Source organism: Nitrososphaerota archaeon, assembly GCA_029785825.1.
Lineage (GTDB): Archaea > Thermoproteota > Nitrososphaeria > Nitrososphaerales > Gagatemarchaeaceae > UBA183.
The window spans coordinates 170,659-227,245 of the sequence record JAFLYY010000001.1; the positions used below are offsets into that span (position 1 = coordinate 170,659).

Sequence of the window (56,587 nt, forward strand, 5' to 3'; positions counted from 1 at the left end):
GGTCGCCCTGGACCGGGGCACCATCGACGGCCTTCTGGACCCCGCGAAGTTCCTCGGGCGCATATCGACGGAAGGGGGGTCGAATCCAAGGCAGATCAAGAAGGGGCTGGGGGACCGCGAGCGGGACCTGGCCTCCATCGAGGCATCGGTGGCCCTCCTCAGCTCGGCTCTGAAGGCGTCAGAGAAGAGGTTGCACGCCGCTGCTTCGGGCATCGCCAGGGAGGTGAAATAGAGAGATTGAACACAAGCTGCGCAGAGTGCGGAGCGGAGCTGGCCGTCCCCAACGACGCGATAGTGGGGGAGATAGTCTCCTGCAAGGACTGTTCCACCGAATACGAAGTGGCTGAGATTTCCAACGGCAACGTGCTCCTGAAGCCCGCAGAACAGGTCGGAGAGGACTGGGGAGAGTAAGTGAAGCTAACCATAACCTTCGACAGGCTCAGGTGGGAGGAGAAGGCGCTCAGCGACGCGGCCGAGTCGGCAGGGCTCAACCCTTCGCTGGTGGACGTCAAGGGGCTCGTCTTCGAAATACCGAAGAAGCGTCAGGAGTTCGGGGACGTGGTCCTGCAGCGTTGCATCAGCCACTACCGGTCGTCTCTCCTCACCCGGACCCTCGAAGGGTCGGGGCTGAAGGTGGTCAACAGCTTCGACGTGGCCGAGACCTGCAGCAACAAGCTAGCGACGAGCATCGCCCTGGCAAACGCCGGGGTCCCGACCCCGAGGACGCTGCTGGCCCTGACCTCAGAGGCGGCGGAGGCAGCGGCGGAGGAGCTAGGATACCCTCTGGTCCTCAAGCCGTTCACAGGGAGCTGGGGGCGCATGGTGACCGTGGTGCGCGACAGGGCCACTCTCCAGTCGCTGATCGAGTTCAAGGAGGAGCTGGCGAACCCCGCCGAGCAGCACATGTACTACCTGCAGGAGTACGTGCGAAGGCCCCCGCGGGACATACGCGCCGTGGTCGCCGGGGACTCCATAGTCGCCTGCGTCCACAGGATCGCCCCTAGGGGAGAGTGGAGGACCAACGTGGCGCGGGGGGCCGTGTCGAAGTCGTTCAAGCCGGACGGAGAGCTGAAGGAGATCATACTCAAAGCCGCGGAGGCGGTAGGAGGCGGCATCCTCGGCGTGGACGCCATGGAACCGGAGTCCGGGTACCTCGTCCACGAGGTGAACAACACCGTCGAGTTCAAGGGGGCCCAGTCAGCGGTGGACGCCGACATCCCCGCCCAGCTCGTGAAGTACGCAGCCGAGTCAGCGAGGAGATAGCATGGTCAGGGTGGGGATCCTGGGGGCCTCCGGCTACATCGGAGGGGAGCTGCTGCGGCTCCTCCTTCAGCACCCGGGCGCCGAGATCACGGCGGCCACCTCGAGGAGGCACGCCGGGGAGTATGTCTTCAGGGTCCACCCCAACCTGAGGGGGATGACGGAGCTGAAGTTCTCCCCCGACGATGCTTCCAAGGTGATTGAGAGTTCCGACGTGGTCTTCGCCGCCCTCCCTCACGGCGAGTCCGTCAAGGTCGTCCCCCAGATAGCAGACGCGGGGCTCAGGGTGGTCGACCTGAGCGCCGACTTCCGGCTCAGCGACAAGGGGCAGTACCCCGGGTGGTACGGCTACGAGCACCCCCGGCCCGACCTCCTCGAAAGGTTCGTCCTCTCGATTCCGGAGATAAACCGCGACCAGGTCAGGGGCGCGCGCCTCGTCTCGTCCCCCGGCTGCATGGCCATCACGGCCATCCTCGCCCTCGCCCCTCTCTTCAGGGAGAAGTCCCTGGGGGTAGACAGGGACCACGTCGTGGTGGACGCCAAGGTAGGCTCGTCTGGGGCGGGGGGGAAGCCCTCACTCGCCACGCACTTCTCTGAGAGGTACAGCGTGGTGCGTCCCTACAAGCCCGCCGGGCACAGGCACTCGGCGGAGGTCGAGCAGGTCCTTACCGCCATGGCTGGAGAGCGGGTCAAGGTCTCCATGTCCGCCCACGCCGTGAACATGGTCAGGGGGATACTCGTCACCTCCCACGTCTTCACGGCAGGTCCGGTCAAGGCACTGGACGTGTGGAAGGCCTATCGCTCGATGTACGCGGGGAGCTATTTCGTCCGCCTCGTGAGGGACAAGCAGGGCCCCTTCAGGCTCCCAGACCCTAAGCTCGTGGTGGGGTCCAACTTCTGCGACGTAGGGTTCGAAATCGAGGAGAGGACGGGCCGACTCGTCGCCCTCTCTGCGACAGACAACCTCGTCAAGGGGGCGGCCGGAAACGCCGTCCAGTCGATGAACCTGATGCTGGGGCACGACGAGAAGGAGGGGCTCACAATGGCGCCCCTGCACCCGGTGTAGCGCGATGAGGGTCGTGGTGAAGATAGGAGGGAGCCTGATGAAGAACGAGCCCCCCGCCGGCCTCGTCCGGGACTTCGCGCGGCTCGCCCCTGAACACCAGCTCATCCTGGTCCATGGCGGGGGAGACGTCGTGACAGACTACGCCACCCGCCTGGGAAAGGAGCAGCGCTTCGTCGTCTCTCCAGAGGGGGTCAGGAGCAGGTACACCGACAAGGACACGGCAGAGATATACCAGATGGTCATGTCCGGGCTGCTCGCCAAGAGGCTGGTGCAGGCCCTCGGCCAGGAAGGGCTCAGGGGGGTCTCAATCTCGGGGAGCGACGGCGGGCTCCTCCAGGGAAAGAGGAAGTCGAAGCTCGTGGTGGTGGACGAAAGGGGAAGGAAGGTCGCCATAGAGGGGGGGTACACAGGTAAGGTCCAGGAGGTCGACCCGACCCTCCTGAACGCGTTCCTGGAGAAGGGGTACGTCCCTGTCATATCCCCGGTCGCGAGGGGAGAAGCAGGAGAGCCCCTCAACATCGACGGGGACAGGGCAGCGTCGTCCGTCGCGGCAGGGACAGGTGCAGACGCGGTGGTATTCGCTACAAACGTCGACGGCCTAATGCTCGACGGCCGGCTCGCGGAACGCCTTTCGGCGGCCGAAGCCTCCTCCAGGCTCCCGACCGTCGGCTACGGGATGCAAAAGAAGGTCATGGCCGCCGTGGAGGCCGTGGAGGGCGGAGTGAAGGAGGCGATAATCTGCTCGGGGGTGCGGGAGTCTCCCCTGTCCCGCGCCCTGGCGCGCGAGGGGTGCACGGTGATAACACCATGACAGGGCGGACCGAAAGGATAGAAGACTCGCTCGAGGTCCGCGCCTTCAACAAGTTCCCCGTCGCCATAGTCAGGGGGAAAGGGTCTGTCGTCTGGGACTCCGCAGGGAAGGAGTACATCGACTTCATGAGCGGGATAGGGGTGGCCCTCGTGGGGCACTGCAACGACTCGGTCCTGGCAGCCATCAGGGTCCAGTCCGAGAAGCTGATCACCTGCCACGGTTCCTACTATAACGACGCCAGGGCCGACTTCGTCGAGCGCCTCGTCGGGTGCGCGCCGAGGGGGCTGGAGAGAGCCCTGCTGACAAACACTGGCACCGAGTCCGTGGAGGCGGCCATCAAACTGGCCAGGCGCAAGACGGCGAGGAAGAAGGTCGTCTCGATGAAGGGAGGGTTCCACGGGAAGACGCTGGGGGCGCTCTCCGCCACCTGGAACAGGAAATACCGGGACCCGTTCGGGCCCCTCCTCGACGGATTCGAGTTCGCGGAGTACGGAGACCCGCAGTCGCTGGACTCGGTGGTCGACGGCGACACGGCTGCCGTCCTGGCCGAGCCAATCCAGGGGGAGAGCGGGGTCATAATCCCCCCAGCGGACTACTTCAGGCAGGTGAGGGAAGTCTGCGACCGGAAGGGGGCGCTCCTCATCTTCGACGAAATCCAGTCGGGGCTGGGAAGGACCGGGAAGATGTGGGCCTCGGAGCACTGGGGGGTGGTCCCGGACATAATGACGGTCTCCAAGGGTCTCGGGGGAGGGCTCCCGATCGGGGCGGCCCTGGCCACCCCTGAAGTCGCGGAGAGCCTGAAAGGGGGGGAGCACACCAGCACCTTCGCAGGGAACCCTCTGTCCTGCGCCGCCGGGTCGGCGACCCTGGACTTCATAGGGAAGAACGACCTCCCGGGGCAGGCAAGGGAAAAGGGGGAGTACATGAAAGCCGCCCTCTCGAAAATCGCCTCTGGCCACAAACTGGCCAAGGAGGTCCGAGGGCTGGGGCTGATGCTGGCCCTGCAGTCCAGGGTGGACATCCACTCCCAGCTCCTCTCGGCGCAGTCGAAGGGGCTCATCACGGCATACTCCGGGAGGGACACCTTCAGGTTCCTTCCAGCCCTCACAATCGATCGCGATCAGATCTCCAAGGGCCTAGGGACGCTCGAGGGTGCGATAGGTGAAGAGGAAGCCGCAAGGGCCTGACGGATCCCACGCGGGGGCGGTCGAACTCCTCTTGGGGGCTTTGAAGATCTACTCTCCAACGGGAGAGGAGGCGGGGCTGGGGGCCTATCTGGCCGAAAACATGGTCAGGGTGGGGTACTCGAACGTGCGGACCGACAGGGCAGGGAACGTCCTCGGGGAAGTGGGGAAAGGGAAGGTCCGACTCCTCCTCTGCGGCCACATGGACACGGTCCCCGGCAAGCTCCCGGTCCGCAGGACAAAGGACGAGGTCTTCGGGAGGGGGGCCGCCGACGCGAAGTCCCCGCTCTGCGCGCTGCTCCTTGCGGGGGCGAAGGCCGCAGACAGCGGCGTGAAGGTGACCTTCGCCGGGGTCACAGAGGAAGAAGGAGACGGCGCGGGGATCGAGAGTCTGGCCGGCGGCGCCGCAAGGTACGACTACGCGGTCTTCGGAGAGCCGAGCGGAGCCGACAGGATCGCCATCGGAGCCAGAGGGAGGATGAGCCTGAAGTTGGAAGTGAAGACCTCCGGGGGGCACGCGTCCTCTCCCTGGGCCAACCTGAGCGCCTTCGACGCCTTCACCGCGGTCCTCGCCAAGCTCCGCAGCTACGAAAGCTCGAAGCAGGTCGACGGCGACCACTTCAGGTCGGTCTCCATATCGCCTACCATGGTGAGCGCGGGGACCTACCAGAACGTGATACCCGGCCTCTGCAAAGCGACCCTCGACCTTCGCCTTCCGCCGTCGCTCTCGTCTTCCCAGGCGGTCAGAGAAATCCGCTCTATAGTCGAGGGGTCGGCGGACGGCGCGAGGGTCGCCATCACGCCAGGCCCTCCCACTGAAGCCTACGAGGCTGACCCGGGCTCCACGCTGGTCAGGGCGTTCCAGAGGGCCATCATCGTCAGGCTGAAAGCGAAGCCGGTCCTGGTCCGGAAGACGGGGACCGGGGACATGAACACCTTCGCCCAGAAGCGGGCTATAGGGTGCCTGACCTACGGCCCAGGTATGTCGAGCTCCAGCCACACCGACTCCGAGCTCGTCCGCATCAGAGATTATCTCGACAGCATAGAGGTCGCGAAAGAGGCCATAGGCCAGCTCGCGGCGCTGAACCCAGGCTGAGCGTCAGACCCTGACCTCTTCGAGGCCGAACTGCCTGACCAGGCCGACTACCTTCTCCTTCTGCGGGCCCAGCCCCTTCCAGTCGAGGACTGCGTACCTGACGGGGGCGGTGGACCTTTGGAGCATCTGTCCCACCATCTTCTCGTCGAGGTGCTCCAGTGCGTACTTGGGGGCGACGTAGGCAAGCGCCATCTCCTCTTCTACCAGGATTCTGGTGAACTTCTCCGAGTAGTGCGTCCCCCCGAACGCCACCGCCACCTTGGACCAAATCTGCCGGTCGGCGAGGCTCTCCACGAGCGCCCTGGCCACGACCCCGGCCGCCCTCTTGTCCCCCCAGTACTTCTCTGAAGAGCCGAGCTCCACGAACAGCACAGGCTTCTGCAGGGAAGTGGGCCCATGGTGGGTCGCCTCGAGCGCGATCTCGTATCCCTTCACGTCTTCCTGTCGCTTCCAGAGCGCGGTGAGGTAGTTCTTCAGCAGGGACGGGTCGGACCTCCCGAGCTCCCTCCCGGACCCGCCGAACTTCGCCTCCGACGCGAAGTTCCCCGTGGTGTGAGCTGTAAGCGAAGCGATCCCCGAGGCGGCGCTGTGCCTCGACAGGAAGATGTACGCCTGGGGGTTGAAGTATTCGTCCAGGCCAGGAGGTTCTACGATAGTCCCCTCGAACTGCGCGAGGAGAAGGGAGCCCTTCTGGTACACCGCCTTCCCCAGCAGGTTGACCCCGGTGGACCCGAACCCCTCGGATCCGATCAGGGCTGAAGCGAGGGTCCTGGAAGCGAGGTCGGTGGTGGAGGCGACGATGACGGTGGCAGGCTCACCCTGAGGGGTCAACGCGTCCCGCCAGACGGGCGGTGATTATAACGCTGGGGCGTCGACGCGCAGTTCCGGAAGACTGGCACAAGACGCTGGACGAACCAGAAGGAACCCCGACAGGGCACGGCGGCGGCCGGTTGAAAGAGTCCGACACTAAGCATATAAGCTGACCATGGGTCCAGCCCTGCTGAAATGGGGTTCCGCGACTTCTTCAGGTCGTCTGCGGCCATCTTCAGGCTGGCCCACAAGAGCGACAGGGACGAGTTCACCCTCTACCTCAAGCTAGTCTCGCTCGGCGTAGTCGTGGTCGGGACCATAGGCTTCATCATCAAGCTGGTAGGCAGCATCTTCTTCGGCTGAAAAGCCGCTCTAGGTGTAGGAAACGTCCGATCGCATGTAGGCTCTCACCGCGATGAACAGGGTCGCCGCCGTGAGGACCGACAGCCCCGCTAGCTGGTAGACGTCTCCCACCCCCACGGCTCCGTTGTAGCCGTCCCTGACCACGTTGACCACGTACGTGAGCGGGTTCACCATGAAAAGCGCCCGTATCGGAATCGGGAGTCCCGAGCTGAGCGGGTAGAAGACGGGGCTGGCGAAGTTCACTACGAATATGACGAGCACCTGGACGCTGTTGTAGGCGTTGTTCGACTTCACAAGCGCCGAGATCAGAAGCATGAGAGACCCGAAGAAGATCGAGCCGACCAGGAGCGAGACCAAGACGGCCAGCGCTCCCAGCGCCGAGATCGAGGTCACCCCTGTCAGGAGATACGACCCCAGGAGCATCACCATCGCGCCCGCGAGGCCGAACATCACCGTGGTGAACATTATCCCAAGCAGGTACTGGAGCCGCGTGAAGGGCCCCACGAGAAGCTGCGCGAGCATCCCCCATCTCCTGTCCGCCCAGAGCATGCTCCCTCCCACGGTCCCCGCTATGATGGTCTGGAACGACATGATCCCGGGGGTGAGGAAGATGATGTAGGAGTTCGGTGCGCTCCCCGCGGGCGCGAAGGACTGGAACCCGAACCCGAAGAACACCAGGTACAGGGCGGGAAGGCCTACCAGGAAGATGAGCGTCCCAACGTCAGTGTTCACCTTGATGTTCCTGTATACGAGCCTGGCCAGGTTCGGGAGCTCCATCAGTTGCTCCCCTCCTTAGAGACCGAGTCGATGAAGACATCCTCAAGCGTGTCCTTTCTCACGTTGAGCCACTCTATCTGGGAGTCCGTCTCCCTCGCCACCGCCAGTATGGTGGCCAGCGCGTCCTTGGGGCTGTCAGAGAGTATCACGGCCGACCCTTCACCGCGCTTGACGGAGCCGCGGACGCCGAGGGCGTCGGAGAGCCGCAGGTAGAACCTCTCCGCGCCGGAGCTCTCCACCGTGACTTCGATCGCCCTCTTGCCTCTGTAGAGGTTCTTCAGGTTGTCCACGGTGTCCATCACCAGGATCTTGCCCTCGTCTATGACCGCGACGCGGTCACAGAGGTAGTCCGCCTCCTCGAGGTTGTGCGTCGTGAAAACCACGGTCAACCCTCTGCCGACCTCGGCCTTCACGAAATCCAGGAGCTGCCTCCTCATGATCACGTCGAGCCCGACGGTCGGCTCGTCAAGAAAGAGGACGTCCACGTCGTGAATCAGCTCCCGTGCCACCTGCACCCTCCGCTTCTGGCCTCCTGAGAGGTCGAAGGCCCGCTTCTTCCTGATCTCGTCCAGGCCGAACTTCTTCAGCAGCTCTTCTCTGCGCTTCACCCTCTCTGACGCGGGGACCCCCCAGAGTACCCCGTAGACGTCGAAGTTCCCCTGGACGGTGGTGAAGTCGAACGACTCGTCCTGCTGCACGACCCCTATCCTCTTTCTTATGCTGGTGCCGTCCTTCGACGGGTCCATCCCAAGGATCGACACAGAGCCTTCCGATGCCCTGATCAGGGTCGTAAGGATCTTGATGAGCGTGGACTTGCCTGCCCCGTTCTTCCCCAGCAGGCCGAAGACCTCCCCCTTCCTCACCTCGAAGTCGACCCCTTTCAGGGCGTACTTCTTCCCGTCGTAGGTGTGCTTCAGACCGTTAACCTTGATGACCGGGTCTGGGGCCGCGCCTGCATGAGAAGCCGGGAGCAAGTCGGAAGCACGCGCCTTTCAGGTTTTATAAATATCCGGCGCACCTAAAGTGATGTAACGAAAGGCTGGGCCGTGTTTCTTCAACGGCGGGCCATAAGGTTATTAGCCTAACCGAAGTCGGCCTTTTTCGCCGTGGCCGTTATCAGCGATCAAGAGAGAAGCAGTTCCATATTCCCGGTCAAGACCACCGGAGGTCAGGAAAGGACGGTCGCAACGTTCGTGGCTAACAGGGCGGTCCAGAAGGGGAAGCCGATCTATTCGGTCCTGGCGCTGGACACCTGGAAGGGGTACGTCCTCTTCGAGGCGCCGAACAGCCAGGTAGTGGACGAGAGCATCCAGGGGTTCAAGCACGTGAGGAGCAAGATCCCGGGCATGATGCAGTATTCTGACATCGAGAAGTTCCTCGTGACGAAGTCCATGGTCGCCGAGCTCAACGTCGAAGACACCATAGAGATCGTCGCCGGGCCTTTCAAGGGGATGCGCGCCAAGATATCGAGGGTGGAGAAAGAGAAGCAGGAGATTACAGTCTCGCTGCTGGACACCGCCTTCAGCATGCCTATCACCATTGATGCCGGTTATGCCAAGCTGGTGGGGAGGGCGAAGCCAGAGGCCCCACAGGCCCAGTCCTGAGTGAGAGCAAGATGGGAGAAAAGCAGGTCATCAACGTACTGGTTACAGGCGGGGAAGCGAGTGCGGGCCCACCGCTGGGCCCGGCGCTCGGTCCTCTGGGCGTGAACGTCCTCGGCATCGTGAACGAGATCAACAGTCAGACGGGCGACTTCAAGGGGATGAGGGTCCCGGTGAAGGTCGAGGTGGACAAGGAGACCAAGAAGTTCACCATCTCAGTGGGGACGCCTACGACCTCGGCACTGGTGGCGAAGGAATCTGGTATCCCGAAGGGGTCTTCGAAGCCGAACGTGGACTTCGTGGGGGACCTGACCATGGACAAGGTGATAACCATCGCCAAGAACAAGATGGCAGGGTCCTACGCGGCCTCGGTCCGGTCGGCGGTGAAGGAGGTCGTGGGGAGCTGTGTCAGCATGGGGGTCAAGGTCGAAGGGAAGGACGCCAGAGAGTCCATGAAAGAGATAGACGAAGGCAAGTGGGACGCAAAGTTCCAGTGACCGGCTCCTTTCTTGCAGCGTAGTGTCGCCGTCCGTGGTACATGGAATGCGCCGGTTCCAGACCTGCTTTCCGGGGGACGAGCCGTTCCGAGCCCCGGCTTTCCTCGGCGTGCCATTTTAGCGCGCACGGTTTTAAATAGGCCTCGGCGGGCCGGTGAAAAGAAACTGTGAAGTGGTATGCTTACGAATCAGCAACTCGCAGACCTGGTCAAAAAGGGTAAGGGCCAGTCCAAGGAGACGAAGTTCACCCAGTCTGTTGAAGTGATGATCAGCCTCAAGGAAGTCGACCCCAAGAAGACCGACCTAAACATCAACGAGATAGTCTACCTCCCCCACCCCACGTCTAAGCAGTCGAGGATATGCTTCATCGGATCGGGGGACCTCGCGGTAAGGGCGAAGAACGCGAAGGCAAATCTGGTCTTGGACCCGGCGCAGCTCGAGAGCTATGGCGGGAGCAAGAGGGAAGCAAAGAAGCTCGCGCGCGCTTACGACTTCTTCCTTGCAGACACGGCGCTCATGCCAAGGGTGGGCAAGATCCTGGGGACGGCCCTCGGTCCGAAGGGGAAGATACCCTCTCCTGTCCCTCCCAACTCGCCCATCGAGACGATGATCAACAGGATGAGGACGGCGGTCAGGGTGAGGAGCAGGGGGTCCCTGGGTGTCATGTCGAAGGTCGGTGACAGCAAGCTGACGGAGCCGGAGCTGGCGGAGAACATCGTGGCCGTGGTGAACGCCGTCACGAAGAAGCTCCCCAACGGCGACAGGAACATCAGGACGGTCATGGTCAAGACGACGATGGGGAAGCCGGCCAAGCAGGCGGTGGAGTAGATGAGCGAGACGGTCCAGGTCCACAAGCACCTCCCCGAAAAGGTGGAGACCGTGGAACGGGTCTCGAGCCTGGCGAAGAAGTACCCGGTCCTCGCGATCACAAACCTCTCCAAGGTGAGGGCGAGCCAGCTCATGGCGGTGCGCAAGGCCCTGAGAGGGCACGCCGAGGTCTTCGTGGTGAAGAACACGCTCGCCATCCTGGGGCTCCAGAAGGCGGGCATCAAGAACGCCGACCAGTTGCTCTCCCATCTCGCCGGTCAGAACGCGCTGATTTTCTCCACCTACGACCCGTTCAAGCTCTTCCTCACCCTCGACAAGAACAAGGTCTACCTGCCGGCAAGAGCCGGGGACAAGGCCCCTGACGACATAATCGTCCCGGCCGGAAACACCAGCCTCCCGGCGGGTCCGGTCCTGAGCGAGTTCAGGGAAGCAGGCATCCAGACCAAGATCGAAGGGGGGAGCATCTGGGTCAACAAGGACTCCGTCGCCGTAAAGAAAGGAGGCGAGATCACCCCGAAGCTGGCGAGCCTCCTCTCGAAGCTCAACATCAAGCCCATCCGCGCGGGGCTCGCCATCGCGCTGGCATACGAGAACGGGCTCATCTACGCAGGCGACCTGGTCGCCATAGACCTGGAGGAGTACAGGCGGAGTCTGGTGGAGGCCTACACGTCATCGCGAGGGCTGGCCATCGTCATAGGATACGTGACCAAGGAGACCGCCCCGGACATCCTGGCGAAGGCATACAGGGAGGCGATGAGCCTCTCCATCGAGGCAGGGATCCTAGACGGGGAGACGGCTCCGATGATATTCGCGAAGGCGGAGGCAGAAGCCGCCGCGCTCGAAGCGAAAGCCAGAGAGAAAGGCCTGCAGTAGACGTAGCCCGTTTCAGAGCATCCTCAGCGGCTTAGACAGAGGCCCTGCCTTCAGCGGCCATGCGGAAGCTACGCTAACTAACACGACATCCGGAAGAGACCCTGCGGATAGGTTTGAGCTTCTAGCCGAAGAGCGAAGCGAGACCCTGTAGGGCCTCTTCCTCCTTCTTCTCCTCTTCCTTTGGCTTCTCTTCAGCCTTAGCCGCCGGAGCGCCAGGTGCTGCCGCTGCCGCCGGAGCGGCGGCCATGGTGGCTGCGTTCTTCAGTGCCTCGTCGATGTTGACCTCACCGAGGGCAGAAGCGAGCGCCTTGATCTTCACTTCGTCCGGGGCCACACCGGTGGCCTTCACCACGCTGGTCAGGTTCTCCTCGTTGACCGGCTTCCTCAGCTTGTGCAGCAGGAGGGCCGCGTAAACGTACTCCATCTTGATTCGAGAACAGGCGACCTGCATTCCGTATTTAAGAGTTTGAGGCGGAAGAGTCGCCCGTTTCCTTCCTTGACGTCAGATCCGGCGACGCCCCCTGGTTCCCTGGCGACAGTCATGCACGTCTCCTCGGCAGGCTCCCTGGTGGAGACCCAGGAGGATGAGACGGAGGCGGCGCACGACGCTCGTCTAGGGCTACCTCCGAAACCACTTGGAGCGCGTTCCCAAGTTTATCTACTTCAGGGGGCGGACTCCAGAAAGGCAGAGAAACAGCGAGATTGAACGATAAGAAGCAGGCGCTGAAGGCAAAGTTCTCCTCCGACTACAAGAAGTACTACTATGTCGACCTCTTCAGGAGAGAGGGGTTCGTACGGAAGAAGTGCGAGAACTGCGGGAAGTTCTTCTGGACCCTCAAGCCCGAAAGAAAGCGCTGCGACGACCAGCCCTGCTCCCCATACTCGTTCATCGGAGACCCGCCCACTTCCAAGAAGCTAGGCTACGTCGAAGCCTGGAAGGCCGTCGAGTCCTTCTTCGCAAAGAACGGCCACACCATAGTGAAGCGCTACCCGGTCGTGAGCCGGTGGCGGCCCGACCTCTACTTCACGGTCGCTTCGATAATCGACTTCCAGAGGGTCGAAGGGGGGAAGGTGACCTTCTCCCTTCCTGCCAACCCGCTTGTGGTCCCTCAGATGTGCCTGAGGTTCAACGACGTCCCGATAGTCGGGCTCAGCGGGAGGCACGGGACCTCGTTCTGCATGATAGGCCAGACGGCCATCGCCAACCGGGAGGGCTACTGGAAGGACAGGACCATCGATCTCGACTTCGCCCTGCTCACGAAGACGTTCGGCATCCCCAAAGAAGAGATCTCCTTCAACGAGCAGGTCTGGCTGGGGTACGGCGCGTTCGGGTACTCCCTGGAATATCAGGTCCGGGGCCTGGAGACGGGGAACGCCGTCTTCACGGCGTTCGAAGGGAGCCCCGGGAAGTACGTCACTCTGAAGGAGCCCGTGGTGGACATGGGGGCGGGGCTCGAGCGGTTCACCTGGCTCACCCGGGGGACCCCTACCGCCTACGACTCGTACATGTCACCGGTCCTCAGGAGGATGATGGAGGACAATCACGTCGACTACGACACAGAGCTGTTCCAGAGGTATTCGCCCCTCGCAGGCGAGATCAACCTGGATGACTATCGCAACCTGGACGAAGCGAAGTCGAAGATAGCGAAGACCCTCGGGGTGGAGGCGTCGACCCTGTCAAGGCAGTTCGGCGCGCTGGAGGCCATGTATGCCATCGCAGACCACACCAGGACCCTCCTGTTCGCCGTGGCAGACGGCATGCTCCCGAGCAACTCCGGAGGCGGCTACAACCTGAGGATGATCTACCGGAGGGCGAGGAACTTCATCAACTACCACAAGTTCAAACTCCTTGTCCCCGACCTGATCGACTGGCACATCGCCCAGCTCAAGGAGATGTATCCCGAGCTCGCGGAGCACGGGCCGGACGTCAAGGAGGTCCTCGAGGTCGAGGAGTCCAGGTTCGTCTCATCGTCAGAAAGGGTCGCAAGGATAGTCTCTTCCCTTTCCGCCCAGGCGGGAGAGCTGACTGCCGACGACCTGGTGAAGCTCTACGACTCCGACGGCGTCACTCCGGAGCAGCTCATGGAGGCCGGCGCCAAGGTCGGCCCTTCCGAAGGGTTCTACGAGAAGGTCCAGGCGAGGCACATTACCCGGGAGCTCGAGGAGCCGGAGATGCAGTTCGACACCAAGAATGTCCCCCCGACCAAGCTCTGGTATTACGACGAGGAGTCCCCCTTCGACTTCCGGGCGAAGGTACTGAAGGTCTTCGAGGGGAAGTACGTCGTCCTCGACAGGACGGTCTTCTACCCGCGCGGCGGGGGGCAGGAGCCCGACAGGGGGACCATAGGGGCCGCGAAGGTCGTCGACATCGAGAAGTACGGGGACGTGGTCATCCACAAGGTCGAGGGGCGCCCCCCGAAGACGGGGACGACCGTGGAGTGCCATGTCGACCAGAGGCGGAGGAGGCGCGTCACCCAGATACACACCGCGACGCACATTGTGAACGGCTCGTCCCGCCAGGTCCTGGGTCCCTGGGTCTGGCAGCACTCCGCCTTCAAGGAGGAGGACTACGGGCGGATAGACATCACCCATTTCGCCCACCTCACCGAGGAACAGGTCCAGAAGATCGAGGACGTCGCCAACGAGGTGGTCAGGAAGGACCTGAAGGTGACCAATACCTTCATGCCCAGGCAGGATGCAGAGAAGAAGTATGGGTTCAGGCTCTATCAGGGAGGCGTGGTCCCAGGGAAGCTGGTCAGGGTGGTGAACATCGGAGGGTGGGACGTAGAGGCGTGCGGCGGGACCCACACGAAGACCACTGGAGAGGTGGGGCTCATCAAGATAGTCAAGGCGGAGCGGGTCCAGGACGGGGTGGAGAGGCTCGAGTTCGTCGCGGGCGAGGCTGCCATCGAGTACATGCACACCATGGACTCCGAGCTGAGGGAGCTCTCTGAGGTGTTGGGGACCCAGAGGGAGAACCTCCCAAGGGTGGCGAGGGGGGTGTTGGCCGACCTGGAGGGGTCACGGGCGCGCGAGAAGAGTCTGGGTGAACGCCTGGTTGATCTCTCGTCCGCGGGCGTCGCGTCCGGGGCGAAGACTCTCGGGAAGGCAAAGCTCTACGTCTCCAAGAACCCGTCTCTGGGAGAGGAACAGATTATTGCTCAGGGGCAGAAGAGCGTGGAAGAAGACCCTTCCCTGGTCTACCTGAGCATATTCTCCACAGGGAAGTCCGCAAGGGTCGTCTGCTTCGTCGGCCCCACAGCAAGACAGGAAGGGTTCTCGGCAGTCGAGGCGGTGAGGAAGGTCGCAGCTGTCCTCGGAGGATCAGGGGGCGGTTCTCCAGCCTTCGCCCAGGGGGGCGGCCCGAGGGTCGACATGGTGGACGCGGCCTCGTCGCTGGCGGAGAGCTTGACGCCGGCGGCCGCGAGTTGACAGCGATGTCCAGCAGGGAGAAGTACTGGCTGAAGGTATGGAGCGACAGGCGGGTCTTCGAGCCAGACCCCGTCCAGGGGAAGAAGAAGATGTTCGTGACCGTCCCCTTCCCGTACATGAACGCGGCCGTCCACGTGGGGACCGCGTTCACAGCCGCGAGGGTCGAGTTCTACGCCAGGTTCAGGCGGCTCCAGGGGTACAACGTCCTCTTCCCCTGGGCCTGGCACTGGACCGGCAAGACGATTGTGGGGATGAGCCAGAGGCTCAAGCAGGGGGACCCGGCCGCCCGCCGGACGTTCGTTGAGGTCGACGGGGTCCCCGAGAAGGAGGTCGAGAAGTTCACGGACCCCGAGTACCTGGCGTCCTACTACACGAAGGCGAGCCGCCAGGTGATGAAGGACACAGGCTTCTCCATCGACTGGAGGCGGGAGTTCAGGACCGTCGACCCGGCGTTCAGGAAGTTCGTGGAGTGGCAGTACCTCCGCCTCAGGGAGATGGGGTACGTCGTCCAGGGGACCCACCCCGTGGTCTGGTGCCCCTTCGACAAGAGCCCCACAGGGGACCACGACAGGATGGAAGGAGAAGGGGTGTCCCCGGAGGAGTTCACTCTGATCAAGTTCCACCTGGGCGAGTGGGCGCTGGCGGCCGCCACCCTCAGGCCAGAGACGATCTATGGGGCGACCAACGTCTGGGTCAACCCCGACGCGGAGTACAGCGAGGCAAGAGTAGACGGGGAGCTCTGGGTGGTCAGCTCCTCAGCCCTCACCAGGCTCGCCGAGCAGAAGCACGACGTGGTACCGGTCCGCTCCTTCAAGGGGTCGGAGCTCCTGGGGAGGTATGCCATGGCCCCCCTGACTGGGAAAGCCCTCCCTGTCCTCCCAGCCCGGTTCGTCGACGACTCGCTGGCCACAGGGGTGGTGTACAGCGTCCCGGCCCACGCCCCCTACGACTACGTCGCCCTCAGGGACATCCAGCAGGGCAAAGTCGAAGCAGGGAGACAGATCAAGGAAATCGCCGACAAGCTGGTGCCCATCCCGATTCTCACGCTCAAAGGATACTCCCAGATCCCGGCCAGGGACGCGGTGGAAAAGATGGGCATCGCCGACTCCGCTGACCCGCGCCTCGAAGCCGCCACCTCCGAGATATACAAGGCTGAGTTCCACGGCGGGGTCCTCACCCAGGCGTCGGGGCCGCTGGCGGGGCTGACCGTGGCGGAGGCCAAGCCGAAGTCTATCGAGCTCCTCGCCAAGACGGAGCGCCTCGCCAAGATGTTCGTCCTCCCGGAGAAGGTGGTCTGCAGGTGCGGAAACAGGTGCTACGTGAAGATACTGGAGAACCAGTGGTTCCTCAACTACTCGAACCCCGAGTGGAAGGCGAAGGCGAGGGAGGTCGTCGAGAAGGCCGCGGTGTTCCCGGAAGACGCCAGGCAGTGGTTCTACTCGACCATAGAATGGCTCAACGACTGGCCCTGCGCCAGGCGCTCGGGGATGGGGACGAAGCTCCCCTGGGACAAAGAGTGGATAGTCGAGACGCTGAGCGACTCGACCATCTATATGGCCTACTACACCCTGAGCAAGTTCGTCAACCTGGAGAAGGTCGGCCCCGACCACCTGACCCCCGAAGTCCTCGACTACGTCTTCTTCGGAAAGGGAAACCCGGCCAGCTTGGCGAAGTCGGTGAAGACTACAGACAAGCGGCTGAGGCAGCTCAGGGAAGAGTTCACGTACTGGTATCCCGTCGACCTGCGCAACTCGGCCAAGGAGCTCATCCCCAACCACCTGACGTTCTTCGCGTTCCATCACGCCGCGTTCTTCCCGGAGAGGCAGTGGCCCAGGGGGTTCGGCATCAACGGCATGATCCTCGTCGAAGGGAAGAAGATGAGCAAGACCAAGGGGAACTTCGTCACCTGGAAGGGCGCCCTGGAGAAGTACGGGGCGGACGGCTTCAGGCTGGCCCTGGCGCTCACCGCCGACGGCATGGACGACGCCGACTGGCGAGGGAGGGCGGCGGAAGACGCGAAGGGGAAGGTCGAGGCCCTGATCCCCTTCGTGAAGAAGACCCTGAAATCGGCCGAAGCGAGGCCGGAGAACGAACTCGATTCCTGGCTGGTCTCCACCGTCCATAGAAGGATAGCCACGACGACTGAGGCGATGGAAGCGCTGAAGGTCAGGCGTGCGGCAGCCACCGTCTACCTGGATGTCTGGAACGACATCAGGTACTACCTCCACAGGGCCGGGAAGCCGCGGAGGCAGACCCTGACGGACGTCTTCGGGGCCTGGGTCAGGATGATATCCCCGTTCACCCCCTTCGTCGCCGAGGACCTGAACCATGAGCTCGGAGGAAAGGGGCTGGCCAGCCAGGCGGACTGGCCGGCTCTGAAGGACTTCCCCCTCGACGAAGGGGCTGAGCTCGCGGAGTGGGTTCTGGGCAGGGTGACCGAAGACGCGAGGAACGTCCTGAACGTGGTCAAGGGGCCCAGGTCGAAGCTGAACGTCTACGTCGCCTCAGACCAGGCGAAGAGCTACTTCTTCGAGCTGGCCGCGGCGAAGCAGAAGAAGGAGAGCGTCGGGCAGGTGGTCAAGAAGTATTCGAGCCTGAAGATACAGCCCGACCGCGTCTTCAAGCTGTTCTATGAGATCGGTGAAGAAGCCCTGGCAAAGGTCGCGGCGCACAGGGGTTTCGACGAGTTCGCCACCCTCTCGGAGGCTTCTGGTTTCATCTCGAAGGAGTTGGGCATAAGCGTCGTCGTGCAAAAGTCGGGGGCTAGTGCCATCCACGACCCAGGCGGCAAGGCCAAGGACGCCCTTCCCACCAAGCCGGCCCTCTACCTGGAGTGAACCCGGCTCAGGACGGAAAGGGTGTCAGGGTCGTCGGCCTAGCCGCCGATCCTATGCATCATCCAGACCCTCCCGCTCCCGACAGGCGCTCATGGTTCATATACGGGGGTCAGGCGCGCACGCTCCATGTCGTCTGGCGACGCGGACCTCAAGGAGATCGCGCGGACCAGGATGTCAGACGAGTGGTCGGACTACACGCTCTACGAGAAGCTGTCGAGGACGGTCAGCGCAGCGAGCCCCTTCTCAGAAGTTCTGAAGTCCCTCTCTGCCACCGAGCACAAGCATTACGAGTTCTGGAGCAGGTACGTCCCTGGCGAAAAGCCGAAGCTGGCCAAGGCAAAGCTGTACTGGATCCTCTTCCTGAGGAGGTTCCTGGGGCTGACGTTCGCGACGAGGTATCTCGACAGGCACGAGCAGAACGTGGTAGGCGAATATCAGGGGCTCGAGAAGCTGATCCCGGAGCCCGACAAGGCTGCCTTCAACGAGATGGTAGCCGACGAGAGGGATCATGAGAAGGCGTTCGCGATGAAGGTAGAGAGCTCAGCCGTACGATACATCTCGTTCATCGTGCTCGGGCTCGCCGACGCCCTGGTCGAAATCTCCGGGATACATGCCGGCTCCCTCGGCTTCTATGACAGGACTGAGATTGCGGGGCTCGCCGGGGTGATTGCAGGAGCGGCCGCCTCGCTCGCCATGGCGTCTGCCGCCTTCGCCCAGGCCAAGCAGGGGGAGTTCGAGGGGTCGGCAAGGCTGAGCGCAGTCTACACGGGGGCATCGTACTTCATCACAGCGATCATACTCGCCACCCCGTACTTTCTGACCGCCAACATGGTGTTCGCGATCTCGGCCTCCCTCTCGCTCGCAGTCGTCATCCTTGTCGTGACGACCTGGTACAGCGTCGTCATCCAGCAGAAGTCCTTCCTGAGGGACTTCCTGGAGATCCTGATGATACTTTTCGGGACCACCATAGCGCTCTACGCCTTCGGATACTTCATCCACGGTGCCCTTCCAGGCATCCAGGTGACCTAGGAGACCGCACAGTTCCGCCCGAGCTTCTGGCTTCAGCAAGATTCCGACAAACGTCTTATTACTGAAGGGCGCGCGACGGCGGTAGAGAAGATTGCAGCAGGCGGTCCTCGTTTCCGGTGTCCGGACGCACAAGGCCGAGCTGGTGAAGAGGGTCTGCGACTATCTGAGGGAGAACTCGGCTTCAAAGCTCACGCTCAGGAGCCTCGGTGACGAGTTCGGCCTGAGCCCGTTTCACCTTCAGAGGGTCTTCACCGGAGTGATGGGGATGTCCCCGCGGAGGTACTTGGAACAGTACAGGCTCAACGAGCTCCGGTCGCGTTTGTCCAAAGGGGAGCCCGTCCTGGGTGCGCTCCGGAGCACGGGGTACTCCGCCCAGAGCTGGCTCTATGAAGACTCCCGGAAGAGGCTGGGGATGACGCCGGCCACCTACAGGAAAGGGGGAAAAGGGACGGACGTCGGATATGCCATCGGGGACTCTTCTCTGGGGCGGCTGCTGGTCGCGACGACCGAGCATGGGGTATGCTCGGTGAAGGCTGGGAGAGGGGACGACGAGCTCCTGAGGGCGTTGCTCCGGGAGTTCCCCAAAGCCAGGATAGCGAAGTCTACCAGGGCAGTGAGCTACCTCGCTTCCCTCCAGGCTCACCTGGAAGGGCAGAGCGCGAGGTTCCCTCTCGACGTGAGGGGTACCGACTTTCAGATGCGGGTCTGGTCGGCCATCCGCAGCATACCTTTCGGCGAGACCAGGTCATACTTCGAGGTCGCAAAGATGGTCGGGGAGCCACGGGCTGTCAGGGCCGTGGCCAACGCCTGCGCTTCGAACCCCGTCCCGCTGATAGTCCCATGCCACCGGGTCATAAGGAAAGACGGCAGCCTCGGCGGCTACGGGCTCGGAGTAGGGCGCAAGAAGGCACTCCTCAAGAAAGAGAGCTCGCTGGCTGCGAACCGCAGACGAGGCAGTCGAGCCCGAGGAGCGCCACGGCATACGCCGGCCTGGTCGTCCTGAGCCTAGTCTGAGGGATGGCTTTCGTGGCCGTCAAGGTCGTGGTGGCCGAGATGTCTCCGGTCAACCTGGCGCTGATGCGATGGCTCGTCGCCAGCGTCCCGTTCCTCGCGCTGTTTCCGTTCATCGGGAGGCCCAAGACCCGCTTCGAACGGAAGGACGTCCCCCGGCTCCCCGTCGTCGCGCTGGCCAACGTGGCCGGACACCGCATTTTCCCTGAACTGCGCGGAGACGACCCTGTCTGCCGGGCTGTCTGCTCTCCTTATCGCCTTCGGGCCGATCTTCATCGTGGTCCTCTAGTACCTCCTTCTCAGCGAGAAGGCGGGCCGGAAGACCATTCTCGGGCTCGCGCTCGCGATCGCCGGGACGGCGGTCCTTTCCATCGGGTCGGTGAGCGCGACGGACTTCGCTTCCTTCGCCGGGGTCTTCGAGGCGCTGGTCACCGCCCTGTGCTACGCTCTCTTCGCCGTGCTAGGGAAGCCTCTCGTCCAGAAGTACGGCTCGGCCTTCACCACGATCATGGCGGGGCTTATGGAGACGGCGATGATGACCCCGCTCATCTCAGGACGCTTCTTCAGCCAGGCGACGTCTCTTTTTTGACGGCTGAACCGGGGTCCTCTATCTGGGGCTCCTCAGCACGGTCTTCGGATATCTGATGTTCTATGAACTGACGAGCCACGGCGCGGTCTCGAGACTCTCCATCCAGCTCTACCTCATACCAGTCGTCAGCATCGTCGGAAGGGCGGCCCCGCTGTCGGAGCCTGTCACCGCGCCAGTGGTGGTCGGAGGGGCGATGATACTAGCCGCAGTCGCGGTCACCACTTGGAAATGAACCTCCCCTCCGGTATAACTTCATCTATCAGGCTGAGGGAGCGGCGAGCCCATGGCCGAAACGAGGAGCTTCCTTTCGGTCTCAGACCTGTCGCCGTCCGACGCTGAGGTTCTCATAGCGCGGTCTGGGGAACTGAAGGCACGGATGAAGGCGCTGAGGCCCCCTCCGACTCTGAAGGGGGTCGCGGTGGGACTCCTGTTCGAGAAGCCCTCGACCCGCACGAGGACCAGCTTCGAAGTCGCTGCCATAAAGCTCGGCGGGGATCCGCTCTACCTGTCCGCCAACGAACTCCAGTTGAGCAGAGGGGAGCCGGTCAAAGACACCGCACGGATACTGGGGGGCTACCTCGACGTGATAGTCGGAAGGGTGAACTCCCATGACACGCTTGTCCAGCTCGCGGAGCACTCGGGAAGACCCGTCGTCAACGCCTTGAGCGACGCAGAACACCCCACGCAGGCTCTGAGCGACCTCTTCACGGTCAGGGAGTTCAGGGGGAAGCTGCGCGGTCTTACCATGGCGTACATTGGTGACGGCAACAACGTCTGCAACTCCCTCATCCTGGGAGGCGCTCTGACAGGCCTCAATGTGACGGTCTCCTGCCCGGACGGATACGAGCCCGACCGTTCTGTCGTTGGCACTGCGAAAGCGCTGGCAAAGAAGACCAGCGCCGAGCTGGCGATCGTCCGGGACCCGAAGAGGGCGGTGGCAGACGCCGACGTAGTCTACACAGACGTCTGGGTGAGCATGGGAGACGAAAAGGAAGAGAAGGAGCGCCTCCGTGACTTCAGGGGGTATCAGGTAAACTCCGGGCTCATGAAAGCCGCCCCCAAAGAAGCGGTCGTCATGCACTGCCTCCCGGCCCATCGCGGCCTTGAGATCACCGACGATGTCATCGAGGGGGAGCGGTCCCTGGCCTGGCGGCAAGGCGAGAACAAGCTTTTCGGCGCTGCAGCGACTTTGGAGTTCGTCGCCGGGAAGAGGTAGGGTCTCTTCAGCGCGCCGCCCGCCGACTTCGGGCTCCGCCCGCCAACAGCGGGTCGAGGACATCCCTCACGAACTTCTCGCTCCTCGATTCCGCCAGGCCCGTGTATCTCTTCGGATCCATCAGGGCATGCACCTCCGATGGTGCAAGCCGTGACGAGACCGCCTTGTCCTCAGAGAGGAGTCTCTCGATGGGGTTCTGCCTCCCTTTCGACACCTCACCCCAAGCTATCTTCGACTTCTTACGGATGAGCTCGTGGAGCCTCTGTCTGTCCCCGCCTTGCCTGGCCAGTCTCATCAGAACGGCCTCTGTCCCCGCGAACGGGCCATATGTTTCCAGGTTCCTCCTGATCATGGCTGGATGGACGACCATGCCCGAGGCCAACTTCAGGTAGATGGTCAGGCACTCGTCGATCGCCAAGAAGGCTTCAGGGATCGCAACGCGCCTTGAAGCCGAGTCGTCGAGGGTCCTCTCGAGGATGCTGCTGGCAGCGTTCGCGAAGGCGACCTGAGGCAGGGCGGACACGAAGCGCGCGAGGGAGCACATCCTCTCGGCCATCACAGGGTTGCGCTTGAACGGCATGGCGCTGGAGCCTACCTGAAGGTCTCCCATCGGCTCCGAGAGCTCCCCGAACGCAGGAGACTGCATGACCCGAAGGTCCACCCCGAACTTGTGGCAGCTTTGGGCGACCGAGGCGAGGCAGGAAAGCACAAGGTAGTCCACCTTCCGCGGGTAGGTCTGTCCGGACACCGGGAACGCCTCAAGTCCAAGATCCCGCATCACCTTCACTTCGAGCTCTTCGGCCAGCCGGTCGCTCCCCAGGAGGGCCTTGTAGCTTGCAGAAGTCCCCACCGCCCCCTTGATCCCCTTCCCCTTCAGGAAGATGGCGCCTACCGACTCGACCATCATTATGTCGAGCGCCAAATCCTGGGCGTATGACGCGAACCTGTACCCGAGGGTGGTGGGTTCAGCAGGCTGCAGATGGGTCCAGGCCATGCAGGGGGTCCCTTTGTATTCGACAATCTTCGCCCGGATAGCCCTCAGGCAGTCTCTGAGGCGCGACCCCGCCAGGTCCATCGCCTTCCTGTAGATCACGATGTCAGCGTTGTCCTCGATATCAGCAGACGTCGCCCCCAGGTGCAGCTTCCCTCCTCCTTTCTTCGCTTGCGTGGCGAACGTCCTGAGCTCAGCGAACAGGTCATGGCCGATCCTCTTCTCCAACCCGTGCGCTGCCGCCAAGTCGATGTGCTCCCTCCCACTGACTGACCGTATCCCGTTGAGCTCGTCCAGGCTCAGCAACCCCATCTCCTCCTCCGCCTTCGCGAGGGCGACCCAGGTCTTCCTCCAGGCTGCGCGCCTTTCGACCTCCGAGAAGAGCGCCCTCATCTCTCCGGACCCGTACCTCCAGGTGAACGGGGAAAGGTACCCTTCCCACCCTGAGCCTGGGTCCGTCCCACCCCTGCGTCCCTTGTTCGGCATCTCGGATGGCCGCGGCTCCTCCCGGGGGCTAGTTATGCTTCCGCCCTCCCGGCGCCCGGCGGCATATGGATAGGATACGCGGGCCCGGTGCGATTTGAACGCACGACCTCTGCGAGCCAAGCTCACTACAGCTTAGAAGGCTCGGCGTGACGCTCTGCCGCGCTATCCGTATTCCGCTCGCCTGGATCTGCGCTACGGGCCCGACGCCACCGGACGGGGATTCGACATAAGCTTTGCCGCGGTCTCCCAGGTCGGTATAATCCATGGACAACTGGAAAGTTTTATCTGGTCAGGCGGCACCGAAGCGCGTTGGCCTCAACACAGCAACGGCTCTTCGGGACGAACGGGGTGAGGTTTGTCCCGGGAGTGTCGCACGACCTCGACTTCGTCATAGGTCTCAGCGAGTCCGTGGGCACCTACTTCGGCAGCGGAGAGATATTGGTGGGGCGGGATGGACGCCTCTCAGGCCCCGCGCTATCCAACGCAGCAGTGTCTGGGCTCCTCAGCTCCGGCCGGGACGTCGCCGAAGCCGGACTCGTGCCCACTCCGGCCCTTCAGTACGCCGTGAAAGCCATGGGGTTCAGGGGAGGGGTGATGGTCACGGCGTCGCACAACCCTGCCCAGTACAACGGGCTGAAGGTCTCGGGGCCCGACGGTGTCGAGATCCCCCGGCTGGACGAGCAGAGGATAGAGAAGATCTATTTCGAGAAGTCCCAGACCAAGGCAGACTGGAAGACCGTCGGGGTCTCCCGCCAGGAACCTTCCGTCGTCAGGGCCTACCAGAAAGGCGTCCTCTCCAGGGTCGACTCCAAGGCAGTGGCCGATCGGAAGTTCACCGTGGTGATGGACATCGGCAACGGGGCCCAGGCGGTGGCTGCCCCGTACATAGTCGAGGCCCTCGGCTGTAAGCTCATCACGATAAACTCCGTCGTGGACGGGAGCTTCCCGGGGCGAGGCCCGGAGCCCACGCCGGACACTCTGAAGGACCTCTCCGCGGCTGTGAAGGCGACAGGTGCAGACCTCGGAGTCGCCTACGACGGCGACGGGGACAGGTCAATGTTCTGCGACGAGGGGGGGCGGATACTGTGGGGTGACCAGAGCGGGAGCCTGGTCGCGGACTTCGTGCTCGAGAAGCACCAGGGCGGGACCGTGGTCACGTCGGTGGCCTCGAGCCAGGCGATCGAAGCAGTGGCGAAGAAGCGCGGCGCCAAGGTGCTGAGGACGAGGGTCGGGGCGGTCGAGATCGCGAGGACCATAATCGAACGGGACGCCGTCTTCGGCTTCGAGGAGAACGGCGGTTGCATCTACCGGCCCCACGTGCCCGTCAGGGACGGGGCGATGACCACTGCTCTGATGCTCGAGCTCCTGGCTAAGAGAGGGATGTCCTTCTCCAAGTTGCTCTCTTTCGTGGTCCCAAAGTACTACCAGGCAAAGACCAAGGTCGAGGTAAACCGCAAGAACGTGGACTCCCTGATGAAGGCCGTCGAAAGGCAGGCCAAGGGAGATGTAGAGCGGGTCGACGGGGTTAAGGTCTCGGCGGGAGACCGCTCATGGGTACTGGTCAGGCCCAGCGGGACCGAACCCATAGTGCGGATATTCGCCGAGGCAGAGACCCAGGAGGAGGCGGACCAGCTCGTGAAGAAGTTCGTCAAACTGGCGAAGACCGCATCAGCCTAGATGCGTCCAGCCTGCGTCTTTGATGGTCTTGCCTGACTTCGTCACCTTCCCCTTGCTGGCCGTAACCGCCCCAATCGCAAGGAGGGTTCCCCCAGCCCTTTCCGCCGCCCTGGTCGCCCTGCCGAGCTCTGAGCTGCTCACCGTCCCCACAATCGAGTACTCTTCGCCTCCTTCGAGGGCGAGTCGTTCGGGGTCAAGGCCGTTGGCCCTTGCGAAGCCTTCTACCCCCGCGGCGAAAGGCAACTCGTGCACCTCGAATCCGACCTTGCTCTCCCGGGCGAGGGTGTGGATACTCCTGGCCAAGCCGTCGCTGGAGTCCATGGAAGAAGAGAGGTAGGGGGCGAGCTCGAGCCCAAGCCTGAGGTTAGGGGCAGGCTCCAGCACGCTCCGCTTGGCCTCACGTGCGAATCCCTGGTCAGCCCTCGCGCCGCCCGACAGGATCTTCAGCCCTGCAGGGGGGAGGCCGAAGGGGCCGGTGACCACCAGCCTGTCCCCGGGAGCCGCCCCCTCCCGGGTGACCAGCCTGTCCCCGAACCCGACCAAAACGCAGTCGATGACCAACTCCTCCGCCTCGTTGGTGTCCCCTCCCACAAGGCGGACCCCCCACGACCTCTCCGCGTCCCTGAACCCTAACCCCAGGCCGTCCACCTCTTCCTGGGTCACACCCTTCCTCAGTCCGAGCGACACCATGAACGAGTCCGGCTTCACCCCCTTCGCCGCGAAGTCGCTCACGCACATCGCCACCGCCTTCCTGGCGGCCTGTCTGTAGGTCATCCCCGGGGGGACGTCGGTGTGCTCGACCAGCATGTCGGCCTTCAGCACTACCTTGCCGCCTCTCGAAGGGATGACAGCTACGTCGTCGCCTATCCTGGCGTACCCTGCGGGGGTTCTCCCTGCCTTGCCCACTATGGACCGGATGACCTCCAGTTCGTCCGGCGTGCTATCTGCTCAACCCCTTCACCCTTTTCGCGAAGGATTCCGCCAGGCTGGCGGCCCTGGCAGGCGAGCCGGCTTCCGCCGACACCCTGACCACATCTTCGGTCCCGGACGGCCTGATGAGAACCCAGGACTTCTGAGGGAGGGCAACCTTGAGGCCGTCTGTGGTGTCGGTCTCGTCGTACTCGCGCGCGAGCTTCTTCATCGCCTTCAGGGCCTCCGCCCTCTGCAGCTGAAGGGCGACCCTCTCCTGGTGATAGACCGGGACCGACCTGTAGAAGCCCCGTCCGCGCGCCTTCAGCTCCTGGATGATGGCGACTGCAGCAAGCATGGAGTCTCTGCAGTAGTTGAACGTCCCGTCGATCAGCCCCCCACTGCTCCCCTCGCCGCCCAGTCGCGCCCCGACCCGCTTCATGGCGCCTACGACGTTGGCCTCCCCGACCTTGGACCGTGTGACTCGGCACCCCGACTTCCCGGCCACGTCGTCCACCGCCTGGGTCGTGTCCATCGACACGACCACCTGCTTCTCCCCAGTCTCGGCGAGGAGCCTCGACAGCGCCAGCGTCAGCATGTAGTCCCCTGTCCTCTTCCTCCCCTCGGAGTCGACCACGACCAGCCTGTCTCCGTCGCAGTCGAACCCCAGCCCTATGTCACATCCCTTCGACTTCACCGTCCTCATGAGAAGGTCGAGGTCGTCGGCGACGGGGTCTATTCGGCGCGTGAATACCGACAGGGTGTCGTTGAGGGAGATCACGCGGCACCCGAGTTTAGACAGCAACGGGACGACGTGCGATATCGCCGCCCCTCCCCCCAGGTCGACCGCCACACTCACTCCTTCACATGTCCCCGCCCCGAACCTCTCGACGATATCGGCGACGTACCTGGGCGTCCCCGCGCCCCTCACAAGTCCCCCGGCGAACCCACCTCGGGACGCTTTCCCTCCGAGGACCGCTTCGAGGGTGCTTTCCCCGATCCCTGCCCCGTCGTCTATGAACTTCAGGCCGTTGAACTCCGGCTCGTTGTGGGACGCAGTCACCATCACGGCCGGGAGCTTTCTCATCCTGCTCTCCCTGAACAGGGCCGGGGTGGAGACGATGCCGTAGTCGAGGACTGTCGCCCCGAGGGACAGCAGCCCGGCCGCAGCCGACCGGCTCACGGCGGTCCCCGTGGTCCTGGAGTCTCTGGCCAGCAGGAACTCGTTGGAACCCATGGCGCGGCCGAAGTTGGCCGCGAACCTCGACACGTCCTCCATCGAAAGGTCCCTGTTGGGGATCCCCCTGATGCCACTGAGAGAGGCGATCAACCTGGCGCTCCCGTCCTGTCGTCCTCTCCGGCATAAGGTAAGCGTATCCCCGTCGTGTTCCTCCAGAGGGCTGCCTGCCCGTGTGAACCAATCTTCACCGGGGCAATACTACTTTTTGAGTTCAGGACTTTTGATTGCCTCGGGACTCTTTCTGGGTCAGCGTGCGTGTAAGGTCGTTCCGGGTGAAGAGGAGCGCCGGCGTCGGGGAGTACAAGCTCTCAGAGGTGTTCTCCGGACTGGAAGGGTCGGCGGCACTGTCGAAGGTCTTCGGCTCCAAGACGCAGATGTCCAAGATTCTGAAGCATCTGAAGCTCAGGGTGGAGAGGAACGACTCCGGGCTGTGGCTCGACAGGGACACCGGGACGATCTGCATCGGATCAAAACACCTCGCGACCGCCAAGAACGACTTCCTCTACCTCGACGTCATACACGTCCTTGTCCACGTCAGGCAGTTCCTCGAGGGGAAGGAGTTGTACGACCAGGCGTTCGAGTACGTAGACAGACCGACGGAACTGGAGGCCTACAGGACCACGGTGGCAGAGGCGCGGCGGGTCGGCATGGATGAGGGCGAGATCCTGAGATATCTGAGGATGGACGCCGCGGACGACTCCGAGCTGGGGAAGCTGATGGAAAAGATCGGCGTCAGGGTCAGACGCTGAATATCCCCGTTTCCGCCTGAAAACGCCGCTAGACCTTCTTCGCCGGAATGCCCGGTTCAACCAGGCCTTTCATGTCTAGGATCGAGGCTATCTCCTTGGGAGCGAAGCCGAGCTTCCTGAGCGCGCCGCGGATCGGGACCCCTCTTGCGACTTCCTTCCCTAGCTTCGACGCCCTGTCGTAGCCTATCTTGGGGGAGACGAGGGTCACCAGAGCCTGGCTTGCCTCAGCGTATCCCCTCGCCCTGTCCTTCATGGGGACCACGTGGTCTATGACGAGCGACGCGAGCTTGGTCAGCGCCTCGGACAGCAGGTTAGCCTGGTAGACCAGGTTATACCCCATAAGCGGCACCCCCATAGACAACTCGAACTCTCCCAGCGAAGCCGCGAAAGCGTTCGCGCCGTCGAGCCCCACCACCTCGGCAGAGGCGAGGAGCGCGCTCTCCACGGTCACCGGGTTCGTCTTTCCGGGCATTATGCTGCTCCCGGCCACCTCTTCCTGGGTGGGGATGTCGATCTCCCCGAAACCCGTGAGAGGGCCCGAGAACATCAGCCTCAGGTCTTGGCAGAGCCTGTAAACGTCGATGCTGACCGTCCTCATCGTCCCACTGAGCGCCGACAGGTCCGTCAGCAGCCGCGTGGGCCTGAACTTGTTCTTCGCGCTCTTGAACCTCAACCCAGAAAGGGCCGCCAGCTCCTTGGCTACCATCCCGCCGAACCTCGGGTCGGCGTTAAGTCCGGTACCGACAGCCGTCCCTCCTATTGGGAGCTCGAGCAGGTATGACATGGTCTGTTCCACGAGTTCCGCGTCTCTGGAAAACTCGTCCGCGTAGGCCCCGAACTCCTGTCCCATCGTCACCGGGAGAGCGTCGCGCAGGTGCGTCCTCCCTGATTTGTACACAGTTGAGGTCTTCCTGGAAAGCGCACTCAGGCTCCTGCTCATCCCTCGCAGCGCGGGAAGGAGGCTCCTGCTCACGGCCAGAGCCGCGGCCACCCGGACCGCCGAGGGACCCACGTCGTTGGATGACTGGCTCATGTTGACATGGTCGTTCGGATGGATCTTCTTCCCGAGTTCGGCCGACGCAAGCTCCGCCAGCACCTCGTTGGCGTTCATGTTCAGCCCCGTCCCCGACCCCGTCTGATAGACGTCAACGACCACGGACTGGTCGTGCTTTCCGTTCATCAGCTCCTCGGCCTTCGACTGGATGGCCTCGCCTATCTCCTTGTCCAGGAGCCCCAGTTGGACGTTGGACTTCGCGGCCGAGCGTTTTATCGCACCGATTGCCCAGATTACTTCTCGCGGGAACCGCGTGCCTGTGCTAAGAAAGACCCTCTTCGAGCCGTCCACGTACTTCAACGTGGGCTGAGAGTATCTCTGTGCTCTTAAGCTCTTGTCCGAAAACGTCTCAGTGTCCGCCGCAGCCGCATGCTTCGGCGTGGATGTTGGGGTTCTCTATCTTGAAGCCGGTCCTCTGAAGACTTTCAACGAAGTCAATCTTCGACCCCCTGATCACCTCAGCGTCAGCCTTGGCTGCCATGACCCTGAGTCCGCCCACCTCTTCGACGACGTCTGCTTCGCCCGCGATCTTTTCGAGGCTCAGCGCGTATCTGTACCCACCGCTGCAGGCGCACCCGCCCCCCTGGTAGACCTCGATCTTCAGATAAGAGTCGGTAGCCTTCTCTTGTTCCAGCACCTGGCCTATCTTCTCCCGGGCTTCAGGCGTGAACACTACGAGTGGCTGCAATTCTTGCATATCGGAACAGCTTCGGCTTTTCCTATTTAATTCTTTAGTCGAAGGGCTCTGTTAAACTGGCGGCTCGCTCCTCTCCCTGTTGACCGTCGGCTCACGGCTCGCGTTCTGGATGAATCTCACTCATTTGTTTTGGCCTCCAATTTGACTCCAGCACTCGCTGGCTTCTCTCATGTCCCTCGCCCGAAAACATCGAAAACGCCACGACAGCAGATCCCACAAAGACGAGGAGGCGCCCTGACACCGCCAGTGCTGCCGTGGTCCTTCGAGGCACGTTAGCCGCTAAAGGTTTTTGCGGGGGTGCCGCCCCGTGCCGCTCGAATGGCCGAGTATCGATGGTGCGAGAAATGCGGGACGAGGACGGAGCACGAGCCCGTGGTCGACACCAGAGACTATAACCCGAGAGGGAGGGGCCTCTACAGGTGCAAAAGGTGCGGGAGGGTAAAGTCCATGCGCCATCTGCGCCCTAGTTCGGAGATTGGGTACTGATTTTCACAGCTCGTGCGCGGATCCACTTGTCCACGTTGATGCTCGATCATACACGCGCAGGTCGACGTTTCAGGGCTGAACCTCGTGATCGCTTCAGCCGTCGCTTTCTTGCTTTCGATACTCCAGATAATCATCTACACGATGATGTCCCGGCGGTACCCCAGAGGCCGGAGCGGCTCCCGTTCGACCTCCAGGCCGAGCTCCATCTCCGCTCCGACAGGATAGCCGTGGCCTATAGGAAGCGGATGAAACAGGTGGGACTGTCCTTTGAGACCTCGCGACGTACTAGGCCGAAGAACCCCGAAAAGTGTTTAAGCCACGATTCGTCAATTTTGTTCGTGTTCTCTGCGGGGACGGTCAGGAGGCGGCCGGGAGTCTCTACGGGAGTCATAGCAGGCGTCGTGGTGGTCGTCATCGTTGTCGCCGCGGTGGGGGTCTACTTTGCGTTCGTGCCAGCGGGGGGCAAGAGCACCGCGTCGGCAGTCCAGACCATCAAGATCGGGAGCAGCTCATCAGTAGGGCAGTATCTTGAGAACAGCACCGGATTCACCCTCTACATGTTCGCCAGAGACAGGCCCGGCAGCGGCGCGAGCGCCTGCTCCGGCGCCTGCGCATCCGTATGGCCGCCTTTCTACGCCGGCAGCCTGAGCCTCCCGTCAGCCCTGAGCTCGGCCAACTTCACTACGATCACACTGTCTGACGGCAACAAACAGACAGCCTACAACGGGTGGCCGCTCTACTACTACGTGGGGGACACGAAAGCTGGAAGCGTGACCGGAGAAGGGACAGACCAGTTCAATGGCCTCTGGTACGCGATGCCGCCGGACCTGCAGCAGTCGGGCGGCCAGATAGTCAACGGATCTTCGTACAGCGTGGGCGTCGCATACAAGCCTTCGGTCGGAGTCTATCTGACCAACAGCGCGGGCTTCACTCTCTACTTCCGCTCCACCGACACCCCGAACAGCGGGGAGACGACATGCACCACCAGTCTCTGTGAGACGAACTGGCCGGCCTTCTACGCGGCCACCCTCACTCTTCCACCGGGACTCCGTCTGTCTTCCTTCGGATCGATCACCGCTTACAACTCCACCAAGATAACCACCTTCGACGGCTACGCGCTCTTCACATTCATCCACGACTCCGCCCCAGGGGACATCGCAGGTGAGGGCGTGGGCGGCTTCTACGCCGCGACCCTTCCGACGGCGGCAGCCCCCAGCAGCACTTCAACCTCGACGACGTAGCCGGGCGATTCAGCAGGACTCGGCCCGGGCGTCCTTTCCAAGAGCTCTCGGTTCCGGGGCCAACTGTCAAGACATTGCGAGAGCCAGCGGCGAGCATCGATCTCGCGACCCCACGCTTACGAGGCGTCTGAGCCCCTTCTGGGAGTGCTCTACCAGGCTGAGCTACGCTGGCTCAAGGGCGGCCCTCCGCTACTCGCAATAAAGCCTTGACCCGTGGTCTTACTGGAAAAGCTCGAGATACTTCAGGCCAGTGCCGGTGTTGTACAGGAGAGGCTTTTCGTCCCGCGCTATCTCGTCGCGATTGAGGAGGCTCTGATACCCCGCCAGCGTAGCCGCTCCCTCCGGGCAGGCGAGGACTCCCTCCTTCGCCAGGGCTCGCGCGGCTGTCAGGACATCAGAATCTGGAACCTTCACCGCTCCTCCGCCGCTCTCCCTCAGGACCGAGACTATCTGCTTCCCTGCGAAGGGCCTGGGGACCCGGAGCCCCACCGCCACCGTCTTCCCGTCAGGATAGTCCGGATCAGGCTCCTCTTTCCCTGCGCTGAATGCGTCCACGATGGGCGCGCAGCTCTCCGACTGGACTGAAAACATCCTGGGCCGCTCCTTCCCTATCCACCCGATGCTCTCCATCTCGTCGAAAGCCTTCCACATGCCGAGGAGCCCCGTCCCGCCTCCGGTCGGGTACAGAATCACATCGGGGAGCTCGAAGTCCAGCTCTTCGGCAATCTCGTATCCCATGGTCTTCTTCCCCTCAAGCCTGTAGGGCTCTTTCAGGGTCGCCATATCGAAGTAACCGTCCATCTGCGACCTCATCGCGGCGCCGGCGTCTCCGATGTTTCCCTCCACCTGGGCCACATCCGCCCCGTAGGCACGACACTCAGCGACTATGGACGGCGGGGTCTCGACCGGCATGTAGATCTTTGCTGAAAGTCCTGCCCTGGCTGCATAGCAAGCGAGAGCCGCTCCCGCGTTGCCTGCCGAGGGGACCGCCAGCTTAGCAAGGCCGAGGTCCTTGGCCCTCGACACGGCCACAGACATGCCCCTGGCCTTGAAGGTCCCCGTCGGGATGAGTCCGTCGTCCTTCATGAGGGGCCCGGCGGCCAGGCGGAGGATCGGCGTGAAGCCTTCGCCCAGACTTGTCACGTTCTCAGGGCGTATTTCGGGGAGGACCTCCGCGTATCTCCAGAGGCTCTTCACCCGCTTTTCGAGGGCGCTCCGGGTGAGCGTCTCCTTCGCCTTCTCGGCGTCGTATGTGCAGCTCAAGATGGAGCCGCACGCGGGGCACGTGTTGAGCTTCTCGCGGTGGTCGTAGGCCCTGCTGCATGAAACGCATTTGACGGCTATGATGGCAGACCTCCCCGCAGTATGATCCGCTCGCATCTCGCAGTACCCGCGGCGTCCTCGGGGTCTAAAGCCTTCGGAGAGTTTTTAGATTGTAAGGCGCGGGCATGGCTCGCTGCGGGGGTCGCCCAGCATGGTCAACGGCGTGGGACTGAGGCTCCCATCCCTTAGGGGTTCGAGGGTTCGAATCCCTCCCCCCGCACTCAATCCTTAAGCCGCCAACTGCGCGCGCTCCGGCTGTGAAACCGACGGAAGGTTTCGCTTCGGTCCTGGGGTTCGACCTCTTCTACCGCCAGTTCGGCGAGCCCGAGAAGGGCGAGGTGCTCTGCCTGCACGGCGGGCCGGGGAGCACCCACGACTACCTCCTTTCGATGGCGGACCTAGCGGAGAGAGGGTATCGCGTCACGTTTTATGACCAGCTCGGCTGCGGGCGCTCCGCCGTCCCCAAAGACCCGGCTCTTGTAGTCCCGGAGCATTACGTAGAGGAGGTGGAAGGGTTCCGAAAGGAGATGAAGCTGGGGAAACCCCACATAATCGGCTCCAGCTGGGGAGGGATGCTCGCCATCGGCTACGCCCTGAAGTACCAGACCAACATGAAGACGATGACGACGGTGGGAGGGTTGCACAGCGTCCCTCTTACGGTCAGGGAGATGCAGCGGATGAAGCGCAGGCTCCCGAAGAACGTCCAGCAGACGATGGCGAAGCACGAGGCCGCAGGAGGGTATGAGGACCCAGAGTACCAGGAGGCCGTCATGGTCTTCTACAGGAAGCATCTCTGCCGGCTGGAGCCCTGGCCGGCCGAAGTCGCCTACAGCCTGGAGCACACCAGCAAGCTGGTCTACCGAATCATGAACGGCCCGAACGAGTTCACCATAACCGGCAACATCCGCTACTGGGACGTCACCGACCAGCTCCGCACCATAGCGGCCCCGACCCTGGTGCTGGGCGGGAGGTATGACGAAGTCTCCCCCCTGGTCGCAAAGGAGATCCACAGGCGCATCAAAGGTTCCGAGCTCACGATATTCCCAAACAGTTCGCACCTGCCGTTCTGGGAGGAGAGGGATGCCTTCATGAAGAGGGTCCTGAAGTTCTTGGGAACCCATCCCGGCTAAAACTGCCCGCTCCTCTACCCATTCTATACCGGGCCCTATAGAAACGCCTGCGTGGCTCTACTTTTGTCGAAGGTCGAGTCACCCTTATAGCAAGAGCGGGCACAAAACAGAAGGTACAACTTGCGGCCCGACGTCCTATCAAGTCCAGCGCCCGAGAGCTCAGGAGGTCCCGCGACCCCGGTTCCTCTGTCGCGCCCCTCGTTTTCGATTGGGGTCTGTGCTACGGGAACCATGGACGAGCCCCGCGCTTTCCTGCGCGCCCTTCTGGTCGAGGCGGAAGCCGCCCGGATGGATCTGAAGAAGCTCATCGTCGTGGCGAGCGGCTGCTCGGCCGCCACCCTGTCCGAACTGGAGTCTGCCGCCGAGTTGGACCCCAGGGTAGAGCTCTTCGTGGAGGGGGTCAGGCACGGCAAAGCCGACGCCGTCAACAAGATCCTCTGCGCAGCGTCAGGAGACTACTTGGTCTTCGTGAATTCCGACGCCGTCCCAGCGCCGGGAGCGGTCCCTTCCCTCCTCAGGATGGCTCTCTCCGACCCCCTCATCGGGGCCGTCTCTGCCCTGCCCGACACTAGGTCCGGAGGAGGGCTCGCTTCTCTGCTGACCGAATTCATGTGGAGCACGCACAACGAGTGCTCGCTCGCGCTCAACCATATGGGCATAGCCAACCACAGCAGCGACGAACTCGTAGTCTTCAGGTCTGCGGCCATCGCGCCGCTCCCCTCTGGCCTTGTGAACGATGGGGCATACATGGGAGGTACGGCGAAGAAGCTGGGGTACAAGGTCATGGTCTGCCCCTCTGCGCGGGTCAGGGTCAGGACTCCGTCCCGCCCGCTAGATGTGCTCCTGCAGCGGCGACGGATCCTCTTCGGTCACGCTCAGGTGTGGCGGGAGGTTGGAGCGCCCCCCAGGACCATCGAGTCCATGCTCTTCCTCTCGCCGCTTGCTGGGGTCAGAATCCTGGTCAGGGCACTGGCCAAGGACCCCCGGTACCTGGAGATCGCCCCCATGGCGGCCGTGAGCGAGCTCGTTTCTGCGGTCATGTCCATATTCGACACCATGAGCTCCTCCCGGGCGCACCAAATCTGGAGGCGCTTCACCTGACGCTCTCCAGGGAAAATGCAGAGCGGATTGACCTCCTCTACCAGGTGGCCAGAGACAACGGCTCCCTGGTGACAGTCCAGGAGATCTCCCGGCTGCTGGCGCACGGGGCCTCGGAGACGGAGCTCGCAGAGGCGATTGTCTCAGATCCATCGCTCGGCCGCAAGTTCGAACTGAAGGGAGGGTACCTCACCGAAAGGCAACGGGAGGGGAGGCCCAGCCTCCTTGACGAGGAACTCATCCACAGGCGGATGGCCAGGAGAAATCTGGGGCACGCCGCCCGTTTCGCTGGGCTCCTCGGCGCGGGCGCTTTCAAAATGGTCGCGGTGAGCGGTTCCACGTCTTACGGTTCCGCTTCCGCATCGAGAGACCTCGACCTGTTCTGCGTTGCTCCATCGGGCAAGACGTGGCTCTCTCTGACGGCCGCGCTCGTCATGGCAAGGATCTTCAATTCGCTCTCCCCTGGGTCGCCGCAGATATGCCTGAGCTGCATGATGGACGAAAACTTCGCCCGGTCGACGTTCGCCAAGGCCCGTGACCCGCTCTTCGCCCGCGACGCGCTCGAGACGAAGGTCTTGAAGGGGATGGGAACCTATGAGAGCCTCATGGAAGCGGCAGGCTGGATATCGAGCTACTATCCGCTGGCGTACGAGAGAGTGAGAGGGACGCACGCCCTACCGGTGGTCAGAGGGCCGTCCGCCTTGAGCGCCGCCTTCAACCAGCTTCTCTTCAGGCTCGTCGGCCGTTACCTTGGTCTAAAGGCATCGGCTCTGAACCGGAAGCTGAAGGAGGCGGGACGCTGCTCAGACCTCTTCGAGATCAGGAGCTCGCCCGATCACCTGATCTACGAGTCCAAGAGGTATACGGCCCTCCGAGAGAAGTACAGGAAGGTTCTCCGGCCCAGGGGCTTGTTCAATACCGATGGGTTATGAGCGAGGACCCTCCGTCAGCTAGACCCAAGGATGCACGGATGCGACCCGTAGGTGATCGGCACTGATGGTCTTCCCAGCGTACTCCCTTGCCCCCGTCGTGCTGTTAGCATCAGTCCTCCTCAGTGTAGCTTTCGCGGTGTACGGGCTGAACATACTCTACCTTACGGTCAGGTCCAGAAGGTACAAGCCCTGCTCCGCCCCGCCGCTCTCCGCGCGTCCGACGGTGGCGATCCACCTCCCTATCTACAACGAGCTGTACGTGGTGAGAAGGCTCCTGGATTCGTGCGTCCGGGTGGCGGAACGGTACGGGGAGCGCCTGGTCACCATCTATGTGATAGACGATTCTGATGACGACACGAGCCTCGCGGTCGACAAAAGCGTCTCGGAGCACTCGGCTCGGGGGCTCCAGTTCAGAGTAATCCGGCGCGGGAGCCGACAGGGGTTCAAGGCAGGCGCCTTGCAGGCCGCCCTCGAAGTGACTCACGAGAAGTATGTCGCCGTCTTCGACGCCGACTTTATCCCTCCGCCCGACTTCCTAGACAGGACGGTAGCCGTCCTGGAAGAGGACCCGGAGGTGGGCTTCGTCCAAGCCCGGTGGGGTCACGTCGACAGGAACTACAGCACGATGACGAAGGCGGTCGCCATAGGGGTCGACGCTCACTTCTTCCTTGAGCAGAGAGGGAGGAACGGGAACGGGTATCTGATGAACTTCAACGGGAGCGCTGGTGTCCTGAGGGCTTCGGCGATCCAAGCGGCGGGGGGGTGGGCGGCGGACACCCTGGCCGAAGACCTCGACGTCAGTTACAGGATGCAGCTTGCCGGATACCGGGGGGTCTACCTGAACGACCTCGAAGTTCCCGGGGAACTCCCTCCCACCCTGGCCAGCTTGAAACGGCAGCAGGGAAGGTGGGCGCGAGGCTCCCTTCAGGCTGCAAGGAAGCTGGCCGGGCGCATCGTCCCGTCGAATAGGCTGTCGGGGGGCCAGAAGTTCGAGGCAGGCGTCCACCTCACCTACTATCTTGTGCACCCTCTCATGGTGGCCTCCTTCCTGCTGGCTGTGAGCGCCGACTTCCTGAGGATAGACGTAATCAGCTATGCCGTGACCCTCCCCGTCCCCAGGCCCGGCGGCGGGCTGCTGCTGGTGGTGGAGGTCGTCCCCTGGGTCGTCTTCACGGCCCTCGTCGTCCTCTCGACCCTGGCGGTCTTCCTTTACTGTTTCGAGGCGGTCCGGGTCCAGAGGCTGGGGGTGCTGCACAGCGTCAAGCAGATAGTGGTGCTCGTGGCGCTCGGCTACGGCATCAGCATAAGCAACTCCGCTCAGGCTCTTCTTGGCTTGTTCTCGCACGACACCGGGACTTTTTCGAGGACCCCCAAGTACGCCATCGAGCGCTCAGGTCAGACCTGGAAGGGCAAGAGGTACCAGATCCCACTGAACAAGGTCAACTTTCTGGAGGCAGGCGCCGTCGCCCTCGCCTCAGTCGCCACGCTCTACGCGTACACGACAAACAACCTTGGGCTCATCCCGATACTCCTGGTGTACCTTGTCGGATACTCGTTCGTCCTTCTCCTGTCGCTTATCCAGACGGGAGGCGCGCGGAAGAACAGTGGCGCATAGGCTCCTTTTCGAGCCCTGTCGCGCCTGAAGGGGCTCACTTGCGGACCTCGAACCTGAAGAAGACGTCCAGCTTGAAGTACCAGAAGGGGGACGTGGCGACGTCGATCAGATGCAGCCAGGGGAATCGGTTCAGAGCCTTCCCCATGAAGTTGTCGAACATCCCTGTCCCCCTCCTCTCTGTCATCCTGAACCGGGAGGGGACGAAGAGCTCGTGCGGGGAGAGACGCGGCTTGTCTCCGATGGGCCAGACCGCCGGGCCGAAGGTCGGCATGACGTGCCTGATGCCAGGGAGGACCTTGGCGTCGAACTCGCGGATCATGTAATTTGTGACGAGGTTAGGGACGCTGATGATGAGGACCGCCCCGTCTTTGGAGACCCTCTGAACCTCCTTCATCGTCTCCAGGGGGCGGGGGAGGAGGTGAACTACCCTGATCATCACGACCGAGTCAAAAGACGAGTCCCTGGCCGGGATGGTCGAGACGTCGGAACGAACCAACCCCGCCTTCGCCAGGGTGTCCTTCGCGGTGCGCAGGTTCCTCCTGGTCAGGTCCATCATGACGACCTCCCGGAAGTAAGGCTCGAGGACCTTCGTCATCCTCCCGAAACCCCCTCCCAGGTCGAGGCAGGCCCCTCCTGGGCGGATCATCCCCCTGACGACCCTCTTTTGGGCTTCGTCTTCGATCCTCTTGGTCTCCCAGAACTTGGAGTAGTCTGTCTCCTCGAACCCATCCAGCCAGGGGGTCTTGCTCGGTGCTGTCTCTGGGCGGGCTGACAAGGCGAACGAACCGCAGCGGCTGGCCCGCTTTGATATCTGTTCCTTCATCGCGGCCCTGCGATCGACTAATCCTTAACTTGACCTGAGCCTTTTGACTCCCGAACCGGTTGGGGTCGAGCGAGTACCTGAGGCTGGAGACTAGGGGAAGGAGGACGAACCTCCCGCACATAGTTGAACTGAGATACGTCTGGACGGGAGGCCAATACTTCGTCCTGGGCAACAGCCCGTCCAGCGACTGGGCCCTGAACGCCCTGAAAGCTGGAAAGGCCAGGGTGCGCCTGGGCGAGTACCTGGTAGACGTGGCCGCCCGCAGGGTGGATGAGGCGGCGGCGAAGGCTGCCCTGGCATCCTTCGGGAAGAAGTATGGCGCCAGGTTCGTGTCGAAGTGGTATTCGCATTGCGAGCTCTGTCTCTGCCTCACGCCCCTCGGCTCCGCCGTGAAGCGGGGCGGTGCCTCGGGCGAACTCGACGTCAAGGCCGACTTCGGCCACTGGGCCTCTCAGAAGAAGGACTACTACGCCGACGTCGCTGGCGCGTTCGACTCGGCGTCGGACGAGTACGACTTCACCATAAGCAGGAATTTCATCAACACCTGGATTCGGAAACGGTCTCTGCAGGTCCTGAGGAAGCTGCTACGCCCTGAAGACTACCTCGTGGAAGTGGGGTGCGGGACGGGGGAGGAGGCGGTCACGATCTCCGACTGGGTTTCGGGGATTGTCGCGACCGACGTCTCGGGCGGGATGATCGGGCTCCTGCAAGAAAAGGTCGCGGCGAGAGGCTTGGCGGGGAAGATTCTGCCTGCGAGACTCTCCGCATCGGAGGTCTCGCGGGTGAGGGACCTGATAGGGGAGAAAGAGATACGCGTCGCGTACTCGTTCAACGGCGCGCTGAACTGCGAGCCTAACCTCGGTTCGTTCGCGCGCCAGCTCGATTCCCTCCTTGAGCCTGGCGGCTACTTCGTCTGTTCCGTCAGGAACACCACCTGCGCGACCGAAATGATATCCCACGGCCTCGTCCTGCAGTTCGACAGAGCGAATCCGCGCAGGGTCCAGCCCATAATGGTCTCCGTCGGTGGGAGAGACGTACCGTCGACCTATTTCTCGCCGTCATCGTTCATCTCCTACTTCTCCCCCAGATTCAGGCCGGAGCAGGTCATAGCCCTTCCCGCCCTGCTCCCTCCCGCCTATCTCAACGGCTACTATCTCAGGCTGAGGCCCTTTCTGTCCTTCCTCGAGCGCCTCGAGCTGGCTCTCTCAGGCGCCCCGCCCTTTAACAGGCTCGGAGACCAGACCCTCTTCGTCTTCAGGAAATCCTCTTCTGAGGAGGCGTCTCGGAAGCAGGTCTGGCCTTAGTTCGCTCAGAAGCAGCAGTGCGTAGATGACGGTCGGAACGACCGCCGTGAGGACGAGGAACGCGGCCGGCGTCTGGTTGAAGAAGTCGACCTTGAACTGATCGGCGACCGACGCCCCGATTGAAAACTGGTTGAGCAGGACCGCGGGGGACAAGAAGTAGAACAGGTTGTAGGTGAGGGCGACGTAGACGAGGGGGAGGACGGTGAAGACGGCCCCCGCGATGCGCCTCCTCTGGAGCATGAGGAGCGGGAGGATCCAGTAAAAGTACTGCGGGTTCACGAAGTTGTACGTGAGGAAGAACACGAGGATGGATATGGCACTCCACTTGACCAGATCCGCGTCCTTCTTCCAGTACACCCAGAAGAGGCAGGCGACATAGGCCGGGACCCCCACCAGGAGGAAAACCGGGACTGGGGGTGCTTTGACAAGCAACAGCGCCTGCTGCCAGGTCAGCCCGTTCGCTGTGAACATCCCCCCATACGTAGGTATCGCACGGGCGTAGAGGAACACATAGACGGTGTAGGCAAAATTCCCGTAGGCGCCGTAGGCTACCAGGGTGGCGACGAAAGCAGGTATGCACGCCGAAAGCGGTTTGAGGGCCCGCGCCCCCTCTCGCCTCAATGCGACGGCGAGCATCAGCGGGATGATGATGACGGGCCAGACCTTCACCGCTGCGCCGAGGGAAGCCAGCAGGTACGCCTCGTACATCTTCCCCCTCCCGAAGTAGTACAGCGCCATCACGGTCAGGAGTGCCGCCATTGGATCGAGCTGCCCCCAGACCGCCGCGACCAAGATCACGAGAGGGTTTGCGAGCCAGAAGACGGCGGTCCAACCGTTCCCGGTCATCCTCTTCAGGAAGGCTCCCGTCAAGACGGCCGAGGCCACCATGGGGAGCTTCAGGAGCAAGACCAGCAGAGGGAGGCTGGAGGGGACGTAGGCCAGGTAGACGTTGTACATCGCCGTGAACCACCCGGGCCAGGTAAGCCCCCCCACCGAAGGGAGGGGTGCTCCGCTGAGCCCCTGGTAGATCAAGAAGGAAAGGGCACTGTAGAGGGCGTAGAGCGGGGGGTAGGCCCACTTCAGCCCTCCGGGATAGAGGGGAGGGTTCCCTGGTGCGAACGGGTTGACATGCTGGAGGATCCTAATCCCCGAGCTCAGGAGGAAGTAGACGTCGTATCTCTGACCGGTCCACGGAGCTATCGCGAGATAGACCGGGACGGCTACTATCAGGAAACGCTTCCATCCGAGGCCCTTCCCCAGGAAAAGGAATGCTCCCACGGAGGCGACTAGGCCAGCGTAGACCCCCACGTCCATCCAAGCCGCGCCAGGGTCGTAAGAAACTCCGAACGCGGCAGCTCCGGACTCGCACGAACCGCTGACCGCCCTGACCGACGTGGTCCCGAACCCTGCCCACCCGTTGTCCAGGCCATAGCTGGTCTCGGTGAACCCCAGGTCGTTGGCGGTGAAGTTCTCCAGGCCATGCCACCGACTCCCATTGAGGTACTGCAGCGTGACGGTCTGGTTGGCCAGGGAAGGAGGATAGGTCACGTCGAAAGTCTCGCTGATGGTCGCTGCTCCCGGCGCCGGGACGGCCCTGAACGGGAAGGGGACGCGTGACGGCTGGGCAGTCACGCTGATGCTGCAGCTCTGCGCCGAGGCCGCCGGGGAGGCGGAGAGAACCATCAGCGGAACGATGAGGAGTGCAGCCAGCGGCCAGACGCAGCGCCTTTTCACGCGTTAAGGGAGCGGGGCTGTCGCTTTAGGCTTGCAGCGTAGTCGGAGACGGCCCTCTCCTGGGCGCGCTCCACGAACTCAGGCTTTGTCTCCCTCAGCCTCCTTAGCGCCTCGTCTGCGCCGAGACCCTTGGACCTGATCAGATACGCAGCCAGCGCGCACCCCGTCCTTCCCTCTCCAGCCAGGCAGTGGACCAGGACGCGCTTTCCACCGTCGAGCTCCGCCTCTATCAGCCGAGCGCACTCGTCAAGGACCTTGACGTCCGGAACCCCGTGGTCATGCATGGGCACGTGCTCCACGGAAAGCCCGAGCCCGTCCGTCCAGGCCTTCGGGAGCGGCTCCTGGGTGAGGGTGAGGACCGTGCCGATGCCGTTGGCAGACACCCATTCTACTTGTCCCCTGGAGGCGGGATAACCGGAGCCCGCGAGTCTTCCCTGTTCGACCCAGACGAACCCCGTGGGCCTGTTGGAAACCTGGGCCCTGAGTTTCCTTAGGAATAACCCTCCGGTCCCCATGTCTTGCCTGTCCGAGAACGCGCGCTGCTTTAGAAGTTTCTAGGCCTCTAGGACCTCGAGCTTCCCGTACTTCCCGACGTTCAACCTCAGCTCCCCGCGGAAGCTGTTGGTGTAGCCGTTGGTTATCCTCACCTTGGACCCCTGCTTGACCATGTCGATCTGGTCGTCCCAGAGCGACAGCTTGATCTGGCCGCTGTCGTCCTTCAGCATGCAGTCTGCTACCTTCGCCTCGCCCCCGGTCCTCAGGTTCACCGACCGCGGCTCTGCCATGTCTGAAATCTCCCCCTCTGCGTCGACCCTCCTCATGCCGTCCCTCAAGTCGGATATGTTCATGTGACGGACTGGCCGTCCTACGGCGTTATTTAACGTTGAAGCGCCGAAAGCGCCTTCTGGAAACCGTTTAATGAGAAAGGTATCGGACGCCCCTTCGGATTGGTCTCGCCGCTGGCCGAGGGGGCGCTCCTCCTGGCCTCGCTCCTCGTCCCATTCGTCCTCCTCTTGCTCGCGTTCCCCCCGTACCTGAGGTACCTGACCCGGCTGGGGCGGGTGTCGGAGGACGTCCACAAGAACCCTCCAGGCAAGGTCCCCGAGCCGGCGGGGCCCCTCCTCTTCGCTGCCGTCTTGGTCGGCGAGGGGGTTGTGGCGTTGGGGTTCAGCTCCCTCTTCCCCGCTGCCCTGGTCCTGGGGGCCGGCGTGGCGTTCGCCGTCGGCCTCTACGACGACCTCTTCGTCCTGGGCGGGAAGGCCAAGCCCCTCCTCCTCGTCCTCGCCGGGGTCGCATTCGTCTCTCTGGTGGGGGCCGGGGTCCGTCTGTATGGTTCTGACATCTCCTTCCCTATCCTGGGGGACACCGCCCCGCACTTCATCATCTATACCGTACTCGTGGTGGCTGCTTTCCCAGTCGTCACCAACGCCTTCAACATGATGGACGCCTTCAACGGCGAGATATCCTGGTTCACCCTCCTCACGTCCGTTGCCCTGGCGGTCGGGGTCGCGCTCCGCGAGATCTTCACGCAGGGGTTCTCACCAGCCAGGCTGGCGTCCACCCTCCCCCTGGTCGGCGTCTCTGCGGCCTTCCTGCTGTACAACAGGTACCCATCCAGGTCGTTCGACGGGGACAGCGGCAGCCTCATGTTCGGCGCCATGTTCGCGGGGCTGGCGGTCGTCGGGGGGGTTGAGATCGCCGCGATCATAGCCATAGTCCCAGCCATCCTGAATTCCTTCTACACCCTCTCCAGCGTCCGCGGCTTCGTAGAGAGGAGGAAGATGTCTTCGAGGCCCACCTACGTAGGTGATGACGGGGTGCTCCACGCCTCGACCGCGAAGGACGCGCCCAACACACTGGTCAGGCTGATCCTCCTGGCCTCGCCGAGCACCGAAGAGGGTCTCGTCGCGAGCATCGTCGCCCTCACCGCCGTCTCCTGCGCCTTCTCGATGGTCATCTCCGCCCTCACCTGGGTGTTCTGAGTGAAGCTCCTGCCTCTCTTCCTGATAGAGTCGGTTGCCTTCCTGCTCATCATAGCAGAGACCTATGTCTTCTTCATCTTCGTCGCGCCCCTTACCCCCCTGGGGCTCCCCCACGACCTCTCCGGATACACCGCCTTGGCGCTCGCGAAGGCGGCGCTCATCCTGGGGCTGGTCGTGGTCTGGTTCGTGGTGCTCGACGGGCTTACTGCGCTCTATGTGAGGTCGAAGGTCGGGAAGACTCCCACGCCTTCATCTTAGCGTCGAACTCCTTCCTCGTATAGGCGACCCTCGCGGGGACCCCCATCACCACCTTCTCCGGCGGGACGTCCTTGGTGACCACCGCTCCCATGGCCACCACCGCTCTCTTCCCTATCTTCACCCCGGCCTTGACCACCGCCCTCGCCCCTATCACCGCGCCGTCAGCCACCGTCACCCCGATCATCCTGCTGCTCGGGGGGTAGGGGTCGTTGGTGAGCACGGCTGCAGGGCCTATGAACACGTCCTTCCCTATCCTCGAAAGCGGGGGGATGTACACGCCCCCTTCGATCTTGGTCCCGCTCCCTATCCTCACGTCGTAGTCGACGTGGGCGAGTGATCCGATCTTCACATCGTCGCCTATCACCGTTCCTGACCCGACGTAAGCGAAGTGCCATACTCTGACGTTCTTCCCCAGCTTTGCGTCCGGCGCGACGAAGTTGACGACCTTCAAGCTCTCACCCGAGATAGATCGGCGCCCCTGAAGAGCTCGACGCGAGCACCCCTTCAGCCACCCTGAGGGTGTTAAGGGCGTCCCTCCCGGTGACCAGGGGCTGCCTCTTTTCCTGGATGGCGGAGACGAACTCCTTCAGCTCGAGCATGAGCGGCTCCTGATAGGGCCTCGTAGGGACCGTGGTGGCAGCACCCTCGTGGATGCTCGTCTGCTGCGTCACGAAGTCGACGTCCACCACCCCGCCAGAAAAGACGGCGCTCAGCGTCCTGACCCTGTTCGGGGTTATCCAGTTCGTGACGAGGAACGCGGTTTTCTGCCCTGAGAACCCGAGGAGTATGGTGGCGAAGTCTTCGTGCTCTGGGGGGACCCTCATCGACCCGACCCTGGCGTAGACGACCTTGGGGACGTCGTCGAAGAGCCAGCACGCCGTGTCGATGTCGTGGACCGAGGCGTCCTTGACTATGCCCACGTCGCTTATGCTTGCCCCCCTCCTGTTCTCCCTGTGGAACTCGAGAAGGATGGGGTCCCCCATCTTCCCCCCGGATATCATCTGCTTCAGCGCGGTTATGGGCGGATTGAACCTCTCGATGAACCCCACGGTCAGGGCCCTGTTGGCTTTCTTCGCTGCTTCGATGAGCGCCTCCCCGTCCGCGACCGTGGTGGTCATGGGCTTCTCGACGAAGATGTGCATCCCGTGGGCCAGCGCCTCCGTCGCGACCTTGAAGTGGGTGGTGGCAGGGGTGCAGATCGTCACCCCGTCCAGCTTCTCCTTCTCCAGCATCGACTCGAGGGAGGTGTACCCCGGGACGTGGAACTTTTCCGAGAACGCCTCGACCCTCTCCCTGTCCATGTCGCAGACCGCGGCTAGGCACTGGAGCTCGTTCAGGACCCGGACGTGGTTCTTCCCCCATCCGCCGGTGCCCACGACCCCTATCCGCGTCATCGGATTCGCCACCCTGGATGGTACGGATATAGGGTTATGGCGCGCTCACTCCCTCTTCAGTCCGGGGGTCGCCGATATCAGAGTCGACTCGGCGCTCCTCAGCCCCCTCCTCGCACCCTTCAGGGAGTCCTGGTCTGCCTTCGAGCAGACAATGACCACGTTGTGCTTCAGGGGGTCGAAGATCTCCGCTCCACCCTTGAGCCTCTCCCCGGACACAAGGACGACGTCGGTCACGTAGTCCCTCAGCCTCTGCTGGATGCTTTCTGCGACCTGGAGCCGTTCCCCGCGCATCTCGTACCTGTCAAGGCTCCAGAGTAGGGTGATCTTGGTCCTGCTCGCCTTCAGCTGCTTCTCCTTCAGCACCTCCCTGGTCTCATCTACGACGTACCTGACGTAGTTGTCGAAGCTCTTCAGGGTCGCCCCCGCCAGATAGGAGATCGACTCCCCTGTCTCCTCGCTCGACTGTATCGCTTTGAGCTCGTAGAGATATCTGGTGAACTCGTCAAGATAGACGTCCGAGCCTCGCTGGAATGCCACCTTCGCCTCCCTCGCCCTCCTTGCCATCTCGATCTCGGTCACCGAGGACACCGCGTCCTCTATCACCGACGACGCATACTCCAGCTCGGCCGAGAAGACGTTCTGGGAGTTGGGGGAGAAACCCAGCGCCTCCAACGGACCCTTCTCCTGGAGCCCCGCGGCGGAGACCACGGCCGGCTTCGGTTCTCTGGGCTTCAGAGGCATGTAGGAGTAGGTCATGGTGGCGCCGACCCTCAGCCCGGTCTGCTTCTCTATGAGCATGATGTTGTCCGAGTTCCCGCCTGGCCCGGTGGGAAGCGAGTTCACCAGGGTGACCCCCTCGGAGAGGTACTTGGAGAGGTCCCTCAGCTTCGTCCCTGCTTCGATGAGGGCCTCCTCTGAGGGCCGCCTGAGCTTCGGGGTGAAGAAGACGACCTGAGAGTCTCCGAGCACCTGCTCCAGAGGCTTGAAGCTTAGGAGCGGCTCCCCGGCCATGACCTCCTGCAGGCTGGGGTTCTTCTTCAGGAACGCAGGATCAATGTCCATGGCCATCTGAAGGGTCTCGTCGACTATGGTCACCTGGGCCTTTTCTCCGAGGTCCGCGGCGAGCCTGTACGCCTCGCTCGTCAGGCCGTACATGGCGACTCTGATCTTTGGCAAAAGCTCGTCGTGGCCGGGCGACCGTTCGGTATTATACTTTGAAAGAGGCGCCTCGGAAGGAGGGCAAACGGATTAGTATGAAGGCGCTCCGCCGGCCCCGCGAGAGCTCGAGCGGATTGCGTGCGTGGCTGGATATCCTGACACCGAAGCAGGTCCTGTTCTTCGGGCCGGTCATCGAGGAGCTAGAGGCGTCCGGAGCAGAAGTCCTGGCGACCTCCAGGGCGTACAGGGAAGTGGCTCCCGTGGCGGAGCAAGCGGGGGTGGAGCTCGCCTACGTGGGGGAGCGAGGGAAGAAGGGGTCCGAAGAGCAGCTACTGGCGGCGACTAGGAGACAGGAAGCGATCATCCCCATGGTGAAGGACTTCCGCCCCCATGTGGCTGTCTCGCTGGCGTCGGCGGTCTGCGCCAGGGTCGCCTACGGCCTCCGCATCAGGCACATCGCCGTAAACGACTCACCTCACTCGGAAGTGGCTGCGAGGCTCTCCGTCCCTCTGAGCTACCGCCTGCTCTGCCCCTGGATCATCCCCTACAGGGCATGGCAGCCTTTCGGCATCAGGCGGGAGCAAGTGACAACGTACAGGGCGTTGGACCCGGCAGCCTGGCTGAAGAGGGACCCCGCGCCGGGCCCGGTGCCGAAGCTGGACGGTTCAAAGAAGACGATCACGGTCAGGGTCCAGGAGAGCGACGCGCCCTACCTTGCCAAGGCCGACGCCGGATGGATAGACGACGTCCTCACCGCGCTCCTCGATGCGTTCCCTGACGCCAACCATGTCGCGCTCTGCAGGTACGATTATCAGGTCGAAGAGATCCGGAAAAGGTACGGCTCCAGCTGGACCGTCCCGGACGAAGTCGTCAGCGGCCGTGGCCTGCTGGCTGCCACCGACCTTTTCGTCGGCATGGGTGGTACAATGACCGCGGAGGCCGCGCTGATGGGGATCCCTGCCATCTCCGCCTTCCAGGGCTCGCTCTACACCGACAGGTACCTCCGATCGGTGGGGCTCCTGGCGAAGGCGGGATCCAAGGCGTCGCTCCTGTCTCACGCCAGGCTTCTCCTCAGGGACGGGTTCAGGACGAGGCTGGCGGAGAAGGCAAGACGCATCTTGAATTCGATGGAAGACCCGGTCCCCCAGATAGTAAGGTCGGTCCAGAGCGCCGTCAATCAAGCCTAAATCACCAGCGAGACCTGCGTCGTCCCGCAGCCCGGTCGTCTAGTTGGTCAAGGATGGAGGCCTTTGGAGCCTTCGACCCTGGTTCGAATCCAGGCCGGGCTATCGCATTGACCAGGTCGGGGCCTGCTCGGTTCATGCAGTCTGGCCACCAGGCTCGGTGCAGCCCCTGGGCGAACGGAGCGGGAAGCTCCCCTCGCGACCATCGGAGCGCGGATCGGGCCGTTCCTGTCCCCCTCTCTTTCCCATGCGCCTGCGGGAGCCTGCCCCTAGGTGGCGCTCTGGTAGAGCGCTCCCATGATGCTTGCGAGGTCCTCTTCCAGAGACGAGAACGCTATGCCAGAAACCAGATGGACCTGAAGGAACGCGTTCCCCTTGACGCAGAACCCGTTGACCACGGCTATGTTGTCGACGTCCTCTCCATATCCATAGCATGCCCCGTAGCGCTGGAACGGGGTCAGGATCGCAGAGACGTCGGTGTAGCCGGGGAGGCCCCTGACCCCGGCGACGAGGCTGTCGAAGTACGCCAAGGAGGCGTTGGCGGAGGGGAACACGATCGCGGTTACGTTCGCTTCCGAGCCGTCGGAGTTCTGCAGGGTGGCCCAGTAGCTGCTGACGGAGGGCTGCTGCACCGACGTCGCGAGGGTGAAACCTGCGGGGTCGGCCTGCGCGGCGGAGGCCACGATGGCGTCGGCCCCTCTGGAGACTGTGGTGCTTCCGGTCGTCGGCGCAAGCGGTGTCGAGGTCGGAAGGGCGAGCAGCACCGCCCCCGCCGCCACGATGACGACCACTACGACGACCAGCATGACGCGTCCGGCGACCCTGGCTCCTGGAGCCCTGGGCGGGGAAGCTACGACTCCCCCGTCATCTGATCGATGGGAGCGCCTTCGGACGGATGCGTTCAGAGGGCGTCCCCTGCATGGCCGGCCCTGTCCTTCCAAACCGCCTGGAGCCTCCACAGACCTGAACAACGGAGGGATGCCCAGATGCCTTTTCAAAAAGCTCTTGGTCTCCGCGGGGGATTACCAGCGGTCCCCTCACCTCTCCACGCGGATGGCGCGCAGCCCGCGCCGGACGGGAGCCCCCGACCGCCCACGTCTACACGAGGTTGACCGCGAAACCCAGCATGAACCCGACGAAGACCCCGGCATAGGTGACCCCGAGGCTCCACTCGTAAGGCTGAGAGAGCAGATGTCTCAGCATCGGGAGGATGACGTAGAGCATCGTCCCTATCGCGAGGCCGTAGAAGACCAGGTCGAAAGCAGTCGCATTGTAGAAGTATCCGATGCCCCCTCCCAGGATGGTGGGTAACCCTCCTACGAACAGGGCCGCGGCTATGGTGCCTCCCTTTCTTTCCGTCGAGCCGAGGAAGGGGGACGCTATGGGGAAACCTTCAGTGGAGTTCTGGAAAACGAACCCCACGAGCACCACCAGTGCGGTGCCCGTCAGACCTATGCCCACGCTCAAGGCGCCGAAAAGAAGCCCTTCGGCCAAGTTCTGGAACGCGATCCCCAGGGCGATGAAAAGTGCCAGCTGGACGGGACTGTGCCCCACCTTGCTCCTGTTCCCGACCACGAAGAGGAGCAGGAACCCTGACGTCAGCGACAGAGCGAACACAAGGTCGTAGGCAGCTGACGAGCCGTAGCCGTACAGCGAGCCGTTGTAGAGAGAGCCGGCCGCGTCGAGGAAGACGTCGCTTATCAGGAAAACCAGTATGCCGACAGCCACGGCGCTCAGGAAGCTCGCCGTCTTCAGGTCTTGGTTCCTGCGGAGGATGAGGGGGAGTGAAAGGTAGATCGAGAAACCCATGACCGCCGAGAGCGCAAGGGACTCGACGAGGCTGACCATCCTAGGCCGCGAAATAACATATGTTATAACCGTTTACTCGGTCGCTCTCAGCTCCCCCTGTTGCCTGCAACCCTTAATGGTAAGAGAACGATTTGCCGGAGTGCTATGTCCCCGAGACCTAGCCTGGCGGAGCCCTCTGGGAAAGCCGCCGAGCTGTACCGCAAGCTCCCGAGCGGCAGGGTCCAGTGCACGGCCTGTGCCAGGCAGTGCCAGATAGGGGAGGGACAGGTCGGATTCTGCGGGGTACGCGGGGTCGTAGGAGGGAGCCTCTACCTCCTCGTCTATGGCAGGGTGATGGCTGGCCATATCGACCCCATAGAGAAGAAGCCCGTGGTGCACTACAGGCCCGGGTCCAAGATATTCTCAATCGCCACGAGCGGGTGTTCGTGGGCGTGCTCTTACTGCCAGAACAGCGACATCAGTCAGCTGAGGAAGATAGAGGGGATCGAAGCAACTCCCGAAGAGCTGGTAGACAACGCCCTTCGGTACGGCTGCGAGGGGATGGCCTACACCTACAACCAGCCGACGATTTTCATGGAGTACGCCAGGGACGTCGGGAGGATCGCGAGGTCGAAGGGCCTCTTCAACATCTTCGTCTCCAACGGCTACGACACCCCGGAGGCCGTCGCAATGATGGACGACTTCCTGGATTGCGTGACCGTCGACTTCAAGGGGAGCGGGGAGACGGGGTTCGTCAGGAGATACATCTCTATTCCCGACGCTGACCCCATCTTCCAGAGCCTCTTGGAGATCAAACGCCGGGCGAAGGTCCACATGGAGATAACAGACCTGGTCGTCCCCCAGGTCGGAGAGTCCCTGGACGCGGCTGAGAAGCTCTGTCGGTTCGTCTACGAAAACCTCGGGCCCGACACCCCGGTCCACTTCCTCCGATTTCATCCCGACTATAAGATGATGGACCTTCCATGGACCCCCGTCGAGACCCTGGAGCGGCACGTCGCCATCGGGAGGAAGGCGGGGCTCAACTACGTCTACGTGGGGAACGTCCCAGGCCACCCCGACGAGAGCACCTACTGTCCCGGGTGCAAGGCGGTCCTGGTCAAGCGCCACGGATATGAGATCCTCGGTTACAATCTGGACGGGAAGAGCAGGTGCGTGTCGTGCGGGTACCAGACCCCAATCGTCGGGCCCCTGAGCAGGTCCTTCTCGGAAGACAGGTTCGTCTCGGTTATCGGATAGGTATCGCCGCTTCCAGCTTCTGCTTCACGAACCTCTCCGCGTCCAGGAGCGCCTTACACCCATCCGCCGCGGCGGTGATGGCCTGCCTGTAGCGGAAGTCGTGCACGTCTCCGGCGACGAAGACCCCCGGCACGCTGCTCTCAGTATGGTTCTTCACGGCGATATACCCCTTCGGGTCGAGTTCCAACTCCCCCCTGAACACGTCAGTGTTGGGCTCGTATCCGATCGCTACGAAGAGCCCGTCCACCGGGAGCTCGCTCTCGGCTCCAGTCTTCAGGTTCCTGACCTTGACTCCCTGCACCTTCCCGCTCCCTATCACATCGGTGACGGCCGAGTCCCAGACGAAGCTGATCTTTGGGTTCTCTTCGGCTTCTTTCTTCAGGGCGGCGCTCGCTCTGAGCTCGTCCCTCCGATGGATGACCTGGACCGTGGAAGCGAACTTGGTAAGGAACGTGGCCTCCTCCATGGCAGTGTCCCCCCCGCCCACCACGGCGACCTTCTTCCCACGGAAGAAGAAGCCGTCGCAGACTGCGCAGTTGGAGACCCCTTTGCCCATGAGCTTCATCTCCGACTCTAGGTTCAGCCGTCTGGGGTTCGCGCCCGTGGCGACTATCACGGAAAGCGCCCTGGTGACTCCAGTGCCGGTGCGGACCTCGAACGGGTACTTCTTGAAATCCACTCCGATGACGTCCTCCTGGACTAGCCGGGCGCCTAGGCGCTCTGCCTGGGCTCTCATCTTGCCGACGAGGTCGGGACCGAGGACTGGGTCAGGGAAACCGGGGAAATTCTCAACTTCGCTCGTGAGCATGAGCTGTCCTCCGTACTTGGTCCCCGTGAACACGAGGGGCGCGAGGTCTGCCCGGCAGCCGTAGATCGCGGCGGTGAGCCCAGCCGGCCCTGACCCGATTATCACCAGCTTCTCTGCACTGTCTTCCATTTCTGTAGGTTATTCCCTCCTCCGCCTCATAAATCTGCCCCCGGCAGGCGCCGGCGTCTAGAGGAGTTTGGCTTCGCGCTGGACGGTGTGGAGCTCGTCTGAAAGCTGGTTGAGAGCCCTTTCCAGCCTCTTCGAGTATTGCGGGAGCAGTCTGTCGAACACCTCCTTCCTCATCTGCCGCAGATAGTACTGCTGGTAGAGGTTCAGCTTGTCCTTGGCCGCTCTGTCCACCTCTCTTTCCGTCGCCTGAATCTGGTTGACCACCTCTGAGAACTTCTGGCTCGCCGACTTTTGCCTCGTTTCGTTCAGCCTCTGAATGGCTTTGCTCCTCAAGGAGTCCAGGCGTCCCCGTAACTCGTCGAAGTATGCCCGGTCGAGCTCGTTGGGATCCTTTCCGTCTATCTCGGGCCAGAGGCCATTGATGACGTTGGTCTTCTCATCGAAGGCCGTGATCATCGCAGATGCTAGCTCTGACGACGTCTCCTCTTCCTCCTCTTCCTCGTCGGCGGGAGACGTGGTGGTCCGTACTGCGAAGAGCCCTATCAGGAGGAGGATGAACACCACGGAGGCCATAGGGACGCCTCCGTCCAGGAACCACCCCGCGGTGATGGTGTATGACATGGTGGCCTCTCCTACCTGCCAGGGGGTCGCGGCCCCAAGGCCTCCCGGAGGAGCCGCTGCCTGCCTCGCGCCCTGAGGGAGGGACAGCAGGATAGAGTATGAGCCGACGAAGGCCTTCACCGGGGGCGCCTCCGGGATGCTGACGGTCACCTCTCCGCCCTTTACCGTGTAGTATGCCGCTCCAAGGGGGTATTGGAACCTGAGGGTGAAATTGGCTCCTGACTGCACCCCGTTGGACGGGTATCCCAGGGCAAAAGGAGTCAGGTCTATGGCGCCGTTCGACAGAAGCTCCGTCGTCGGGCTCAGGAGCACGGGCTCATTCCCCTTGACAGTGAGGATCGTCACCTGGGTGCTGGCCGGACCGAGGATGGAGACGGAGAGGCTCGTAAGAGGCTGGATCCCGAGGTTCTCGAACTCGATCTCGTCCGTGATGAGCGGGTCTCCGCTAGGGAGGGCGGTCACCGTCCTGTTGACGTAGAACACTCGGAGCGGGTTGAAGGATCCTTCCGACCCCTTCGAGATGTACGCCAACGTCGTATTGGCGGCCTGGGACGGCACGCCTGTCTCCGTGAACGAATAGGTCGTGTTCGTCGGGTTGTTCCTCTCGCTGAATCCCTTCAGCGTCGCTTCGAAGTAGGTGGACTGAGGGAGCTGTATCTGGTTCACCAGGCTCGCGACTTTCGTGCTCACCGAGGGGGACGTCAGGGCGGAGACCCGGAGGGTGCCGTTCTCGTTGGTCACAACGTTGTTGAGCAGCACGGACACCTTCACACTGGTCGAGTTTCCGGGCTGTATCGAGCCAGAGTAGGATACGGTGTACGGACCTCCTGACGGGCCTGAGCATGCCTCCTGCTGGGGAGCATACATGGAGCAGGCGACGGCGAGCGAGGAGAGGCTCCCGATCCCCACTTCGACCGACGGCGGCGCCAAGGGCGAAGTCGAGTTGTTCGTGTAGATCACCGTCTCGTTTACCACCGCGAACCCATACGTGTTGAGGGTGTAGGTGCTCTTGACTGCGATGGAAGGCGATCCCTGCGCGTGGACGGCCCCCATGGCAGGGACGAACCCCAGGACGATCAAGAGCAGGATGACCACGGACGCCAGACGCTTCATTGGAACTGCTCAGTCGCCGCTACGTTCTTATTTTAAGCGTTTTTCGGACCTAAGAAATGCAAGGAGGCCGAAGGCACCATCCCTTCCTCCCGAACCTCGACGAGGGGCTTGTCAGGAAGATGCTCCAGAAGGCGGGAGCCGCCGACATCGAAGACCTGTTTTCTGACATCCACGAGAATGTGAAACTGAAACGGAAGCTGAGGATACCAGAAGCGGAGTCGGAGTATCTGGTAAGGCGTGAGACCCTGACCCGGCTGTCAGGGAACGTCACCCCTCCGGGCGCACTGTGCTTCCTGGGCGGCGGGGTGTGGCCGCACTACGTTCCGGCGGCCGTGGAGTCGATAACCTCAAGGCAGGAGTTCTACACCGCCTACACGCCTTACCAGGCCGAGGTCAGCCAGGGGATGCTACAGGCGCTTTTCGAGTACCAGAGCCTGATGAGCGACCTGCTGGGGATGGAGGCCTGCAACAGCTCGCTATACGACTGGGCTTCTGCCGCCGGAGAGGCGGTGAGGATGGCCGCAAGGGTCACAGGGAGGAGGAGGGCGATCCTCGCTGCCAGCTCTGGACCTCGCAGGAAGGACGTGATACGGACCTACACCCGCCCGATGGGGCTTACCCTCGACACCGTCGGGTTCAGCAAGGCCGATGGGACACTCGACCTGGATGGCCTCGGGCGAAAGATCTCCGACGACGTCGCCTGCCTTTACGTGGAGTGCCCCAACTACTTCGGGGTCATAGAAGAGGGCATCGCCGAGGCTGCCGCCAAGGTGCACGCCGCAGGAGGGCTTGTGGTAGTCGGGGTCGACCCGATCTCTCTGTCACTGGTGAAGGAGCCCGGGGCCTACGGGGCCGACATAGTCGTAGGAGAGGGCCAGCCCCTCGGCATCCCCATGAACTACGGAGGCCCTCACCTGGGTATCTTCGCCGTCAAAGATATCAAACTGGCAAGGAGCATGCCGGGGCGGCTCATCGGGCTCACGAGCCCCGTCTCTGACCCGGGGCGCAAGGCGTTCGCCATGGTCCTGCAGGCGAGGGAGCAGCACATCAGAAGGGAGGCTGCGATGTCCAACGTCTGCACCAACCAGTCCCTCATGGCGGTCGCCGCCGCAAGCTACCTCTCCCTTCTCGGGAAGGAGGGCTTCCGGAGCCTGGGGGAGAGCGTCATCTCGAATTCTCACTTCGCGGCGAAGAGACTCTCGGGCGTCAAGGGGGTCAGGTCTCCACACTTCGGCGGAGCTTACTTCAAGGAGTTCGTCGTCTCCTACCGGAAGGCGAAGGCTGAGACGGTCTACCGTAAACTCGCAACGAACGGCGTCCTGGCCGGATATCCCATCGGCGACGAGTTCGGGCTCCGTGCGGAGGCGGGGCTCTTCTGCGTCACGGAGGTCCACACCAGGGACGACATCGAGCGGCTGGCTGGGGCGCTGGAGGAGGCGGTATAGGATGAAGTTCAGGCAGGCCGAGTGGGACGAGCCCCTCATCAAGGACCTGAGCACCCCCGGGAGGGTAGGAAGCTCGGTCCCTGTCGACCCTACGATCAGGTCAAGGTTCAGAGACCCTTCGTCCCTTGTCCCTGCGGCCATGAGGAGGGAGTCGCCCAGGCTCCCTGAGCTCTCGGAACTCCAGGTCCTACGGCACTTCAACCGCCTCTCGCAGATGAACTTCTCAGTTGAACTAGGGATGTACCCTCTTGGGAGCTGTACGATGAAATACAACCCAAAGGTCTCTGAGATCATCGCTTCCTCCGACGGGATGAAGAACGCACACCCGCTCCAGCCGGACGAGACCGTCCAGGGGCTCCTCTCGATCTTCTACGAGCTCGAGCGAGGGCTCTGCGAAGTCACCGGGATGGACCGGTTCTCCCTTTCCACAGCCGCGGGCGCCCAGGGTGAGCTGGCGGGCGTCCTGATGATCCGCAGCTTCCTCTCGGACCACGGGGGAGAAGCGAGAGACGAGATACTTGTCCCGGACTCCGCCCACGGGACGAACCCGGCGAGCGCAGCCATGGCCGGCTTCAGGGTGGTCAAGGTCCCGTCCGACGGCAGCGGCCAGGTAAGGGCCAGCGCGGTAAAGGAGCTCTGCTCTGACAAGACGGCGGGGATGATGTTCACCGTCCCCAACACCCTGGGCCTCTTCGAGTCGGAGGCCGCCGAGGTGTGCGACTCCGTCCACGACGCTGGCGGGCTCATGTATTACGACGGCGCGAACATGAACGCCCTCCTCGGCAGGGCGCGTCCTGCGGACTTCGGTTTCGACGTGGCTCACCTGAACCTCCACAAGACCTTCGCCACCCCCCACGGCGGCGGCGGCCCCGGGGCCGGACCGGTAGGAGCGACGGGGCGCCTGGCCGAATACCTGCCCGTGCCTGTCGTGTCGAAGGGGAAGAGGGGGTACTCCCTCGACTACGGACTCAAGCACTCCATAGGCCCCCTCAAGGGATTCGTCGGGAACTCGGCCGTTCTCCTCCGCGCCTACGTGTATATGCGCCTGCTCGGCGCCACGGGGCTGAAGGACGTGTCATCCCTGGCGGTGCTCGCCGCCAACTACCTCTGGAAGAGCCTCGACCCGGATGCCTTCCCGGTCTCACACGGGGCAGACCTCCGCAGGAAGCATGAAGCCGTGGTGTCGGTGAAGAGCGAGCTCCCTGGAGCAGCCATGACGGTGGCGAAAGCCGTCCTCGATTACGGCATGCACGCCCCCACGGTGTACTTCCCCCTGATCGTCCACGAGGCGCTGATGATCGAGCCCACCGAGTCAGAGCCGGTGGAAGTCCTCGACGAGTACGCCGCCGCTCTTAACGAGATCTACGGAAAGATGAAGGCCGGCACCCTGGGGGATGTCCCACGGAACACGAGCGTAGGGAAGGTCGACGATGTGAAAGCTTCCCACCCGCTCACCCTGAAGGTCCACTGGTGACCCAAAGGTCTTATAGGCTCAGAAAGTCAATAGCTGCAGATTGCCCAGCGAACTCTCCAGGCGCGTAGGGGAAAAGCTCGACGAGCTCGTGGACGAAGAAACCAAGAGGAGGTTCGGAGAGCTGAACATAGTGACCGAAGTCTCGGAGATGGCCACCGGCTCCATCAGAATCGGGTTCCAGCCTCTCTCGGCCTACAGCCCCATCGCTGTCGACACCGGCAGGAGCATCAGGGCGGCGGCACTGTCAGTCGACGGTGTCCTAACGGTCAGGGTGGAGTGCTCAGGGCATATGCTGGACGAGCTGGTCAACAGGCTTGTCAACGAGGAACAGCCCGGCCCGCGGGTCAGAAAATAACCCGAGCCTATCAACGGACTTGGGGTAAACAAAAACTACTTTGTCGTCAACAATATTGAGTGGTGGCCTTGTTTATTCGCGCCAATACCTAGGTGTGCGCTCCGGACATGATCGCCCAAAACAGCAGAGGTGTCGCCGCAGTAGGTATTGGAAGTGCAGGGACTAGGATCGTCTCCCTGCTGAGCAGAAAGACACTGGTAGTCGACAGATACGCCTACGTTTCCTGCGACAAGGAGGACTTCTCGCCCGTTGACTCAGGGGACTCCATCCTCATCGAGTCTCCCATCGACCAGAAGATGACCCCTTCGATGGTGCGCGGGCTCTCCATCCGTTACAGGCAGAGGATCAAAGACTCCATCGGGGGGTCCAAGGTGGTCCTGGTTGTGGCAGGGCTGGGGGGCGCCACGGGGAGCGGCCTCGCTCCGGTGGTGGCGGCCGTGGCGGCCGAGTGCGGGGCAACCGCGATTGGGGTGGCGGTGATGCCGTTTGATTTCGAGAAGAAGATGAAGTTCTATGCGGGGGTCTCTCTGAGGCGCCTGCGGGCCGCGTCGAAGGGGGTGGTGGTGGTCGACAACGACACCCTGATGCACTCCTCGCCCGAGGACTCGACCCTGGCGGACCTCTACGACTCCGCTAACAAGGCAGCGGTCAAGGCCCTCGGCTCGCTGCTTGCTGCGTCGGGAGAGGGCTCTCGTCCTGTCGGGCTCAACAAGTTCCTGGGCGCTGTGATACAGGACGGTTATTCCCTGCTGGGGGTGTCCAGCAGCGGAGGGGATGAGAAAGCCGAAGACGCGCTGGCGGGTGCCGCTGTTTCCCTCGGGAGGATAGCGGAGACCAGGGACGCCAGCAGGG

The 56,587-nt window shown here is 62.8% G+C and carries 58 protein-coding genes and 4 tRNA genes (2 of these 62 running past the window's edge); 38 read left to right on the forward strand and 24 right to left on the reverse strand.

The window, feature by feature from the left end; genetic code table 11:
* The 7 genes in view from argH to JRN21_00935 are tightly spaced (at most 5 nt apart) and all read left to right on the forward strand, a layout consistent with a single transcriptional unit that may run on beyond the window.
* On the forward strand, window positions 1–232 hold the end of the coding sequence (argH, locus tag JRN21_00905; GenBank protein MDG6987869.1) for an argininosuccinate lyase. 1,244 nt of this gene lie to the left of the window's left edge; only the last 232 of its 1,476 coding nucleotides appear in the window; its start codon lies beyond the left edge, outside the window; it ends in the stop codon at window positions 230–232.
* Window positions 233–237: 5 nt separating this feature from the next.
* Window positions 238–411, forward strand: a complete 174-nt coding sequence (locus JRN21_00910) for a lysine biosynthesis protein LysW (GenBank protein MDG6987870.1) — start codon at window positions 238–240, stop codon at window positions 409–411.
* Window positions 412–1,263, forward strand: a complete 852-nt coding sequence (gene lysX, locus JRN21_00915; protein MDG6987871.1) for a lysine biosynthesis protein LysX — start codon at window positions 412–414, stop codon at window positions 1,261–1,263.
* Between the two features lies 1 nt (window position 1,264).
* Entirely contained in the window at window positions 1,265–2,326 is a 1,062-nt protein-coding gene (locus JRN21_00920; protein MDG6987872.1) for an N-acetyl-gamma-glutamyl-phosphate reductase, read from the forward strand.
* 4 nt (window positions 2,327–2,330) lie between these two features.
* Window positions 2,331–3,137: a [LysW]-aminoadipate/[LysW]-glutamate kinase gene (locus JRN21_00925; GenBank protein ID MDG6987873.1), complete on the forward strand. Its 807-nt coding sequence runs from the start codon at window positions 2,331–2,333 to the stop codon at window positions 3,135–3,137.
* Complete coding sequence (locus JRN21_00930; protein MDG6987874.1) at window positions 3,134–4,324, forward strand: aspartate aminotransferase family protein; 1,191 nt, start codon at window positions 3,134–3,136, stop codon at window positions 4,322–4,324. The genes JRN21_00925 and JRN21_00930 overlap by 4 nt, the downstream gene beginning before the upstream one ends.
* The gene (locus tag JRN21_00935; protein ID MDG6987875.1) at window positions 4,299–5,417 is read left to right on the forward strand and encodes a M20/M25/M40 family metallo-hydrolase; all 1,119 of its coding nucleotides are present in this window, start codon (window positions 4,299–4,301) and stop codon (window positions 5,415–5,417) included. Before JRN21_00930 ends, JRN21_00935 begins: the two co-directional genes overlap by 26 nt.
* A gap of 3 nt (window positions 5,418–5,420) precedes the next feature.
* Here the strand turns inward: JRN21_00935 and JRN21_00940 are convergent, their stop codons facing one another.
* A complete protein-coding gene (locus JRN21_00940; GenBank protein MDG6987876.1) occupies window positions 5,421–6,248 on the reverse strand; it encodes a D-tyrosyl-tRNA(Tyr) deacylase in 828 nt (275 codons plus the stop codon).
* Window positions 6,249–6,422: 174 nt separating this feature from the next.
* Between JRN21_00940 and JRN21_00945 the strand changes: the two genes are divergently transcribed.
* Window positions 6,423–6,590, forward strand: coding sequence for a protein translocase SEC61 complex subunit gamma (locus JRN21_00945; protein MDG6987877.1), 168 nt, complete (start codon window positions 6,423–6,425; stop codon window positions 6,588–6,590).
* 9 nt (window positions 6,591–6,599) lie between these two features.
* On the opposite strand, the gene JRN21_00950 is transcribed toward JRN21_00945, so the two are convergent.
* Together JRN21_00950 and JRN21_00955 are read right to left on the reverse strand one after the other, a co-directional pair.
* The gene (locus JRN21_00950) at window positions 6,600–7,367 is read right to left on the reverse strand and encodes an ABC transporter permease (protein MDG6987878.1); all 768 of its coding nucleotides are present in this window, start codon (window positions 7,365–7,367) and stop codon (window positions 6,600–6,602) included.
* Window positions 7,367–8,299: an ABC transporter ATP-binding protein gene (locus JRN21_00955; protein MDG6987879.1), complete on the reverse strand. Its 933-nt coding sequence runs from the start codon at window positions 8,297–8,299 to the stop codon at window positions 7,367–7,369. Before JRN21_00955 ends, JRN21_00950 begins: the two co-directional genes overlap by 1 nt.
* Before the next feature lie 174 nt (window positions 8,300–8,473).
* On the opposite strand from JRN21_00955, the gene JRN21_00960 reads away from it, so the two are divergent.
* The 4 genes from JRN21_00960 (at window position 8,474) to JRN21_00975 (ending at window position 11,166) form a co-directional block, all read left to right on the forward strand.
* On the forward strand, window positions 8,474–8,971 hold the full coding sequence (locus JRN21_00960; protein ID MDG6987880.1) for a transcription elongation factor Spt5: 498 nt from the start codon (window positions 8,474–8,476) through the stop codon (window positions 8,969–8,971).
* Between the two features lie 11 nt (window positions 8,972–8,982).
* Window positions 8,983–9,465: a 50S ribosomal protein L11 gene (locus JRN21_00965; GenBank protein MDG6987881.1), complete on the forward strand. Its 483-nt coding sequence runs from the start codon at window positions 8,983–8,985 to the stop codon at window positions 9,463–9,465.
* 177 nt (window positions 9,466–9,642) lie between these two features.
* Window positions 9,643–10,293, forward strand: coding sequence for a 50S ribosomal protein L1 (locus JRN21_00970; protein ID MDG6987882.1), 651 nt, complete (start codon window positions 9,643–9,645; stop codon window positions 10,291–10,293).
* The gene (locus tag JRN21_00975) at window positions 10,294–11,166 is read left to right on the forward strand and encodes a 50S ribosomal protein L10 (protein ID MDG6987883.1); all 873 of its coding nucleotides are present in this window, start codon (window positions 10,294–10,296) and stop codon (window positions 11,164–11,166) included.
* Between the two features lie 121 nt (window positions 11,167–11,287).
* Here JRN21_00975 and JRN21_00980 read toward each other — a convergent pair whose 3' ends face one another.
* Entirely contained in the window at window positions 11,288–11,590 is a 303-nt protein-coding gene (locus tag JRN21_00980; protein MDG6987884.1) for a 50S ribosomal protein P1, read from the reverse strand.
* A 278-nt stretch (window positions 11,591–11,868) separates the two neighbouring features.
* On the opposite strand from JRN21_00980, the gene JRN21_00985 reads away from it, so the two are divergent.
* From JRN21_00985 to JRN21_01000, 4 genes are all read left to right on the forward strand, one after another.
* Window positions 11,869–14,598, forward strand: a complete 2,730-nt coding sequence (locus tag JRN21_00985) for an alanine--tRNA ligase (protein MDG6987885.1) — start codon at window positions 11,869–11,871, stop codon at window positions 14,596–14,598.
* Window positions 14,595–17,435 carry a leucine--tRNA ligase gene (gene leuS / locus JRN21_00990; protein ID MDG6987886.1) on the forward strand — a complete coding sequence of 947 codons (2,841 nt, stop codon included), beginning with the start codon at window positions 14,595–14,597 and terminating at the stop codon, window positions 17,433–17,435. The genes JRN21_00985 and leuS overlap by 4 nt, the downstream gene beginning before the upstream one ends.
* A 126-nt stretch (window positions 17,436–17,561) precedes the next feature.
* Window positions 17,562–18,464, forward strand: a complete 903-nt coding sequence (locus tag JRN21_00995) for a hypothetical protein (GenBank protein ID MDG6987887.1) — start codon at window positions 17,562–17,564, stop codon at window positions 18,462–18,464.
* 91 nt (window positions 18,465–18,555) lie between these two features.
* The gene (locus JRN21_01000; protein MDG6987888.1) at window positions 18,556–19,467 is read left to right on the forward strand and encodes a methylated-DNA--[protein]-cysteine S-methyltransferase; all 912 of its coding nucleotides are present in this window, start codon (window positions 18,556–18,558) and stop codon (window positions 19,465–19,467) included.
* A 2-nt stretch (window positions 19,468–19,469) separates the two neighbouring features.
* Here JRN21_01000 and JRN21_01005 read toward each other — a convergent pair whose 3' ends face one another.
* Window positions 19,470–19,751: a hypothetical protein gene (locus tag JRN21_01005; protein ID MDG6987889.1), complete on the reverse strand. Its 282-nt coding sequence runs from the start codon at window positions 19,749–19,751 to the stop codon at window positions 19,470–19,472.
* 103 nt (window positions 19,752–19,854) lie between these two features.
* On the opposite strand from JRN21_01005, the gene JRN21_01010 reads away from it, so the two are divergent.
* Genes JRN21_01010 through argF form a run of 3 tightly spaced genes read left to right on the forward strand, consistent with a single transcriptional unit; the run spans window position 19,855 to window position 21,280 of the window.
* Entirely contained in the window at window positions 19,855–20,064 is a 210-nt protein-coding gene (locus tag JRN21_01010) for a hypothetical protein (GenBank protein ID MDG6987890.1), read from the forward strand.
* Between the two features lie 55 nt (window positions 20,065–20,119).
* Entirely contained in the window at window positions 20,120–20,296 is a 177-nt protein-coding gene (locus JRN21_01015) for a hypothetical protein (GenBank protein ID MDG6987891.1), read from the forward strand.
* 51 nt (window positions 20,297–20,347) lie between these two features.
* The gene (gene argF, locus JRN21_01020) at window positions 20,348–21,280 is read left to right on the forward strand and encodes an ornithine carbamoyltransferase (protein MDG6987892.1); all 933 of its coding nucleotides are present in this window, start codon (window positions 20,348–20,350) and stop codon (window positions 21,278–21,280) included.
* A gap of 7 nt (window positions 21,281–21,287) precedes the next feature.
* On the opposite strand, the gene JRN21_01025 is transcribed toward argF, so the two are convergent.
* Window positions 21,288–22,757 (reverse strand): adenylosuccinate lyase, encoded by a 1,470-nt coding sequence (locus JRN21_01025; GenBank protein ID MDG6987893.1) that lies wholly within the window; start codon window positions 22,755–22,757, stop codon window positions 21,288–21,290.
* A 79-nt stretch (window positions 22,758–22,836) separates the two neighbouring features.
* Window positions 22,837–22,959, reverse strand: a tRNA-Arg gene (locus tag JRN21_01030).
* A 107-nt stretch (window positions 22,960–23,066) separates the two neighbouring features.
* Between JRN21_01030 and glmM the strand changes: the two genes are divergently transcribed.
* Entirely contained in the window at window positions 23,067–24,434 is a 1,368-nt protein-coding gene (gene glmM, locus JRN21_01035) for a phosphoglucosamine mutase (GenBank protein MDG6987894.1), read from the forward strand.
* Here the strand turns inward: glmM and thiL are convergent.
* Complete coding sequence (gene thiL, locus JRN21_01040; protein ID MDG6987895.1) at window positions 24,426–25,340, reverse strand: thiamine-phosphate kinase; 915 nt, start codon at window positions 25,338–25,340, stop codon at window positions 24,426–24,428. The two genes, glmM and thiL, sit on opposite strands and share 9 nt — an antisense overlap.
* A gap of 34 nt (window positions 25,341–25,374) precedes the next feature.
* A complete protein-coding gene (locus JRN21_01045; GenBank protein ID MDG6987896.1) occupies window positions 25,375–26,673 on the reverse strand; it encodes a hypothetical protein in 1,299 nt (432 codons plus the stop codon).
* Between the two features lie 161 nt (window positions 26,674–26,834).
* On the opposite strand from JRN21_01045, the gene JRN21_01050 reads away from it, so the two are divergent.
* Complete coding sequence (locus JRN21_01050; protein ID MDG6987897.1) at window positions 26,835–27,332, forward strand: hypothetical protein; 498 nt, start codon at window positions 26,835–26,837, stop codon at window positions 27,330–27,332.
* A 28-nt stretch (window positions 27,333–27,360) separates the two neighbouring features.
* Here the strand turns inward: JRN21_01050 and JRN21_01055 are convergent, their stop codons facing one another.
* Window positions 27,361–28,686 carry a fumarate hydratase gene (locus JRN21_01055; GenBank protein ID MDG6987898.1) on the reverse strand — a complete coding sequence of 442 codons (1,326 nt, stop codon included), beginning with the start codon at window positions 28,684–28,686 and terminating at the stop codon, window positions 27,361–27,363.
* A gap of 49 nt (window positions 28,687–28,735) precedes the next feature.
* Window positions 28,736–29,074 (reverse strand): iron-sulfur cluster assembly accessory protein, encoded by a 339-nt coding sequence (locus tag JRN21_01060; GenBank protein MDG6987899.1) that lies wholly within the window; start codon window positions 29,072–29,074, stop codon window positions 28,736–28,738.
* Between the two features lie 327 nt (window positions 29,075–29,401).
* On the opposite strand from JRN21_01060, the gene JRN21_01065 reads away from it, so the two are divergent.
* The gene (locus JRN21_01065) at window positions 29,402–29,569 is read left to right on the forward strand and encodes a hypothetical protein (protein ID MDG6987900.1); all 168 of its coding nucleotides are present in this window, start codon (window positions 29,402–29,404) and stop codon (window positions 29,567–29,569) included.
* A gap of 338 nt (window positions 29,570–29,907) precedes the next feature.
* On the forward strand, window positions 29,908–30,810 hold the full coding sequence (locus JRN21_01070; protein ID MDG6987901.1) for a hypothetical protein: 903 nt from the start codon (window positions 29,908–29,910) through the stop codon (window positions 30,808–30,810).
* A gap of 81 nt (window positions 30,811–30,891) precedes the next feature.
* Here the strand turns inward: JRN21_01070 and JRN21_01075 are convergent.
* Window positions 30,892–30,982, reverse strand: a tRNA-Thr gene (locus JRN21_01075).
* A 47-nt stretch (window positions 30,983–31,029) separates the two neighbouring features.
* Window positions 31,030–32,190, reverse strand: coding sequence for a threonine synthase (locus JRN21_01080; GenBank protein MDG6987902.1), 1,161 nt, complete (start codon window positions 32,188–32,190; stop codon window positions 31,030–31,032).
* A 78-nt stretch (window positions 32,191–32,268) separates the two neighbouring features.
* Between JRN21_01080 and JRN21_01085 the strand changes: the two genes are divergently transcribed.
* The 5 genes from JRN21_01085 to JRN21_01105 all read left to right on the forward strand — a co-directional run bounded on the left by JRN21_01085 (window position 32,269) and on the right by JRN21_01105 (window position 36,908).
* A tRNA-Leu gene (locus JRN21_01085) sits at window positions 32,269–32,353 on the forward strand.
* Window positions 32,354–32,390: 37 nt separating this feature from the next.
* Window positions 32,391–33,263, forward strand: coding sequence for a proline iminopeptidase-family hydrolase (locus JRN21_01090; protein ID MDG6987903.1), 873 nt, complete (start codon window positions 32,391–32,393; stop codon window positions 33,261–33,263).
* 231 nt (window positions 33,264–33,494) lie between these two features.
* On the forward strand, window positions 33,495–34,364 hold the full coding sequence (locus JRN21_01095; GenBank protein MDG6987904.1) for a glycosyltransferase: 870 nt from the start codon (window positions 33,495–33,497) through the stop codon (window positions 34,362–34,364).
* Between the two features lie 44 nt (window positions 34,365–34,408).
* Complete coding sequence (locus JRN21_01100; protein MDG6987905.1) at window positions 34,409–35,293, forward strand: hypothetical protein; 885 nt, start codon at window positions 34,409–34,411, stop codon at window positions 35,291–35,293.
* A 64-nt stretch (window positions 35,294–35,357) separates the two neighbouring features.
* Entirely contained in the window at window positions 35,358–36,908 is a 1,551-nt protein-coding gene (locus JRN21_01105; protein MDG6987906.1) for a glycosyltransferase, read from the forward strand.
* Window positions 36,909–36,942: 34 nt separating this feature from the next.
* Here JRN21_01105 and JRN21_01110 read toward each other — a convergent pair whose 3' ends face one another.
* A complete protein-coding gene (locus tag JRN21_01110) occupies window positions 36,943–37,683 on the reverse strand; it encodes a class I SAM-dependent methyltransferase (protein MDG6987907.1) in 741 nt (246 codons plus the stop codon).
* 107 nt (window positions 37,684–37,790) lie between these two features.
* Between JRN21_01110 and JRN21_01115 the strand changes: the two genes are divergently transcribed.
* Window positions 37,791–39,035, forward strand: coding sequence for a nitroreductase family deazaflavin-dependent oxidoreductase (locus JRN21_01115; GenBank protein MDG6987908.1), 1,245 nt, complete (start codon window positions 37,791–37,793; stop codon window positions 39,033–39,035).
* On the opposite strand, the gene JRN21_01120 is transcribed toward JRN21_01115, so the two are convergent.
* From JRN21_01120 to JRN21_01130, 3 genes are read right to left on the reverse strand one after another with little or no spacing between them, the layout of a single operon-like run.
* Entirely contained in the window at window positions 38,937–40,769 is a 1,833-nt protein-coding gene (locus JRN21_01120) for a hypothetical protein (GenBank protein MDG6987909.1), read from the reverse strand. The two genes, JRN21_01115 and JRN21_01120, sit on opposite strands and share 99 nt — an antisense overlap.
* Window positions 40,766–41,284 carry a dual specificity protein phosphatase family protein gene (locus JRN21_01125; GenBank protein MDG6987910.1) on the reverse strand — a complete coding sequence of 173 codons (519 nt, stop codon included), beginning with the start codon at window positions 41,282–41,284 and terminating at the stop codon, window positions 40,766–40,768. Before JRN21_01125 ends, JRN21_01120 begins: the two co-directional genes overlap by 4 nt.
* 39 nt (window positions 41,285–41,323) lie before the next feature.
* Window positions 41,324–41,617: a DNA-binding protein gene (locus JRN21_01130; protein MDG6987911.1), complete on the reverse strand. Its 294-nt coding sequence runs from the start codon at window positions 41,615–41,617 to the stop codon at window positions 41,324–41,326.
* A 99-nt stretch (window positions 41,618–41,716) separates the two neighbouring features.
* Between JRN21_01130 and JRN21_01135 the strand changes: the two genes are divergently transcribed.
* Together JRN21_01135 and JRN21_01140 are read left to right on the forward strand one after the other, a co-directional pair.
* Complete coding sequence (locus tag JRN21_01135) at window positions 41,717–42,751, forward strand: hypothetical protein (protein MDG6987912.1); 1,035 nt, start codon at window positions 41,717–41,719, stop codon at window positions 42,749–42,751.
* Window positions 42,752–43,009, forward strand: a complete 258-nt coding sequence (locus tag JRN21_01140; protein MDG6987913.1) for a hypothetical protein — start codon at window positions 42,752–42,754, stop codon at window positions 43,007–43,009.
* Here the strand turns inward: JRN21_01140 and JRN21_01145 are convergent.
* The 3 genes from JRN21_01145 to JRN21_01155 are packed head-to-tail and all read right to left on the reverse strand — an operon-like array spanning window position 42,954 to window position 45,579.
* The gene (locus tag JRN21_01145) at window positions 42,954–43,460 is read right to left on the reverse strand and encodes an N-acetyltransferase (protein ID MDG6987914.1); all 507 of its coding nucleotides are present in this window, start codon (window positions 43,458–43,460) and stop codon (window positions 42,954–42,956) included. The genes JRN21_01140 and JRN21_01145 overlap by 56 nt on opposite strands.
* Before the next feature lie 4 nt (window positions 43,461–43,464).
* Window positions 43,465–44,403 (reverse strand): Gfo/Idh/MocA family oxidoreductase, encoded by a 939-nt coding sequence (locus tag JRN21_01150; protein MDG6987915.1) that lies wholly within the window; start codon window positions 44,401–44,403, stop codon window positions 43,465–43,467.
* A 45-nt stretch (window positions 44,404–44,448) separates the two neighbouring features.
* Window positions 44,449–45,579, reverse strand: coding sequence for a hypothetical protein (locus JRN21_01155; protein ID MDG6987916.1), 1,131 nt, complete (start codon window positions 45,577–45,579; stop codon window positions 44,449–44,451).
* A 77-nt stretch (window positions 45,580–45,656) separates the two neighbouring features.
* Between JRN21_01155 and JRN21_01160 the strand changes: the two genes are divergently transcribed.
* On the forward strand, window positions 45,657–46,748 hold the full coding sequence (locus JRN21_01160; GenBank protein ID MDG6987917.1) for a DUF354 domain-containing protein: 1,092 nt from the start codon (window positions 45,657–45,659) through the stop codon (window positions 46,746–46,748).
* Window positions 46,749–46,776: 28 nt separating this feature from the next.
* Window positions 46,777–46,850: transfer RNA gene (locus JRN21_01165), tRNA-Gln, on the forward strand.
* Window positions 46,851–47,014: 164 nt separating this feature from the next.
* Here JRN21_01165 and JRN21_01170 read toward each other — a convergent pair.
* Together JRN21_01170 and JRN21_01175 are read right to left on the reverse strand one after the other, a co-directional pair.
* Window positions 47,015–47,551, reverse strand: coding sequence for a hypothetical protein (locus JRN21_01170; protein MDG6987918.1), 537 nt, complete (start codon window positions 47,549–47,551; stop codon window positions 47,015–47,017).
* Window positions 47,552–47,843: 292 nt separating this feature from the next.
* Complete coding sequence (locus tag JRN21_01175; protein MDG6987919.1) at window positions 47,844–48,593, reverse strand: hypothetical protein; 750 nt, start codon at window positions 48,591–48,593, stop codon at window positions 47,844–47,846.
* A 105-nt stretch (window positions 48,594–48,698) separates the two neighbouring features.
* Here JRN21_01175 and amrS point away from each other — a divergent pair, with 105 nt between their 5' ends.
* Window positions 48,699–49,790, forward strand: coding sequence for an AmmeMemoRadiSam system radical SAM enzyme (gene amrS / locus JRN21_01180; GenBank protein ID MDG6987920.1), 1,092 nt, complete (start codon window positions 48,699–48,701; stop codon window positions 49,788–49,790).
* On the opposite strand, the gene trxB is transcribed toward amrS, so the two are convergent.
* Together trxB and JRN21_01190 are read right to left on the reverse strand one after the other, a co-directional pair.
* The gene (gene trxB, locus JRN21_01185; protein MDG6987921.1) at window positions 49,780–50,727 is read right to left on the reverse strand and encodes a thioredoxin-disulfide reductase; all 948 of its coding nucleotides are present in this window, start codon (window positions 50,725–50,727) and stop codon (window positions 49,780–49,782) included. The genes amrS and trxB overlap by 11 nt on opposite strands.
* Window positions 50,728–50,784: 57 nt before the next feature.
* A complete protein-coding gene (locus JRN21_01190) occupies window positions 50,785–52,461 on the reverse strand; it encodes a hypothetical protein (protein ID MDG6987922.1) in 1,677 nt (558 codons plus the stop codon).
* A gap of 56 nt (window positions 52,462–52,517) precedes the next feature.
* On the opposite strand from JRN21_01190, the gene gcvPA reads away from it, so the two are divergent.
* The 4 genes from gcvPA to JRN21_01210 all read left to right on the forward strand — a co-directional run.
* Window positions 52,518–53,906, forward strand: a complete 1,389-nt coding sequence (gcvPA, locus tag JRN21_01195; GenBank protein MDG6987923.1) for an aminomethyl-transferring glycine dehydrogenase subunit GcvPA — start codon at window positions 52,518–52,520, stop codon at window positions 53,904–53,906.
* 1 nt (window position 53,907) lies between these two features.
* On the forward strand, window positions 53,908–55,380 hold the full coding sequence (gene gcvPB, locus JRN21_01200; protein MDG6987924.1) for an aminomethyl-transferring glycine dehydrogenase subunit GcvPB: 1,473 nt from the start codon (window positions 53,908–53,910) through the stop codon (window positions 55,378–55,380).
* Window positions 55,381–55,420: 40 nt separating this feature from the next.
* A complete protein-coding gene (locus tag JRN21_01205; GenBank protein MDG6987925.1) occupies window positions 55,421–55,735 on the forward strand; it encodes a hypothetical protein in 315 nt (104 codons plus the stop codon).
* 107 nt (window positions 55,736–55,842) lie between these two features.
* Window positions 55,843–56,587 carry the 5' portion of a hypothetical protein gene (locus JRN21_01210; GenBank protein ID MDG6987926.1) on the forward strand. 284 nt of this gene lie beyond the right edge of the window, so 745 of the gene's 1,029 nt are visible here — the first part of the coding sequence; it begins with the start codon at window positions 55,843–55,845; its stop codon lies beyond the right edge, outside the window.

Bases quoted from the DNA above. Each gene is read 5' to 3' on its own strand.
- JRN21_00920 (MDG6987872.1), top strand. From the start codon at position 1,265: ATGGTCAGGGTGGGGATCCTGGGGGCCTCCGGCTACATCGGAGGGGAG.
- JRN21_01080 (MDG6987902.1), bottom strand. From the start codon at position 32,190: ATGCGAGCGGATCATACTGCGGGGAGGTCTGCCATCATAGCCGTCAAA.
- JRN21_00970 (MDG6987882.1), top strand. From the start codon at position 9,643: ATGCTTACGAATCAGCAACTCGCAGACCTGGTCAAAAAGGGTAAGGGC.
- JRN21_00965 (MDG6987881.1), top strand. From the start codon at position 8,983: ATGGGAGAAAAGCAGGTCATCAACGTACTGGTTACAGGCGGGGAAGCG.
- JRN21_01015 (MDG6987891.1), top strand. From the start codon at position 20,120: ATGTTCTATGAACTGACGAGCCACGGCGCGGTCTCGAGACTCTCCATC.
- gcvPB (MDG6987924.1), top strand. From the start codon at position 53,908: ATGAAGTTCAGGCAGGCCGAGTGGGACGAGCCCCTCATCAAGGACCTG.
- JRN21_01065 (MDG6987900.1), top strand. From the start codon at position 29,402: ATGGCCGAGTATCGATGGTGCGAGAAATGCGGGACGAGGACGGAGCAC.
- JRN21_01175 (MDG6987919.1), bottom strand. From the start codon at position 48,593: ATGGTCAGCCTCGTCGAGTCCCTTGCGCTCTCGGCGGTCATGGGTTTC.
- JRN21_00995 (MDG6987887.1), top strand. From the start codon at position 17,562: ATGTCGTCTGGCGACGCGGACCTCAAGGAGATCGCGCGGACCAGGATG.
- JRN21_00950 (MDG6987878.1), bottom strand. From the start codon at position 7,367: ATGGAGCTCCCGAACCTGGCCAGGCTCGTATACAGGAACATCAAGGTG.
- JRN21_00975 (MDG6987883.1), top strand. From the start codon at position 10,294: ATGAGCGAGACGGTCCAGGTCCACAAGCACCTCCCCGAAAAGGTGGAG.
- JRN21_01125 (MDG6987910.1), bottom strand. From the start codon at position 41,284: ATGGGGACCGGAGGGTTATTCCTAAGGAAACTCAGGGCCCAGGTTTCC.
- amrS (MDG6987920.1), top strand. From the start codon at position 48,699: ATGTCCCCGAGACCTAGCCTGGCGGAGCCCTCTGGGAAAGCCGCCGAG.
- gcvPA (MDG6987923.1), top strand. From the start codon at position 52,518: ATGCAAGGAGGCCGAAGGCACCATCCCTTCCTCCCGAACCTCGACGAG.
- argF (MDG6987892.1), top strand. From the start codon at position 20,348: ATGGCCGAAACGAGGAGCTTCCTTTCGGTCTCAGACCTGTCGCCGTCC.
- JRN21_00925 (MDG6987873.1), top strand. From the start codon at position 2,331: ATGAGGGTCGTGGTGAAGATAGGAGGGAGCCTGATGAAGAACGAGCCC.
- JRN21_01025 (MDG6987893.1), bottom strand. From the start codon at position 22,757: ATGCCGAACAAGGGACGCAGGGGTGGGACGGACCCAGGCTCAGGGTGG.
- JRN21_00980 (MDG6987884.1), bottom strand. From the start codon at position 11,590: ATGGAGTACGTTTACGCGGCCCTCCTGCTGCACAAGCTGAGGAAGCCG.
- JRN21_01170 (MDG6987918.1), bottom strand. From the start codon at position 47,551: ATGCTGGTCGTCGTAGTGGTCGTCATCGTGGCGGCGGGGGCGGTGCTG.
- trxB (MDG6987921.1), bottom strand. From the start codon at position 50,727: ATGGAAGACAGTGCAGAGAAGCTGGTGATAATCGGGTCAGGGCCGGCT.
- JRN21_00945 (MDG6987877.1), top strand. From the start codon at position 6,423: ATGGGGTTCCGCGACTTCTTCAGGTCGTCTGCGGCCATCTTCAGGCTG.
- JRN21_01190 (MDG6987922.1), bottom strand. From the start codon at position 52,461: ATGAAGCGTCTGGCGTCCGTGGTCATCCTGCTCTTGATCGTCCTGGGG.
- JRN21_01150 (MDG6987915.1), bottom strand. From the start codon at position 44,403: ATGACGCGGATAGGGGTCGTGGGCACCGGCGGATGGGGGAAGAACCAC.
- JRN21_01160 (MDG6987917.1), top strand. From the start codon at position 45,657: ATGAAGGCGCTCCGCCGGCCCCGCGAGAGCTCGAGCGGATTGCGTGCG.
- JRN21_01105 (MDG6987906.1), top strand. From the start codon at position 35,358: ATGGTCTTCCCAGCGTACTCCCTTGCCCCCGTCGTGCTGTTAGCATCA.
- JRN21_00930 (MDG6987874.1), top strand. From the start codon at position 3,134: ATGACAGGGCGGACCGAAAGGATAGAAGACTCGCTCGAGGTCCGCGCC.
- JRN21_01130 (MDG6987911.1), bottom strand. From the start codon at position 41,617: ATGAACATATCCGACTTGAGGGACGGCATGAGGAGGGTCGACGCAGAG.
- JRN21_01005 (MDG6987889.1), bottom strand. From the start codon at position 19,751: ATGAAGATCGGCCCGAAGGCGATAAGGAGAGCAGACAGCCCGGCAGAC.
- JRN21_01095 (MDG6987904.1), top strand. From the start codon at position 33,495: ATGGACGAGCCCCGCGCTTTCCTGCGCGCCCTTCTGGTCGAGGCGGAA.